Raw genomic sequence first — 53,592 nt, 5'->3', positions numbered from 1 at the left:
ATGAATTCGTCGCCACTGCTTATCGCTAATCATTTTACGAGACATATGAATTTCAAAGAGAAAAATTGTATCTTAATCAGCTAATCATGGCCAATTGTCAACGCCCCCTAGTCTTTACTCAATATCTATTTGTGTTGGTCAACAATAAAGTTATTAACAAATAGATCGGTAACTCATTGTTTTTAAATAAACGTAATTATTGGTAATATAAATAAAGTTGTTAACTTTTTAAGGTATAAGTAATCAACTCAAAAAAGTGTCACAATAAAGTTGTTAACAAACTAATGTTGCGCACTATATATGGGAGATGGTAATTCCGGATATGCCCTGTATATGTGAAGAAAGACTCTTTCAGTAATATCGGAAATTTCATCTTCTTCGTACTGATCAATAGGCAGTCCCGTTCTCTCGTCATAAAGAAAATCATAAATCTGCTGCTTTACCGCATCCCGCGATGATTCTTTCTGCTGCCAGTTCGCAACTTTAAGTCGCTCAGCCTTAAGTGTCGACAATAAAGCCGTCGCTACTTGTTTAATCTTCGCTATCTCTCGAGGTTTCAAATTTGGCTTGCTCAGTAAGTCAAACAACACTAGGGACTCTTCGTCCACCCCTTCCCTAAGCGCACGTTTTTCTTCATGCGAAAGTTCTTCATTGAACTTTATGAGCGCCTCAAATGTCTTCTCAATTACAACGCGATCTTTTTCCTGATTGTATTCTCTAACAAGTTTTTCGTAGTGCTCTTGATAATCAGTGCGTAACGGATTTTGCATCATTAAGCGAGCAAGTTTATTCTCAACAGCATGCTTCAGAGATTGCACGGTTGTATTTTTTCGCTCTGATTTTGCAAACTCCTGGCGCAAACGTTCAAAATCGATCTTGCTGATATCGTAAATTCGCTCGCTATCCGATTTTGGCTCTTTGATTTTATATGTAGTATCTATGCTACCGTCAACGATTTTATAAAGCTCTTTCATGATATCTGAGATATCAGCTTTCTCTTTATCTGCCTGTAAACTCTTATAAAGAACATTAATAGCATCACGCAGATCACGATAATCATTAATACCCGGCACGTTGATACAAGCCTTGAACTTGTTGAATACCTCTCTGGCAATCACTTCAAATCGTTTTCTGGTTTCATCATTTATATTGATGACTTCTTTGGCCTGTGCAATCGCCGCATTCTTAACAAATCCAGTTTCGGTGATTATTCGACTCAATTCAAAATCATGCTTCCGTAAAAACTCAGCGGCAAAACTAATCGACTCATTTAGGCTTTGTAAAAGTTCCTCATTGGGTTTGGCTGGTTCATTTTCACCTTCCTCACCACCATGGCCTTCGTCACCCGCACCAGCAAATGTTGCCAGCGCTTTACGTAGATTTTTGAGTATGCCGCTGTAATCGACAATCAGTCCATTATTTTTGCCTTCCGCCACACGATTTGCCCTAGCAATGGCCTGCATTAAAGTATGCGCCTTAAGGGGTTTGTCTAAATACAGAGTGGAGAGTGTTGGTACATCAAAGCCCGTTAACCACATGGCACAGACAATCGCTACCCTGAAAGGGTGTTCGTTAGTCTTGAACGCCTCTTCCATATCCAAACGCGAGCCATCCTTTAACTCAAAACCTGTTTTAATTAGCAGGCGATGCGGTCTTATATCCAAATCCCATTTTTCAAACTTCGCAACCTCACCCTGTTCCTCACTAACCACAACGGCCATCAGCGTTTCTTTCATCCACGCCAATTGTCGCTCTCGCCAAGCTAAATCTTGCTCATCTGCGACCGATGAAAGCTCTCTCTCTTTTGCTTTAATTTCTTGCAGCCAATAAAAATCGATCAGTTTGTGCATTCGCACACAGGTGATTTTATCAAGGCAAACAAACATGGCCTTGCCCGTTTCCCAGCCATTGGCATAATGGGCAACAAAATCTTGAGCAATCTGATCAAGCCTACTGGTTGAAGTAATGATGTGGTAGTCGCGTTTAAGCTCACGCTCTAACCGTTGTTGTACATCTACATCATCAATTTCTAGCTCTTCAAGTTTTTCTGCTATTCGCTCATTAATTCCTTTGGGGTCAGCGACTGTATGCTCGTTACCATCCTCATCAGTAAATATTAATTCTTCACCACGAGCATCGTAGTACAAAGGTACCGTTGCTTTATCTTCAACTGCGCGTTGAAAATCATAAGTGGAAACATAATCACCAAATACCTTCTTAGTTATCTCGTCATCTTTGAATAATGGAGTGCCTGTAAAACCGATAAAGCTAGCATTAGGCAGAGCATTACGCATGTTTAGAGACAAAGTTCCGTACTGTGTGCGGTGAGCCTCGTCGGTAATAACAATAATATCATCGCGTTTAGAGTAAGGTTTTAGAGGATCTACCTTTTCATTAAATTTTTGAATCAAGGTGAAAACAAATGCTTTCTGCTGGCCTATTAGTTCTTTAAGGGTTTTACCACTATCGGCACGGCATGGGTCTTTATCATTGTCGACAACTCCACTTCCTGCGAAAGTTTTATAAATCTGCGTATCGAGATCCTCCCGATCAGTCAGTACTACAAAGGTATAATTCCCCCCCAACTTTCGATGCACCATCTGCGCAAAAAAAACAATTGAATAAGATTTCCCTGAACCTTGGGTATGCCAAAAAACACCCAATTTACCCAAGCGTTCACCATGATTAATAACCGCATCTATGGCTCGACTGACACCCAGATATTGGTGATTGCGGGCGACAATTTTCACTAGCCGTCCAGAACTTTGGTCAAACAAGGTAAAATTTTCAAAGATATCCATTAGGCTCGTTTTGGAGCAGGTACCTTTCAGCAAGGTTTCCATATCCACAACACCAGGCTCATTCTCTTTTAAACGTTTCCAATCATTAAAATGCTCGAATTTACTGGAGACTGAGCCAATCTTGGCATCAATGCCATTTCCCAAAATGATAAAAGCATTGTGATAAAACAGATGCGGAATAGTGTCTTTGTAATCGGCGAGGTTTTGTTCGTAGGCAGCCCTAATATCCTTGTGGACGTTTTTCACTTCCATAAACAGCAGAGGAATTCCATTCACAAATCCAACCAAATCAGCTCTGCGACGATAAATGTCACCCTTTACCCAAAACTCACGTACTAATAAAAAGTGATTGTTTTCATAATTGTCAAAATCGAAAAGACGTAGACGTTTCTTTACCCGATCACCTTTATCATTAAGGTAGCTGACTTCCACCCCATTTTTGTGCAACGAATATTTTTCTTTATTAACAGCAAGAATATTGGTTGAAGACGGCATTTCGCAGACAAGACGAAGTGCCTCTTGGTAGACAACTTCTGGCAAACTGGGGTTCAACGCTATCAGCTTCTCACCTAAGTATCGGGTAAGAATAATGTCCTTCTCTGACTCTCGCCCAAAGTCTCCCTCCTTGCCTAAACGCTCATACATGCCCATGACAGAGGCATCCCACTGTAATTCATTCAATAAGTAATCGGCTGTTACTTGTTGAACCAGAGTATCTTCTGTCATCGCCATGGCTAAATCCTTTTATTTTTTGTTTTCGAATTGATAACGAACGGGGCGATTAAGCTTATTCACTAAACCGTCTTCCTCAGCGCGTTTCAACCACTCATTCAACTGCGACTTGTGCAGCCCTGTGCCTTCAATTAGTTCATCGACAGAGACAGCATCTTTAGCAAGCCGATTAAGCTCAGCAATGAACAATTGGTAAAAATCGATAGGGTTTGACGCAGGTTCTATTTCAACAATGTGTGCAGAGATACTCTCTTTACCTGCTTGTTGTTCAGCTGGTGCATTATCGAGTTCAGTATAAGAAGTAACTTTTTCTGGCTCAGGCTCAGTAAACAATCCGGACTCTGCCGGCATTGAAAATAAATCGGCCTGCATTTCCTTAGGAGGGCTCATCTGGTTGCCTTCATTTTTCATCAAATCAGCAACAACCAAACTTTGAAGATCGGTCTCTAACCATTGGCCCCCTTTAACCACCAAATCAGCATTGGCCGCGTCCTTATCCGTGGTTGGTTTAATCCACAGCAGTACCCATGCCTTTTTCAGGTTTTCTTCTGCTCCGTTAAGTGTTCCACCTTTTTTACCAGAATGAATAACAAGGGCGCTGTCAGCTAAGCAGTAAATATATTTATTGCGCGCCATGGCATTACCTGCATTAAATCCGGCTTCCGGATAAAATGGCGAAATCAGCACAGCATTATTATCCATTAAGCCTTTGCGCCACTTAGCACTCGTCGCCGCTTTCAATAAGCTGTCTGCCATAATACCTATTACAAATCCACCTTGCTGCATTGCTCCTAGCATAGCCGTTTCATCAACCCCACGAGCGCCACCAGAAACAATCGCGACACCTTCACTCGCAGCTTTAGCACCAACTTGCTGAGTAAAAAACAAATCGTCATCGCTGGCATTTCGAGAACCAATTACGGCCAAACCACCCTCATTCAGTAATGCCTTATTACCACAACCAAACAGTACAGGAGGGGAAGCAGTCTTCAAGCGTTGTTTTAAGCGTTTTGGATATTCAGGATCAGAACGTGTAACCACCCAGAGACCAGCCCTCTGCCATTTTTCTACTGCTAAGGCGAGACTGTGGCCGCGATTGAGCAATTGCATAATCCGTTCTGCACTAATGCGCTCATCATACCAACCGTTAAGTAAAACGTGAGGATCTGCTCCTAACAAATCAGCCGGGCTTGTAGATTTTTCTTTTAGCCATAACGCAAAGCGCCCCCATTCAGCATTTGTAAGGGGTTTAGCATTCTCGCTACTCGCTTTGGAAAAATAGCAAGTAAGTAGTAATGTAGCCTGAGCCGTTGGCGATAAATTCATGAGTCTTTCACCGAAGAGGAAGCTAGTGCCACGGGATACACGACACCGCTACCTGCTTGTTGTAATAATGCTGATATAGCGGTCAGCGTCCAACCAGAATCAACTATGTCATCAACAAGTAAAACTGGTGTAGTTGGAATATCTTGATTAACTGCAAATGCACCATCTAAGTTGCGGCATTGATGGAACCGATTTTGCTGCCCTTTTTGCTGTTGATTGTCTTTTACTTTACTTACAGCATCAACAAAAGGTAGGCCTAAACGAACTGCTAGCCTGCGAGCAAAATCTGGCACCAGTTCTGGATGGTTCCGAGAAGGTACGCAGCATATCCACTCAGGTGCAGGATTAAGCTGCCAGCGCTGTTGAACCATTTCAACCATGGCTTCGACTAATTCATCAATGAACCGTCCAGCATGCTTGTTGTCCGCTACCATGTGCCCCCAACCGGCATCGCCCCAGCGCGATAAAACACGCCCTTCTTGTGCGCGAAGGTTAAGTGGGAGGTTACCACGAAAGCCGTACTCTAAAAACGCATTGGCTGCGACCTGTGCTTTTGGACTAATCACCATTTCGGCGTGTTTAAGAAAGGTACCCGCACGGTGCACCAAACTAGGATCAACCGGAATATTGATAACGAGCCGACCAACACAAGATGCGCACTTACCGCAGGGCGTTGGATCAAGATCGTCAAGCGCTCGGCGAAGGAAGGTCATCTTACAATCAGTATCTGCAAGGTATGCCTGAACTTCTTGCCATTCCTGAACACGCTGGCCAGTTAAATGAGCGATTCGGGCATGATCCATTTGATAGCGCACAGGGGTTCTTGCCCAACGGCTGCCGTCTTTGATTACAGGAGCCGGATTTTCCACACTCAATAATTTAAGAACTTTTTCAATTTGACCATGACGCAGGTTGGTTTGCTCTTCAATACTGCGCAATGACAAACCATCGCTTTGTTCCAGTACGTGTAAAATTTCATTCACCTGCGCCTCAGATGGGAACGCCGACTCGCGGAAAAACTCGTGAATATCCTGATCTTCCACACCCGACATCAATACGCCAACAGCATGGTCAATGCCACGCCCTGCTCGACCTACCTGCTGATAATAACCAACGATAGAGCCCGGCGCTTGGTAGTGGATAACAAAACTTAAATCCGGCTTGTCATAGCCCATGCCCAAAGCCGAGGTTGCGACTAACACCTTTAACCGATTGTTGAGTAACAACTCTTCCAAGTGTTGGCGATACGTATTGCTATTCTCAAACCCTTCAGCCTCAACGCTGCCATGATAAGCCTTAGCATCAATACCATTATTAGTGAGCCAGTTGGCGACCTGCTCTGCATCGCGCACCGTTAAAGTGTAAACAATGCCAGTGCCTGGTAAAGTTGGAATGACTTGAGCCAACCAGGCCAAGCGAGACGCCTGATCGGGTAACACCATGGTTTGCAGGGCAAGGCTTTCACGAGTCAGTGGACCACGATGAATTTGAATATCACCAATCTGCTCTTGAATATCGGCTACAACGCGATTGTTCGCGGTTGCAGTGGTGCCTAATACTGGTGTATTAGGGGGTAGCTGGCGCAGGATATTTACTATACGGCGATAGTCTGGGCGGAAGTCGTGGCCCCAATCGGATATACAGTGAGCCTCATCGATCACCATCAGGGCGATACGGTCGGCAATAGGCTGTAAGACTGTTTCAATGAAATTGTCGTTGGCCAGCCGCTCTGGAGAAATCAGCAAGCAATCAATTTGATTATTAAGAATACGTTGGGTGACAGATCGCCACTCATCGGTATTAGTGGAGTTCATAGTTTCAGCCACAATACCTAAACGCGTAGCAGATTCAATCTGATTGCGCATCAACGCCAGCAAAGGCGAAACGATAATGGTTGGCCCCATGTCGCGATCACGAAAAATTTTGGTGCTGATGAAATAAACCGAGCTTTTCCCCCAACCTGTACGCTGTACCACTAACAATTTCTGTCGATGATTGACTAGAGCATCAATCGCTTCCCATTGGCCATCACGGAAATCGGCGGCAGCATTTGCCAAAGCAGTTTGCAGGTGGAGCTTAGCTTGATCTCTATTCATTTCATCAGTCCTTTGATTACACGGTCAGTTCGCCGCTCATTAGTTTAGGTAGTAACAAGTCACGAGCTTGAGCAAGCTTATTGTTGTAGTCCTGTAAGTTATTAATTTGTTTTTGTATTGGTTGAGCCTCTGATAAAAAACGCTGATAGTTTTTGTGGTTAGGGATAAGAATTTCTCGACTGTAAGCCATATTGCGATTTAACCCCGGAACAGCAACATCAGTATTAATAAACTGAACATTTTTCAGCGCGTGATATAGGAACAAACTGCTTTCTTCAGAGGAAATAAAATAAATAGGGTAAAAGTCCGTGTTGACCCAAAAGATGCTCCCCACATTGCCTTTTCTTCCAACGACAATGCCAGGCCCTTTTACCAAGGCTTTTTCGTGGCTTCCAACTTCACCACTTGATCCATAAACAGGAAATGGTCCAGGCACACGCACTTCGGCTTTCAGAGCTTTGCCATAATTGAGTGTTGCGATTTGCTTAATTGGTTTCTTTTCCCACCCCTCAGGAACACCATCAGTAATCTTAACCAGCTCATGGCCGGGGAAACGCAAGTGAACAAACCATTCCTGATACAGTAGGCGAGCAGATTCTTCCTGCAACTGAATACGGCGGCGGTTGTTTTCGATAAGTTCATCGTAACTAGCAATGAAATCTGCAATTCGTTTTTGCTCTTTTACATCATCTGGAACTAAAAATTTCAGTGCCAACAACTTGCCTTGGCTAAGATTATCCTGAGCTGCACCTTGCGTATATTGGCGATACCTAAGTTTTAAGACCGCATCAAAGAGGTACTTAATAAAGCGAGCATCAGCTTTTCCTTGTGTTGGTATAAAGCCTATTACACTATCTGGAAAACAAGCTTCTATCCCCAAAATTGAAGTGTCCGCGATGTTGGCTGCAATCGTTATGCAAAGCGTACCCACAGGCCATAGCTTACTTTGCGCAAGACCCTCTTCACTGTATGTTTGGGAGTATTCAGTTAAGTACAAACCTGAATGCTTAACATCTCCCGTTTGCACAAATGGATAGGGACCACCATAAAGATGAGCAGCATCTCTAGGACGATTCCGCGAACGACCTCTGGATACAAAACCAAGTTCATCTAATGATTTTTCAGACCAACTCATACCCCCAACTCCTCAAAGTTACGAGCAATTTTTTCAGCCAATTCAATCGACTCAATATTTAAGCCTTGCAGTTCAATATGAATATCATGCAGAGCTTCTTCAAAGTCGAAATCCTCATCCACTTCTTCCGGTGCAACACCCACATAACGTCCAGGCGTCAAGCTCCAATCGGCTGCTTCAATAGCTTTAATATCTACCAGCTTGACTAGCCCTTCTACATCCCTAAGTTTTCCTTCCGGGAAACGGCTTAACAGCCAGTGTGCTTGCTTGTAGAAGTAACGAACCTGTTTTAGTTGCTCGACAGCCAGCTTGCGGGTTTCTTCGGCACTCTTTTTTAAATTGCTGCGGCTACGGCCATTAAGTTGAATGTTGTCCCACAGCTTACTGTCTTTAGCATCATTGCTTTCAGCCAATTCAATCACACGGGTCGTCAACTTATAGGCTAGATCGATTTCTTTAATCAGGTTACGGCTTTGTTCGGCTAAATCTTTTAAGCAGACATCTTTGCCGATAAAGTCCAACAGGTTAGCGGCATCGTTATATTGGTTTTGATTCCACCACGTTTGCAGATCGTTAGTTAGGATTTGAAACCTTGACCAACCGCCTTCAACCGCCCCTTTAGCGTTGAGGAAGTCCGCATAGGGTTCAACAGAAGTGCCGTCTTGTTCTAGCTTATCCATGAAAGGTTGGAAGGCATTGCTGAGTTTATCCAGCTGCTCAACAAAATCGGGAACAGGATTGCACATGAGCTCTTCTGAGAACTCACAATAACGTGCTTCAAATATGGCCTTGTCGATATAACTCTGAACCAACTCAATAAATCGTTCTGCCTCTCCACGATAGAGCCAGACCACAGCAGTCAGGTTTTGTTGCTGTTCGGGGCTGAAATCAAAAATCTTACGAGTCACTTTGCGGTAGACGTTGCGAGCATCCAACATCAGCACCTTATCTTTTAAGTGCGCTGGTTTGTTTTTATTTAAAAACCACAACTGGCAAGGCACTGTTCGAGTGTAAAAAAAGTTACTGCGAATATCGACCATAATGTCAACATCGCCGGTTTTTACTAACTGCTCACGCACCTTGGCTTCATCCCGACCGGCACTGGATGCTTGAGATGACATAACAAAACCGGCACGACCGGTATCGTTCAGATAACTGTAAAAATACTGGATCCAAAGATAGTTACCATTACTGACCTTTTTATTTTTGTTAACACCGGGCAAACCAAACGGTAAGCGTTGTTTATCACCTTTGATTTTGTCTGCATCGACTTCATCCACGTTAAACGGCGGGTTAGCCATCACGTAATCGACTGTGCCAAACAAACCTTCATGTGGGTCGTTGTAGTAGGTAATCGCACTCTCACCGCCTTCTACATTACCTTCTAAGCCATGTACAGCAAGATTCATCTTCGCTAAGCGTGTTGTGACTCGATTTTTCTCATGGCCATAGAAGGTGAGTTCGTGTGGGTCTTGAGCGTGACGCGCCATAAAATGGGCGCTTTGCACAAACATACCGCCAGAACCACAAGCTGGATCAAAAATTTTGCCATGGTCGGGCTCAATCACATTAACCAATAACTGCACTAGCGATACGGGGGTAAAGAATTCACCGCCATCGTGCGCACCTTGATCAGCAAACTGAGTGAGGAAGTATTCGTAGATACGGCCAAATATATCGCCAGTGGCTTTTTTTAATTCTTCTGGGTTTAACGTACGTAACAACATACCCAAAACATCATTAGGAATATTGTTATATTCCTGCTTGGGTAGCTGATTACGCAAATTGGTATAGTCTGCCTCGATAGAGTCCATCGCATTTATGATGGCTTCGGCGCGATTATCGGCATCAGTTAAGGCGATAAGCGCATCAAACTGAGCATCTGGTTTTAAGAAGATAGCGCTTTTTTTCGAGAAGTCTTCTTTAGTGAGTTCGCGCGTTTTACCACCACGGCTGGGCAAAGTTGTGATGATGTCATCTTTTACCGATAAATAGCGGCTGTAAGCGTGACGTAAAAAAATCAGTCCCATTACCGGTAAAAAGTATTCATTGCTAGCCAGCTCTGAGTTGGCGCGTAAGGTATCAGCCGATTTCCAAAGGCGTTTTTCAATTGCTTCAATATTTTCTAGTTGTGCCATGGGGCCTAATTCCTAATTATCACTTGATTTACTTTTTGGTGATTTGATTGTTTCGATGGTATTCGCGCGGTTATGTTGAGAAGCGATGTAATGATCTAACTCACTTTGTTTAAAGCTCCACGAATTGCCCACCTTAAAACCCGGCAGTTCACCGTTAGCGGCAAGTCGATAAATAGTCCGTTCATTGACCTTTAGGTAATTAGCCACATCTTTGATGGTCAGTATGGGAGTGCTCATGACGAAAAGTCTCACCAGTGTCGAGAAAGTACAAGACTGTCAATATATCGTATATGGAAAGGAGTACAAGAAAGAATGTAATATTTTTAGCTACTTGGCACCAAATAAACGTTTGTAATCAGAATGAAATCGCGCTGGCATATCTGATATGTAACGCCAGTATTCACATAAACCATCAATCGTTTTCATATCGGTATGGCCACAATCCAACATGATTTTAAGAAGCTCAAGTGTAGACATGACTTGCACGTCAAAAACTTTGGCTAATTCAGCCATATCTTGATCATCTGTAATCAGTGGAACACCTAGCTCCAACGCATAGGCAACATACAAAGCATCAACTTTAGATGGCCCTGGCAGTTCAGTTTGAACATGATTCCATATATATTCAAAGGCTTGCTCAATTGATTTTTTTTGTTTTCTGCCAATACTCGGAAAGTGTTTACGGTTTTCTGAAAATTCTTCTTCCTCTACCCATGGAAATTTACTTTGCAGTTTTCTATTACCAAGCTCTTTATTCAATTCAGGCAAAATATACAAGCAATATTCATTAACGCCAAAAGGCATAAACAATAATGGTTTTATTGTTTTTGCCAATCTTAAGTAGGTATTAGTATCGACCAGTATTTTCGATTGAGGCATTAGGTTAGCTCTGTATGGATACTTCGCGCATCAAGAAGTGGCATATCCAGTACAGTTTGAACAAAACCAGGGCCTTTATCGTGTTCTTTGAGGTACTTTCTGAGTAGTTCAAAAAATGGCGTATCAAATGCTGTTTCAGCTTTATCTATATACTCTTTAGCACTTGGTTTTCCGTGTTCATCAAGCTCAGCATCACCAAACAAAGCATCACTTAAGTTTTTATAGCGCTTATTAAAATTAGTTACAGCACCATGAAATGATTTACTTAGCTTAATTTCATTCCGCCCAGTTGAAAGTGCATACTTATTTGCTTGGCCAAGCACCGTATAAGGTGAAATGGTAAATTGATCTGCTAAGTCTACAACGTGTGCAATTTTGGCAGCTGGAGATAGCTGTGCATTGATAGAGGTATACGCTTTCTCTGCCAACTCATGTGGATACAATAAAGTTGCAGCAAAAGCATCAGCAAAATCTTCAGCAGTGTCGCCTTCTAAGCTTGGAGATAAACAATGCCCTAGCTCATGCGCCATCCAAAATTTGAAATCATGAATATTAGTATCAAGATTTAGATAAACCCAAGTACTTTGTGAATCAGGTAAATGTATGTGAACAGCATTTTCATGGCGTTGTTTTGTTCCCCACATTACAGGGACAACAACTGCCTGTAACTCAGAGAAGCGTCGAATAAGGTGTGAAAAGTCAATACACTCAGCAGTTCCAACATTAATGTCGTCCCTAACTTTTGCCGTTGCTTTACAAAGATAATCATAGTCACAACTAGGTGACTTAAGTACTGGTGGCATCTCCAAAGTATCAAAAGGCAGGTAAGCAACTAGGTGGCGCAAAAAACGGCCCATTTCCTGAGCTTTTTCAATATGGTGATCTTTTGTCTTTGTTCCAGCTTTCTTACGAAAAGCAACTTTAGGAGCAAATGGATCTTCTTTGATAACAAGCTCATCAAAAGGGAGCCCCAACAACTTGCCCAGCTGTAGAAGTTTATTTGGACGTGGAAAAGATTTAGAGCTTAGCCATTGTGAGACAGCTTCTTTTGAGACAGTAAGGCTCTCTGCCACTGCGGTTTGTGTCAGTCCAGCTCGTTCCATTGCCAAATTGGCTTTTTTAGTATTGAGTGTTTTTTGCATGTGCAAAGTATATTCTCGCGTCAAGTTTTGTCAAGTTTATTTGCGTGTTTATGAGCGACTTGCCCAATTAACAAAACGCTGTGCCCATGGGCCGATTTCTTCAGGGGGTAACGAGCCAGGATTTTTAGATTTAGGGTGAGGGATACCTGAAAATCCATCTTTCGTGAATGCTGTTTTAAAAAGAGCAGTTGGCCAACCTAACGACTTTCTCATTATCTCTACCATAACTTGATTTAAATTTTGGCTAATCCATACCTCCTTATTAGCGCCCTTTATCATCATTGTGGATAATTTTGCAGCGTTATCTGAAGTATCAATCTCAAATAGAGTTATGTTTTGGTTGGTATGTCTTAGATTTACAACAGCCATACACCTAGGGTTTTGTGTATCGGATAGCCAGTGTTTTTTGCCCTCACCAACTCTCGGCAACTTGATAATCTCTGTTTTTAGTATTTCATAACCGTGTACCAATTCAAGTACATCAAGCATATTAATAAATGACTGGAACTTACCAAGATAAAGATGAGCATCATCTGTTTCGTCATCGATATTATTCCAAGCTCCACCCGGAAGTTCAGCTGAGTCTTCTTTCTCATTGGTACTAAGCCTTGGGTCTAAAACTTCTGTTTCATCCACCCCAAATACATTGTTTACAGACTTTATTTTCCTACTTACGCGATTGGTTATGAATGGAGTCCTAAATGAAATGGTTACACGCTCTGATGCTAATCCCATTGTTGCTTTGTCGGTATCCGACAATTCATGATCATCGAGTTCATATTGATCCGGTGCTTGAGCTTGCTTTCCATCACCCTTTGTTGGTTTGCCACCAACTTGACGCTCATAACCTGGATGAAAAAAGTCAACTTCACCAGTAACTTCAGAAGGCAACCAGCTTAACCATATGATTTCCCAAACAAAGAAGCTTTTTGCCCCCCTATCTTCCCAACCCCGTACTCCAATATCTACACCATCAAGAGGTGGTGGAGTGAATTGAAAATTCCAATATTGATATTTATTTTTCTGATACTGATTTTTTATTAAGTTAGTACTGATACTTTCAAATGATGCTCTGGCAGCGCTATCTAGCAGGACCCAAGTTAAGAATCGTCTATTATCATCTTGGTTAAAATATGTAATAGGATATTCAGCGCCTTCACGAACTGTCACAACGGGTTGACCGTTGTCATTTTTACTAAGAAAGAAATCTTCCATAAGCGCATTGTGCTGCAAACTTAAACGAGCTAAAAATGGATCGTGATAGAATAATACCCGCGCCATTTCAAGTTGTGGAATATAAACTCGAACATCGCTTAATTGAACGACAAAACAAAGTTGATTTGAGTCTTTTCCATGCCTATGAGCCTGATAAGCAGGGCAATCGGCCGCGTTTGCAACACTCCACTGTTGAGCATTTAAAATGGTAAACGAAGATGGTAACCCTGCTCGATCATAAGGTTTTGTAGCATTTAACACCCGTTTACGGGCTAGCACTGGAATATTACTGAATTGCAGGCTTTGTGACGTATTGCCATTAAAATCCAGGTTAATGGCCCAAGACTTGTTACCGACACTTCGAAACAACGCACCAATGCCCAATATTTTTGCATCATCGTTTAATTTTTGGAATTTTACTTCACTCTTACTCATTCAAAATCTCCTCTAAAAGCTTACTCACAATATCTGTCATCCGCTCATCACTTAAACCTGCTGCACGCAATAGCGACCATCGTTTAATATGTTTCTTATTTTTCAGCATATCGAGGTAGGTACGAGTAAGTCTTCTTGCTTGATATTCATCCGTACTTTCAGAATAAAGAGCCAGTAAATGGCTGCTACGAGGTAGCCGATGCAAATTTTTTTCGACCGTTGCTCTATTTTCAAGTTGGTGAATTAGGAATGTTCTGCTCAGGTGTGGTGCTTTTAAATCTTCAGATAGATTTTTACAAACACGACGAAGATTTTGAGCAATTTGTCTATCTCGTTGTGGCCAGTCGACGCGGTTATTGACCACTACTTTTTCAGCATGAAATAAACTATTGATGTGCATTAGCCAATCGTAGTAGTTTCGATAAAGCCTTGCGTAGAGCGCTTTATTTAGCAGGCGGGCAGCCTTTGGTGGTACAGCTTCAATTAGCACCTTCCAATCTATTTGGTCTGGGCTAAGCACGTTTAAAGTGTTTAGATCCCGCTTTTTGGGGGGAATATTGTTTTCGCTTTTTATTACTATACTCGAGGCTTTATCAATTGCCTCACAGATACTGAACCTTCCATTTGAAAGAGCTGTGATTACCACTATATGCTCAGCAAAACTAAAGCTTTTTCTGTGTTTACGAAACAACGCTTTAAGCCAAGAAGTTTCAATATAAGAAGGTAGAATACCGGCTTTCTGAAGCCAACCTTTACCCCAAAACCTTATTACGGAATCATAAATCCTAGAATGATCAATCCTTAGACCATTTAAGTAACCTAGGTTTGATGCAAATTGCTCATAAAATACTGTCCATTGAGCGGGGCTTATTCCTTGACTGATAACCTGCATTAACTGAGAGACTTGATGCGAAAATAACTTGTCGACATTAGTTGCGTTAACTTTACCTAGTACTTCAGCGTCCTCTATTACAGTGAAGGTATGCCGGTGTTCACCATCGATGACGATAGTAGTCTTATTCAAAGGTCCATGTTTTGGGCATGTGTTTACTATAGGAATTTGCCAAAAACGTTCCCAAAAACATTCACCGTATTTTATTCTTTGTTCTTTTAAACACTCGACGCAGACATAAAGTCTGCCCTTTGCCTTTACTCTCGAAGCTACATTACCACTTGCTAAATGCGCAGCCCCCTGGGAACTTCCGCTCATCCATTTTATTACCTTATCACTTCGATCAGATGGTAAAAAAGGTGCATAAATGGGCCAAAGTGTATGGCGATATATTAAAGTTTTAGCATCTATCCCTAGCGAATCAGGGTACTGATTTGCTACGGCTTGCACATGACTAGGCAAATCGACTGTTGCAATCACCCTACGGTTATTAAACACCTTTTCCAATAACTGCTTAGGTGATACATCACCATCATGAACACCAGATCTTGCTATTGTGCTATAAAGTAGCTCCTCAGAATAAGGTATCGGAAATCCAAGCATTAGAAGCCAGCCGCCCAGCCATCAAGATCAAACATCTGGCCGTTTTGCTCAAGCCTCTCTACCAGTGATAGTCTTTCTTCTTTGCAATAGGCATATTGATACCTTAAGTCACTAACATCTAAATCGTGCCAGTCTTTCTGCTTAACTTTAGTTTTTGTTTTTTCTTTCCGAACAGGTTCTTCATACGATTGATACCAATTAACCAAAATAGGAATCATTTCATGAATGCTTTGTCCAGAATGTTCTTCAAAAATCCTTTCAACGAGTTTGACGACGATCTGCTCGTCAAAGTTTTGCTCTATTTGCAAAATCACATTGTACAAGCGTAAGGCTTCCTGATTGCCGCCAAAAAGTCGTTCCTCTTGTTTTTGAACGACCGCCATAATTTCAGAGCCAAGTTGGATGAGACGTTTATCAAGGTCAACGACACGCATATCAGAATACTTCACAATTTTATCTGCATCACCTGAGCGCAAAGCATCAAGCATTGGATGAACTGGTTTCAATTCCTGCTTGTATACCGATTTTAATATACCTACAGTGATGCGCTCTTTCTTATTAGCTATTGCACGAAGTTGAGCTAGCACAAAAAGCTTTACAACAATGTCTAGTACCCCTTGTGATAGATCATACCAACAATCTCTAATCTCATCAGTGAGTGGATCATCTCCGTGTTTTAACCATTGATACTTCCAAAGGTTATCAGAGAATCGAATCCAATTTAGGTTTGGTTCCTTTCCGTTACTTTTAGCTACATTTTGTTGTATGGTTTCCCAATATATTGAACCAAGGCCTGCACTCCGCCTTCCAGACTGTAATTCCAACTCGAAAATTGGTCGGGCCTTGGGTGTGCCAACTAAAACAATAGGGATGCCGACCGTATTCACTAGCTCGACAAAGAATTCCAACATTTGCTCCTTGCCGCCAGAGCGCACCTGGCTTAAGCGTTGAATTTCGTCGATAACCAAAATTCCAATTGCACGATTGTTAGCAGTTTGACGCATCAGAGCCAGCATTTTAGGAACAGAAAGACGTTGTTTTGCATAACGGCGTTCATAATCAGTGCCCAGTACACCATCAACAGCACTGAAGAAATTCAGACAAAGACTCTCGAGATCGCCGTTACTAGGGCATTCAATTTTTAAATAAGTCACTTGAAAAAAGTTTTGTTGTTCGTGGTAGATAACTTGCGGATAAGTTTCCAGCACCCGTACTAAAGAACTGGTTTTACCGCTGCCAGAAATACCCACTAAAGACATGCTTCTAGCTGTTGTTTTTTCAACACTAAAATTTGCAGTAATTTCTCCGCCTGACTTGATCAGATCATAGCCTTCTTGAAGTTTCCTGTTTAGTGAACCGTCGCTGATATTTCGACCGACATACCCCATACGTAACATCATGTCGATTTTCTCTTGCAACAGTACATGTTGTGAGAGTGGCTGGAAATAATCATCCAACAGCGAAACGACCATGTGCATTCTGGATTTTGGACTGGATAGCCGATCGGAAGGATGGAAATCTACCTTTCCCTTGATACTGTTGCCTGCTTGAGCAACAGACAATATAGGAGGAAGCGCTTCAATAAATGGATTACCATCGTAACGCTTAATGCCCGTAGACTGGTAAGATGCTATAACAAAGTGATTGGGTTGTTCCATCAAGAGTCTCCACCATCAAACAACTCATCTTCAAAATCAGGGTATTCATCACTATCTTCAGGCGTAGTTATATGAACTATCTTTCCTGTTTGCTGGCGTTCTGGTCTTTTCGGTCGGCGCAATTCCCGTTCTTTAGCAAGCTGATCAGACCTAGCATGACTAACTCCTTTCATACGATCTACATTTGTAGCAGTCTGTTTCGGGGTTTGCTTAATTGCCGACGAAATAATGTCTTCTACACGAGTTTCATGATGCTTTCGAAGTTTGTCAGCGTGTAGCTGATCTTTCGATCCCTGCATCTTGATCTGTTTCTGTTTTCGCCAAACTTCCCAAAATGTTTGCCCTCTAAACTCCCGCGATAAATCAGTAATGCGACATACCCAGTGATCTCGACTTCCTACGGTATGAAATAAATAAATCTCATCAGCAAAGTTTGGGTCGAAAGCTACCTCAACTTTTTTAGGCCTGGTTGATTTGTCCGAACGATGCATCCAGCCAAGTTCAACAATTTCAGGTCCGGAGTAATAAACCCCAAATATACATATACCTTGCGCTGACACACTAGCTTGATCTCTGGGCAATAATGCAATACGCACCGATTCCGCATTAGCTTTACGTAACCGTCCGGTCCTATTTTGAAGGCCCCAGTTCCAAAGATGAATAGGTATTGAAGGTAAATCCGCAGGCATATCTTTTGCTCGATCATACTTTGACATAGGATCTACAAAATTTCTCATCACAATAGATGAAACTATGATTTCGGTAAACTCTGAAATAGTTAACTTCCCATCAAGCCAATAGTTCTTACCGCCCCTCTTTCTTACTGTTGGGCCAATTACTTCTCCAGGCGTAAATTTTTTGAATTCTGCCTGTAGCGTTCTAAACCTTTGTTCGACAATTCCTTTTGCATCTCCTCTATACGGGGGCGTATTTTCGATTCGAACTCTGTAACTTGATTCTAAACCTTCAATTTGATGACCGATAAGTTCGCCTCTATCAGCAAGTATGGCTTCTGGTAAACCAGGGGTAGGCCAAGAAAAATTATCAGTTTCAATCTCCAAATCTTTAAATAAATGCTTTTTGTCATTTAATGCCAAATAAAGTGATTGTATTGCAGCTACGTAAGACGGGTTTTCAAAACCGATGTACCAGCCAACAATTAGCCTAGAAAAAACATCAATTACAATATATACAGTAGGTCGCCCGACAGGCTGATTTCTATCATGATCTGATACTAATATTACGTCTGCAATGGTGGCATCTATCTCATAACGAGAACCAGGCCCTAAAGCTTGAATTGTTGCAGTACTATGCAAAGGGCGGACATCTTTTTTATAAATAATATCCGATACACCAGCCTTGATTTTATCTACACTCTTGTATTCACGATCTAAGAAGTAGCTTAATTGGCGTTTTGTTGGTTTTTCTGATTCAGGTACACCAGGAAATATGTTGTCATAAAGACCTTTGAATTTACGATGTGCACGAGCAATAGAGAATTGTTTATTGAAAATATATTTATCAATAATTATTCGAAATAGTTTTTCAGTTGGCTCATCTACCAAGGCACCAGTTCCCTCCATAATTTTTCTTGGACGGCCGAGCTTTTTGTCATTAGCAACCCGTTTCTGACCTTTCGCTCCAGAATTCCTGTAATCAGGCAATAAGGTATTGGAAACCTGTCCTCTTTGCCAATAACGACGAATCAACTTATAAAGGTATGGCCTTGATATTTCACCAGATTCGAGAATAGTCGCTACATGTTTTGCTCGAACTTTTTTTATATAAAAATTAGGATCTTCTACAAGCGGTTTTATGATTTGATAATTTCTATTTCTAATTGTTGCTTCTTTGGAGTCAGGTTCAGGCAAGAGGTTTACTATATATTCAAATGGATCGTCAACGCGAGTTAGCTTTTCTTCTAATAAAAGATCTTCGAGTTGTGAAAGCTCAACAAGATCTGGGAATGCCTTTTGATCTTCAAGGGAAATCCATACAGCATGCGTATTTGTAGTTACAAGCACTCTATAAAGCTTGTCTTCTAGCTTGATAACCTCGTTAACTTGAAACACGCCAACCCTCCTGCAAAGCATTGAAAGTTTCAGCTGTTATGTCAGAACACCTTAGCTCTGTAAATGGTTTAGTTATATCAAAATGAAAATAGCGATGTGCAAGCAATCGTTTAATTTGATATAAAGCCTCACCAGGTTCATGATCATAGGAAGCGTCGAGTTTCATACATAACTCTTTAACCCTCAGGTTTTCACTCTGTCGTATATGTTTACTAAAAACGTCTAATTGAACTAAGAGATTATTCTGACCGGTGTCATCGTCAATATGATTATAAAGAAGGTTGATATTCTCAAATACAATTGGAGGAATCTGATTTTCAGTGACCCAAAAAAAAGGTACTCCTTTCTCACGCCAATATTGACTTTCAATCTCAAGCTTTTCAATTGTTCTAGAGTCACTAAAGGCTTCAGTCGCTTTAACCTGAATGGCAAATCGCCGCCTATCTTTTTCTTCAGTATCGACAACAAAATCACTACTCATATATTGCTCCACCCCGTGATGGTTTGGATGTTCTATTCCTAATCGTTTACTGATATCCAGCGTCACTGCACGATCGAGGGGGAATTGTTCTCGAATATCTATAGTAGTTGAACGCCATTGAAGCAGAAGAAATGTTGCAAGCTCTAGATCAGATAGTAGATGATGGGTTCGTTGAGAAATGTGTCCAAAAACACGATGAGACCGTCCTTCTGAAGCTACATCTCGAACGGTAAGCCATGGTTTATAGTCTGCTCCGGTGCCTTGACCTCGACCTTCTTTAATCCAACGTCGATTTTTAACCTCAGAGTTCCAGTACTGTTTCTTACCCATAGTAAAATGCCATCTAAACTGACTTATTTTAAAAGTAGCTCAGATGGCAATAATTAACAACTAAATTGTAAAGTTAACAACTATATTGTGTAGGTAACAATTTTATTGTTAACCCACAATTTGATAAATACAAATAGATATTCCTACTCCACTGTCACCGACTTAGCCAAGTTTCTAGGCTGATCCACATCGGTACCTTTAATGAGTGCCACATGATATGACAATAATTGCAAGGGGATGGTGTAAATGAGCGGCGCCATAAACTCATCGCAATGAGGAATAGGGATCACCTTCATGGTGTCATCAGACTCAAATTCAGCATTGACATCGGCAAACACATACATAAGGCCGCCTCGGGCGCGCACTTCTTCAACATTCGATTTGAGTTTTTCTAGTAATTCATTATTGGGCGCGACGACGATCACAGGCATATCAGCATCGATCAGCGCTAACGGGCCATGTTTTAGTTCACCAGACGCATAAGCTTCTGCGTGGATGTAGGAGATCTCTTTCAACTTAAGCGCCCCTTCCATCGCAATCGGATATTGATCGCCACGACCTAAAAATAAGGCATGTTGCTTATCGGCAAAATCTTCCGCCAGTTCGGCAATCGCCTCATCTAATCCTAATGCTTGTTCCACTTTCGCTGGCATGGATAATAAGCTTTGAGTGATCTGCGTTTGCATCGTCTCAGACATGCCATTATAGCGACCAATAGCGGCGGTTAGCATCAGCAACCCGGCTAATTGCACCGTGAAGGCTTTAGTCGATGCGACACCAATTTCAGCGCCCGCTTTCATCATATACGCCATATCGGACTCACGCACCAGTGATGAGCCCGGCGAATTACAAATGGTCAATGTCGCTTTATAGCCCATGTCTTTTGCCAGACGCAGCGCTGCTAACGTATCGGCGGTTTCACCCGACTGTGAAATGGTGATAAGCAGACTGTTGGGGAATAAATGTGACTTGCGATATCTGAACTCAGAGGCTATTTCGACGTTACATGACACGCCCGCCCAATCTTCTAACCAATAACGCGCCGCCATGCCAGCATGGTAACTGGTTCCACAGGCAATAATTTGTACATGTTGGATATCTTTTAAGAATTCAGCGGCATTTTTACCGAACGCCGAGTCCAATACCTGACCGCCAGCAATACGCCCTTCTAATGTATGCGCGATGGCACGTGGCTGCTCGTAGATCTCTTTGAGCATATAATGACGATATTCGCCTTTATCGCCCGCATCATGCGTCACTTCAGATTCTTTAATTTCACGCTCGACAAAGTTACCGTCAAGATCAAAAATCATCACTTCGCGGCGCGTCACCTCAGCCACATCCCCTTCTTCTAAGAAGGCGAATGAACGGGTCACAGGTAACAATGCCAGCTGATCGGAAGCGACAAAATTTTCCCCTAAACCGAAACCTATCACCAATGGACTGCCAGAACGTGCCACCACCATACGGCTTGCATCGCGGCGATCGATAACCACAGTGCCATAAGCACCTTCAAGCTGCTTAACACTGGCTTGAACAGCACTAAGCAAGGTATCATGACTCTTAAGCTCGTGATTAACTAAATGACAGATCACTTCGGTATCGGTATCGGAGCTGAACTCATAACCTTCACCTTTCAGCATTTCACGCAGTTTATTATGATTTTCAATGATACCGTTATGTACCACGGCAATGTCACCTTCACTCTGATGAGGATGCGCATTTCGCTCACTGGGCTCACCATGCGTCGCCCAGCGAGTATGCGCGATACCCGTTCCCCCCGTTAAGGGGTCAATATCCAGTGCCGCTGATAATTCTTGTACTTTACCTAAACGGCGAGTACGTTTTAGCTCTCCATCTTGCAGTACAGCAACACCTGCAGAGTCATAACCGCGATATTCTAGACGTTTTAATCCTTCAACTAAAATTTCAGCCACATCCCTTTGCGCTACCGCGCCAACAATTCCACACATAATATTTTCCTAGCTCATTTAAGCATCATTTAAAATTGATTAAGATGGACAGCTATTTATTCTGATCCGTCCTAATGCGTTATTCAGTCACATAAGGGGCCAACAACACCCTTACGCCATGCTTGCTGATGGTCTCAACCACTGCTGCATCAATGTTGTCATCAGTAACAAACACATCTATTTTGTCCCACGATAATTCGACATTGGGAATGCGCCGCCCCAGTTTGTCAGATTCGAGCATGACAATCACTTCACGGGAGACTTCCGCCATCACTTGGCTTAATCCGGTGAGTTCATTAAAGGTGGTCGTGCCTCGCTCCAAACTAATGCCATCGGCACCAATAAATAACTGGTCGAAGTTATAAGAGCGCAACACTTGCTCAGCCACTTGCCCTTGAAACGACTCTGAGTGAGGATCCCAAGTGCCTCCCGTCATTAATAACGTCGGCTCATTCTCTAATTCACGGATAGCATTCGCCAATTGCAAAGAGTTGGTCATCACCAATAAACCCCGTTTATCATTTAATAACGGAATTAAGCCTGCTGTGGTGGTGCCACTGTCAATCAAAATGCGATGATGATCTTGTATTAACGACGCGGCGGCCTTAGCAATGGATAGCTTATTGGCCGATAACTTCGCCGTAAAAGGCGAAGACACTTCATTGGGTACGGCCACAGCGCCACCATAACGTCTCAGCAATAAACCACTTTTTTCTAGCGTGGCCAAATCTTTTCGAATAGTGACCTCAGAGGTTTCAAAACAAGCCGATAACGCCTCAACACTGACCTCACCTTGCTCATTGAGCAAGTTAATAATGCTATGTCGTCTCTGTTGAGTATTACGTTTGTTCATTGCTCTTGCTCACTATAAGTTTCACTTAAGTTTCGATTCGAAAGATGCATTATAGTGAAACGAAACTTGATTGCCAATTATTCAGTGAAGTATTTGAGCCATAATGAACAAAATATAAAAATCGACTTAGGTCTAACTCATGTTGTTATAGAAAACGTTTTTCTTGATATTAGCCCATAATCAAAACATTTATGATAGTTAGATCAATAACTAATAATATAAAGACAAACTTACTATGATTGGAATAACATCAGGTCAATTTTTAGGCCAAGAAATTACCGTAAAAATCAGTGGTGCTGAACTAAATAGGTTAGGCAATAAGGATAGTTATGATGGCTTTGAAAAAGCATGGGACAGTATAAAAGACTGGTTTTGCAATACTCATAAAGTTGAGGCTAAAGAAGCGCTACTCACCTTATACAGAGCAGATGCACAATATTTTGCCATTAAAAGCGATTATGTTGATTATTATACCGATTCTGGTTATACCAGCCATACTCACGAATTAACAAAAAATGAAGTAAAAACAGCTTTTGAAACACTCCAGCAGCTCGCTGGGGCCCGTAACGGGCTATTTAGCATTACTCAAGATGAAGAAAATAACCTGCAACGATATGAAATTAAAAATGAAAATGGTGATCGTTCCTGTTCATTTAGATTCTTCATTTAAAAACCAATAACATAAAAAATGCGGTTCCACTTAATTGAACCGCGTTTTATTCATGCCGCTCTAACTAAATAATATATCCGTTATTTTTCTTGTGCGGCTTCAGCTTGAACGCACAAATGCAAATAGAATGCATCAAGCGCTTTTATATCCGTTTCACGTTCAATCGCAGCGCTATGACCTTCGGCTCTAACGCCATTAATCGCATTGCAAACAGCTTTAAACGCTCGAACATCCTGAGGAGCTTCAGACACGTCTTCATCTTCATCATCGTCATCATCAACCCCACCGACATGTATAATGGCGGTGGCTTTATTATTGACAGCAAGCAGCTCTTCTTGAGTTAATTGGCTTAATTCATAAGCAGCTTTGACTATTCCAGATCGACCATCTCCAGCCCCGCAATGAATAGCCACTTTCAGCCCTTGAGCTTCAAGAATCGCAAGTTTTTCAGTGACTGCTTTTAATGTCTCAACTGGGAGTGCATTTTCTTTAAAGAAGTCCGTAATATGAAATGCTTCATCATCTATATGCGTAATCCCAGCCCTTGCTAAAATATCTGGTAATGTTGCACTGCTATTTGCCCCAATAGAAATAAGCGTATCAATCTTTTGGGAAGTTAAAAAGTCACGATATCCTTCTAAGCCACTATTACCTATTGAACTTGGTCTTCTTGTCGACATTAACATGCCGCTCGGTGCCATACGCGCGTTGAATCGGCTCACTTCTTGTTCTGACAATTCCGTTTTTTTCGCTAATGTCAGTAATGTCGAATAACATTGCGCTAAACGTTCAGTACTAACCCCTATTTTTTCGGCGATCTCATCAAAATCATCATAATCACCTGAACCATCAGTAAACGTATTATACAAAGCTTCATTATCAAATTCTTCTTCTTCGCACCACTGTGAAAATAGAGAACCACACTCTGAGGGTAACATTTTATCGATTATTTCAGCAACGGAGGGAGCATCATTAGCCTTAAGATTATTCACCATCAATTCAGTATTAGATGTCGATACAGATGCAAGCAGCCTCATGTAACAAAGTGCTAAACGTTGGGAGCTAATCCCCATTTGCTTCGCAATATCATCAAACTGCTCATAATCTCCAGAGCCATCACTCAGCCCTTCATACAAAAGTTCATTATCAAACTCTTCCTCAATGCACCAAGCAGAAAACTGTGTGCCACATTGCTGCGGCAACATCGTATCCATTAACCGAGCAACAGAGCTGGAAGTCCCTCCTTTAATCTCAGCCAATGTCATAACTGATATATCCATTACTGGCTGTTGTTGCGCCATTTGCTGCAATTGAGAATTAGCTAAAAAAACACGACTATTAACAGCTTGCTCTTCACTTTCAGTTTGCTGCGTCAATACAGATGCAACGGATAACGGTACAGAAGAGTTAATATCAAACCCTGAATGAGAATTATTGGAGGGAGCCAAGGGAGATGGTGCCTCTTGTGTCACTCCACTCGCCTCATGGTTAGAGGCACTACCAAATACACTACTTGTTACTGATGACCATATCGATGACGCTGTTGAACTCAACGCACTCAAACTACTACCAAACAACATAAAAACACTTTCCTTTTTAATACAGTTATTTATAAATATACTTACTTTCACATATCCATTTTGTGATATAGATAAACAAAGCCTTTTTATAAGATGTGAAGCAAAACCCATTCACTCAAATGCAGAATAAAACGCCATAAACAGGCTCCAAGTCCGTGGCCAAAATTAGTTGACCACTTCAGCTAGGAGCTTGAAGCTCCCAGCCATCGATTATGAAAAATAAGTGAGAATCGACTTATCTAAATAGACTAAATTAGCCTTTATATCCAGGTTGTTGTGGAACATCATCCTCTGATTCATATCCATCATCATCAACTGAATTACTGCCGCTAACTCTATGATTATCAATAAAATTAATATCTACCTGTGTACCTATTATTTGACCATCTCGCTCATCAGTCTCTACTGGTTGCTGACTAAGGACGCGTTGTAAACTGCTTTGAGGTAAAAATACTGAAGATGAAGATGAAGATGAAGATGAAGATGAAGATGAAGATGATAAAGGACCACCTGGTGTCACCTCATTGTCTTCGATATCAGTTTCAATGTCGCTGACACTGCTCTTATTGCTATTAACACTCGTCGGTGCCGTTAAGACTTCAACCTCAACGGATTTTGCTCTTATAGGCTCAGCTGCAACAGTTTGATTGGATAATTTATTTCCATCCATTAAAGAAACGCGGACCTTATTATCCTCAAGATGCTGATATGTCAGTTTTAACAAAATCTCACTGTTATCAGTATCTAGAAGGTGTTCATCAAACGCTAACTTACCGATATAAAGATTTCCCTCCACATCTGTAGCAAAATTAGAGATCTGGTCATCAGACGAACTAGTACAGTCTATTAATTTTGTAAATACATCCATAAGATCATTATATGTCACCTCTTTACCATTCATCCCAACGAGATCACGAATGGCTTGTTTGGCTTCATCCCGATGAGTGCCTAGAAACTTATCAGACAGAAAATCAAACACCTTATTGATAAATGATTCATTACTATTCTTAATATTGTTCACTTCTATTTCAGAAATGATATTTGAATTCATGAAACCTGCTGAACTAGCCCCACCAAGTGTAATATCTGTCATTATTTTCCTCCCAAATATTGGATATTTTGTAAAATAGAAAAATATACATAGATGGGCCCAGATTAACTTCCATAAACAACTGAAATTATTATTTTTTCACAAAAACAAACATTAATTAAGTTTAATATTTGTTTACATTAATCGCTATTCTTTATGGATTTAGCCTCGACTTTATGGGTAGCTCGCACTTAACCGATTAACTCAAAAAAAAGCATTTAAAATGGCATAAAATTAAATATTATTTAAATATAATCAAAAGATAACTGAGTATTATAAAAAGGGGCTCACCGGCATAAATCGCTGCAATTGATAATGACCAATACTCATATTGAAAACAATTATTAATTAAAATTAACTTAATCGTTTAAGTTTTTAGCATGGAAAATGATACTTTTTATGTCAAAATACATGCGGCTGCATAAAAGACCACCTCTTCGATACACAAAGAGAAAGCCAAAGAAGTGCGACTTATCTCGTTCCAAGTCGATAATCGATATGACGTTGCCAAACACCTTAGCAACTTCCCTCCCCCAAAAAATAAGTGGAGGATGCTTTTAATAAACTCGCTGCAACACATTTTACACTCATTGAATAACATCACAGTTAATAAATATTCAGTGCCAATAATATGCTTAATCTGACTCTGAAAACGTAATGATGTGTAAAAAGGTTATTAAATCAGAGCCTACATACGCGCACAGCCCGACAATAATAATCACTGCTTTAAATGATAGCAGTGGCTTCGTTTTTATAAGCTGGCCGCCATATTTTAATCCACAACCTGACGACTTGAGCAGGTTTAGAAATCTTATATCTGTATATAAAACAACTTAATTGTTCATTTTATGACAAAAAATTATTTTTTTGATATCCAGCCACTTTATACCTTTCTATTATTGACACAGTCAAAACATCGAAAATATCGCTGAATTTATATTAACCGGAGAATTTATTATGACTGGAATGGCATTAACTTCAGGTCAATTTTCAGGACAAAGAATAACCACAGGGATGAGTCAGGCAGAAGTCGATAAACTATTTAAAACAGAGCGCTATGCGAGCTTTGATAACGCTTGGGAAACCACCAAGAACTGGTTCTGTGATACAGACAAAGCGAAAGCCGAAGCTGCGCTGCTCACTTTAGTTCAAGCGAGTACAGAATATCATCAATATTATTCCCCGTTAGTAGAAGAAAAAAACTACTCTACCTCAACACAAGATGTTAAACATGCTTTCGATGCACTTAAATTACTCGCTGGAGGTTATGGCGAGCGCTTTACACTCGATCATGATAGTGATACTCAAACTAATCAATACGTCATTGAAGCTGGTGACAGGGCATTTTGTTTAACATTCCTAGCACCTGAGCAAGCTTAGTACTCATAAGGCAAACATAAGTGAGTTGATTAAAACTCACTTATGCCTAACTCAGCAATAAAGTAAAAACCAGATCACTTCAGCTGAAATTAGGTTATTTAGCGTGCTTTACCGGACGTTCCCAACCGCTTATATGACGCTGCTTCACCCGAGTGATCACTAACTCATTCTCGGCGACATCTTTGGTGATAGTCGAGCCTGCGCCTAAGGTGGCATTTTTACCAATGGTCACCGGTGCGACCAATTGAGTATCACTGCCGACAAACACCCCATCTTCGATAACGGTTAAATGTTTATTCGCGCCATCATAGTTACAGGTAATGGTGCCTGCACCTATGTTCACTCCAGCGCCGATCTTAGCATCACCAATATAAGCCAAATGCCCCGCTTTTGACCCTTCACCAAGGACTGCTTTTTTCATTTCAACAAAGTTACCGATATGCGCACCAGTTTTCAGTTCGCTACCAGGACGTAAACGAGCAAAAGGGCCCGCACTGGCTTTATTGCCTAACTTGGCATTTTCAATAATAGAATAAGGCTTAACGATCGCATTATCATTAATGTCACAATCGATTAAAATCGCACCTGCGCCAATAGTGACATTGTTGCCAATAGTGACTTGTCCCTCAAAAATGACATTCACATCAATCATCACATCCATACCCACTGTGACATCACCACGAATATCAATACGACTCGGATCGCGTAAATTGGCCCCTGCAAGCATCAATTTTTCGGCTTCTCTCACTTGATAAGCCCGTTCAAGCTGGGCCAATTGCACCCTGTTATTAGCCCCTTCGACCTCAACAGCAGATTGTGGCTGCGCAGTGGCAATATCGACACCATCACGACTGGCCATGGCAATGATGTCTGTTAAGTAGTATTCGCCTTGGGCATTATCACTGGATAATAGACTCAGCCAGTGTTTCAACTGCTTGCCCGGCACCGCCATAATGCCTGTATTCACCTCTTGGATCAGTAATTGCTCGGCATTTGCATCTTTTTGCTCAATAATGCCCACCACTTTGCCACCTTCTCGCACGATACGGCCATAACCTGTGGGATTAGGTAAATTAACCGTTAAAATGGCTAAGCCACTCTCTGACTTGGCTTTTAATAATGCCGTTAGCGTCGACTCTTGAATAAGCGGCACATCACCATATAAAATCAACACCGTATCACTATCATCGATATGATTATTGGCTTGGGCGACCGCATGTCCTGTTCCGAGCTGCTCAGCTTGCAATACCCAATTGAGCGGCTGCTCAGCTAATGCCTGTTGTAATTGTTCTGCGCCATAACCATACACTAATTGAATCGCATCACTGCTCAGTGAATTGGCAGTATCAATAACATGCTGAACCATACTCTTATGAGCTATCGGGTGTAACACCTTAGGTAAGTCAGAGCGCATACGAGTGCCCTTGCCTGCGGCAAGAATGACAACATTTAATGACATGAAAGAAGTCCTTGTTATTTTTTGATTAAAGCGAATGACGAATTCAAATTTTCGATTAGAGGGTTATGGTAACCTAACCGCTACGAGATTGAAAAATTATCCTATTTTTAACCGCTCACTTTTCACCTAATCTTAGTAATAAAAGATGATGGCGTTTTAATGAAAGCTGAAAATGAAAATAGAACTTCACGCTAGACATTAATCCAAAAACAACTTAATCGATTAATATTTTTGATAATTATAAGTTTTTTTGATATCCCCTGACTAAATATATTCTCATAATATGTTAACAACATCTCCATACCGTACATTAAGAAGAAATAATTCATGACAGGAATAGCATTAAATCCAGGTTATTTTTCAAACACCAGCGAAATTAGCCAAGCAGAGATCCAAAATTTACACAATGGTGCAGGCTATGGTTGCCTTGAAAAAACATGGGACAGCATAAAAGATTGGTTCTGCGGTACAGACAAAGCAGAAGCAAAAGCAGCTTTGAACACATTAATAACAATGAGTAACGAGCTTAAGCCATATGAAAATGATATAGAAAAAAGCCGAAACCAATCCTTTTCTTTTTCAGCTACAGAAGTTAAAACTGCTTTTGATACACTAAAGAGATTAGCTGGAGCTAATGACATAAATTTCCGACATGATAAACTCGATGCTGATGTTAACAATTCAGCAGCAGATTGCTATATAATCACTGACCCTAAAGAGCAAACCCCACTAGCTGAGATCGTTTATATAATCTAGCGAGCATTGAAAGTCAACCGTAACCAACTGATTAAATTATTTATATTAAAACAATATAACCCGTAAAATAATCAGCGGTATTCAATGGCAAAATGCATTCACAACTTCCTAGAAAAACAACTGGCAGTGGCGTCACCGCAAAAGATAACCGCCTTTTTTAGAAGCAGTGACTTGGATCATCAGCTCTGGTGCACTTTTATGTTATTTACCCAGTGAGATTCATTTCACGCTTTACTCATGACTCTTTATTCATTTCTGAGGGCTTTAATCGGATCGGTGCGTAAGACTTTGGCGATGGGCATAAAGCAAGCGAGTGCGACGAAAACACTTAATAGCACTAATCCCAAAAACATCTCAGTCCAATAGATGGCAAAATGCCACTGAGGGATAGTACGACTATAACCCAAAGCAAAATAAGCGAGTGCAAAGGCAAATAAGAAACTTACCATTAGAGGTTGAGCTAACTGCCATAATTGACTGCGCAGTAAGCGTTTATTATTCGCACCCATGGCTAAGCGCACCCCTAAATCATAACGGCGCATATTCACCATGTAACTGACCATACCTGCGATGCCTGCTATTACCATGAGTAAGGAAATAAAAGACAGTCCACCCGCTAATATCGCCCCAAAGCGCTGATCTTGACTGATCTCATTAAAGTCATCTTCGATACTTGATAAACGCGCAATATCGAGCCTAGGGTCAATTTGGGTCAATTGATTATAGACATCACTTAAGCTAAAACCTTCATGCTCATCACTCACTTGCATTAACAATACGTCAGTTCGACCCCCCTTAAATACACTGGGAATAAAAATTTCAGCCACCTCATATCTCGACTGCCCCGGATAATCGGTATTACTCACAATCCCCACAATGGTCATAAAATTATCTATCGCGTATAACTTTACTTTTTTCCCTATTGGACTGCCACTGAATTGATCGGCCAATCGTTGACTAATAATCACAGGCGGAAAATTAGACAGCATATCATCTTGAGTAAAAGCAAGGCCTTGCAACTGCATATCAAATAAACTTAATTGCTTATCATCAATAAAAGCCGCTCTAACATTACTAATTTTAAAGTCTTTTTCATTAAATAATGGCTGGTGATTCATAATAAAAGGAACACGAGTATCACTAGCGCGACTCACCGCTTTAACATTTTCTTGAGCCATAAAATGTTGACTAATCGCCCTTTGCAGATTTTTACGCTCCTCTTTATTGTCAATCAGGGCGTAATTAACCTCCAGTGACCATAAATTATGCGTATTGATATGTGTCGGTCTGAGTGTTTCCGTTAACGTGCCCATTAGTACTTGGCTAGTGGCCACCAAAGTTAACACTGAAAATAGCAACTGCAGGCCGATTAAGCTATGGCTCACACCACGGCTCAATTGCTTGCCCGTGCCTTTACCACTGCTTTGTAAACTGGATAACAAACTGGCTTCATTGACGAGACTCAGTTCAATCCAACTAAACAACAAGGCAATACCAGCACACATCAAAACAGCAAACAACACAATATTGAGACTCATGCTTAAACTGCCGAGTCTAGGCAGTACATTACTGCCGATACTTTGGACTAACTCAAAGCTTAAAATGGTAAAAAATAACGCCAATAACACCGGGACACTGAGCAAGATAAAATTATGTTTTAAACTTTCTTTAAATAGCTGTTTACGCTTGGCCCCAAAGGCATAACTGACGGCCAAATATTTCACTCGGCTCATACCGCGCGCGACTTGCACATTACCCAAATTAATCAGGGCCATTAAGGTTAACAAGGATGCGCCAGTGATTAACATCCACACTAAGCGCACACTATCGCCCCGTAAGGCCTGAATAAAGGGTTCAACTTGTGCATTCAGTTCATACATTTTCGCCGCTCGTGGCATATTGATTACCGCGGCAGCCTGCATTTTCTCAATTAATGCTTCTGTAACAAATTTAAGATTTTGTCCATCAGCCAAACGCATCACTCCTCGAACATTAGAAGTTATACTCCCCGTTTCAATAGGGTTGAATTGTTCATCCATATCCAATGGTAACCAAATACCTTCTGACACCTCATCGTCATCCGGTAAGCTCCAATGATCAGACGTCACACCAATCACCGTAAAACGACGTTCATTCAGCTGAATTGATTTGCCGATAATATTGTCATCACCAGCAAAATGCTGCTGCCACGCCCCGAAACTGAGTATGGCAGAAGGCTGCTTATTGCCAAGCTGTTCACGCTCATCAAAGAAACGTCCTAAAACAGGTTTAACCTTGAGTACTTCAAATAAATTACTGCTGCCAAAAAATACCGGCACATCGGGGCGGGATGGCAATTCAAGTAGCTTATAATCCGACCATGAAAAGTACATACCAATATCAGCGATACCTTGACTTGTTTCTTTGACATCGAGTAAGTTTTTACTGTTGGTGCCTGACTCATGCTGACCGTTAAATAGCATATAACCTTGATAAACATATAGATTTTTACTATCCCCATAGGGCAAGGCTTTAAGCAATACGGTATCGACAATACTGAACACCACAAACACTATGGTGAGCGTCAAGGTTAGACTCAATACCACTGTCGCGTAATATTGTTTGGCCTTTAATAGATTACGCACTAAGGTCGAATTGAACATCAGGCATGCTCCTCTTCACTCTTTTCTACAGCGCCTTTAAAAACATTTTCAACAGAAGCATCCCCTTTTTTCACATCAGATAACACCTTGCCATCGAGCAGCTGAATTTGCCTATGCGCCATTTGCGCATAGCGAGGATCGTGGGTCACGAGAATGATGGTGGTGCCTTGCTTATTGAGCTTATCGAGTAACGCCATCACAGCATCACCGTTTTTAGAATCGAGGTTACCCGTCGGCTCATCGACCAGCATAATGCCAGAATCCGCCGCCAAGGCCCGTGCAATTGACACTCGCTGCTGCTGGCCACCGGATAGCTGATTAGGGAACAAGCCCGCTTTATCGGCTAAGCCGACCATCTCCAGACATTCGTTTGCTCGCGCTTGTCGCTGCAATTTGTTATCGCCGCGATATTTCAGCGGCAGGGCAACATTATCAACAACGGTTTCATCATCGAGTAAATTAAAAGCCTGAAACACAAAACCAATACGACGGCTGCGGATCTCGGCGCGCTGATCGCCATTCATACCCGATACCAGTGACCCATCGATATGGTATTCTCCAGTATCAGGGGTATCCAATAAGCCTAATATATTCAATAAGGTGGATTTTCCGCAGCCCGATGGCCCTGAAATGGCGACATATTCTCCCTCATGTACGTTAAAGTTTATTCCTTTTAAGACCTGCGTCGCTTTCGCTTGTGAGTCAAAGCTTTTTTGGATCCCTTGAATACGTAATACTTCCTTTTTCATCTTTATACTCCTGTTCTTATTCTTCATGCTGAGCTTAATAAGTTAATTGGATTTGGGTGGCATCAGATGGATCAATACCTGCAACCACCACTTTATCGCCGGGTATTAACCCTGAAATCACTTCGATACGCTTACCGGATATTTGGCCAAATTTAACCTCAGTCAACACCCCTTCATCTTCGCTCACCAGTTTGAAGATGGATTGCACACTGTTCTCATTGACCCCTTGTGGAGTATCAATAAAGCTTACTTGTAACCGAGATTGACCGAAAATAACCGCATCCACCATTTGCAGTGGACGAATATCACTGCTTAAGTCTTCCGGTAATTGAATATCGACTCGTACTGCGCCATTTTCCACCACTGGCGCGATACGAATAATTTTACCTTCCACCAAACCGTGACGAGTATCAATTTCAGCCAAGCCATTTAATTGCACTAAATTGGCCAACATTTGCGGCACACTGATTTCAGCGATTAATGCTGACAAGCTGCCGACATGAGCCAACTTATCGCCTAAGTTGACACTTTGGCCTAAGCTCACAGGCAAGCTTTGCAATACCCCTTTAATGCCCGCCTTGACCACGAGTTGATCGAGTTGATATTTGGCATTGTTAAAACTGGCCTGTGCTTGCAAAATCACTTCATCTTGAATCGATAAATATTCTTTATGGGCTTGTTTGAGTTTATCGAGTTTTTGCAATTCGAAGACCAGTTTTTGCTGAAGTTGTTTGGCTTGTAAGCGGCCTTTTTTGGCCTCCACCGCTGAAATTACCCCGAGCTTTGCCAAGGGGGCTTCTGCCTCGGCTTGCAAGCTCGCCATCTCGGCATTGGCTTGATATTCTGATAATTCAGATTGCTGCGCTAATACTTCACGTTGCTGTTCTAGAATGAGTTTACGCTTTTGGGTTTTACTGTTTTTAAGCTCACCTAAGGCTTGTTGCAGCGCGACTTCTAATTGCGTATTTTTAAGCGTGATGATTAAGGTATTAGCTTCAACGACAGCGCCGGGTTTTAAATGTATGCTGTCGACCACTGCGGTAGTCGTTGCAGTAATAGAGCGTTGATATAAAGATTGCAATGTCCCATAGCCAGTCACCTCTTGAGCAAAGTCGCCACTCTGAACTTGACTAATATTAATACTATTGGCAGCGATATAATCCTTATTACCGGAAAAGCCTAATAGCCAGCCAGCAATAATTAGCATTGCAGACGTCAATATTAAACCACTAAAAACGGTTTTTTGCGTTATCCATCTCATCGATTATTCCTACAAGTGCTTAAAATAATAAAGCACACTGATAGTGTACTTAGCCCAATGTTCTGAGCCATTGCACTATGAAGATATTCCACTTTTTAGGCTATAACTAAACTATAACCAAAGCGATTCTTTAACATGGAGAATAAGAAACTAATACCAACTTGAATAAGTAAACATTCAATTCAGAGACTCTCAGGTATTTCAATTCAAGGCCCATGAATGACAGAATGGTTGTTCCCTTGTGAGTTCATGAAACGTAGAAGTGGAATGGCTGAGAGACTCACTTTGTGCGAGTTTCAAAGCACGTTATACTGCGTTGGCTACTCTTGATATAGAACAACTATTAGCTTCAAGTATCCGCCTTATCCACCGTGCTTTGAATTCTCGCTGAATACATATTTATTTATTTATCCAAATTGGTATCAAATATAAGTTCTTTAATTTCATTATGTTCAATTGTATTTGAACGATAAAGTAACTTATTATCTACGGGAGATAATGCGATACGAGGAAAGAGGTGATAGAAGCGAGCCTTGCGTATTTGGTGCTGCTTACTCAGTAAATTAAACTCATGTATATAGCTAAAGCGATAATCAAAATCACTCCAAAGCACCATGGTTCCTCTGACATACCAACGAGTGATGTCAGTAAAATTAATTTGCTTATTAAGTGGCATAATGGTTTTTTGATGATTAGCCATGGTAAATAGCCAACCCGACTCATTCGCTAACACATACCCATCACGGGTGGAACGAATGGATCGATAATCTTGTATAAACACGTCTGTTTGCATATTGGTTAAATCAAGCTTTTGTATTTGCCAATGCCCGCCGATCCGCTCACCATAAAAAACATAGCCCCCCTCTTCCGCTACGACAAAAATGGCATCGCTGACCACTTGATGTCGCGCCGTTAAATAAGTCAGTGTTGCTTGCTGTTGTTCACGTTGTCCCTCTATATCCTGTCCAGCAGCGGCATTCAATCTTAATATTGCTAATCGGTTAGCTAGTTTGACGAGTAGAGCAGATTGTTCCACTGAATATTGCAGGATCTCAATCTCATCACTCCCAATAAAAAAGGCCTGCTTGGTATGTGCGGCTTCATCATATAAAGCCAACTCATTGGTTTCCCCAAACTTGGTGGTGATCCACTTGTACTGTGCATCGGCATAAAAAACCGAACTCACCCCCCCCTCAATATTTAAGAAATCATGTTGATAGCACATATCTAGGGCACAAGTTTGTGCGGGTTCTAGGCTTTCTTCTACATAAAATTGCGTTTTACGTGACAAGTCTTGCTGCAATAGGGTTAATTTGTTTTTACTTGCACTTAGCCAAGAAAATCGACTCTCAGCGTCGACTAATAGTGTCTCTTCTGTCTGAGAAGTGAGATCCAACAACACTAATTTATTGGGATATAACAGCAATAGCTCGGTATCACTCTTCCAATCTAATCGTGGTGTTGAATGAGGTAATACTTTGTTTAAAAGCTGCCGCTTAGAGGTTAAATCAATCACACTTAACTCAATTTGCTTGTTATTCAATTCTTTTATCGCGGCAATTTTCTGCTTATCAGGAGAGAGTTTAGCCATCAAAAAGTTTTCGCCTGTATTACTGGTCGATAACAGTAAACTTAATGCTAAGGAATCGAGGTTTAAACGATAATACATAGGCGTATCAGTGAGTGTTTTTGCCAATAATACGATGACTTCATCTTCAGCCTGCCCTATATGCACATCACCAATAAAATGAAACGAGGTCAATAATGGGGTTAACTCAGACTTTTGTCCATCCAAATACACCCTTTTGAGTGAGCAGGCACCCGCAATAAGATCGGTATAAATAATCTGGCTATTATTTTTTGCAAAGGATAAAAAGGTGGCATTACTGGCATCATAGGTCAGCTGACTAACCTGACCGCTTTGTTTATCGAGTAGGTAAACTTGATTATCTTGTTCACTTGCAAGCTTGCCCGTAAACGCAATCAACTTATCATCACTACTCACTTCAAGCGTGAACTTCTCTCCTGGAAATGGTGATACTGACGTCAAACCAATGATATTCTCAGACGGTATTGCTTTTGAAATAAGCTGCTTAGCGCTGAAAATAGACAATGTGATCATCAATATAACTACCGCCAACGCGATATAATACCAAGGTGTCCACTGCCTTAAGCCTGTCCGATTAACCGCTATTGTATGGAACGCTTTCGACTCAGCCTCACTTTTAACGGGCATAGCTTGTTCTTGATTATCACTAGGATGCACTTCGATATGACAGACAAGTTTATAGCCTCTTTTAGGCACCGATTTAATATATTGAGGGGTATTAAGATCGGTATCATTAAACAGCGTACGGAGCTTTTTAATGGCGCTGCGGACCGCAGTATCAGAGACGACTCTATCGGACCACACATTATCATGCAGCTCTTGCAGAGTGACATAACGCGGCTGTTGCTGATAAAGATATAATAAGAGTTGGAGGACCTTAGGCTCAACGGAAAGCTCAGTGTCATTACAATATAAAATATGTTGCTGTATATCGAGTTTGAAATCACCTAACTGCACCCAATTGCATTCAACTTGCACTACTGCTCCCTCAAAGACGACTGACAATCACAAATACTACAAGATAATCATCACGTAAGCCAATAACAAAAAGAGCCGTTATAAACAACACTCCTTTTTTATACGAATAAGGAAATAATAAGAAATATAGAACACAAAAAAGGCGCCATCAGGCGCCTTTTTTATTAAGCAGGTAAATCACACTGCTATATCAAACATTGTCAGTGAAGAATAACCTTATCTACCTAGGCTTTTCTTGATGGTATCAACGACGCGCAATTGAGCAATAGCTTGCGCTAACTCGGTTGCCGCAGCGGCATAATTGAAGTCAGCTCCAGCATTAGCCATACTGGCCTCTGCATGACGCTTGGCTTCTTCAGCGGCTTTTTCATCAATATCATCAGCACGCATGACCACATCTGCCATGATAGCAACAGAAGTTGGTTGAACTTCAAGCAAGCCGCCTGAAAGATAAAACACTTCTTCTTTACTATCGAGCTTAGCGATACGTACCATGCCAGGTCTAATGCTTGTCAGCAAAGGCGCATGACCTAGCTTAATACCTAGTTCACCTTCGCCACCAGTTACTTGTAAACTCAGTACCTGATCTCCGAAGATGCTGCTTTCTGCACTCACAACATCAAGACGTATTGTCATGCCATCACCCTGTCTGCTATTAAACTGGCCCAAGGCGAGTTACTTTTTATTCGCTTTTTCGACAGCTTCGTCGATAGAGCCAACCATGTAGAACGCTTGCTCAGGAATGTGATCAAACTCACCTTCCAATAGTCCCTTAAAGCCACGGATAGTATCTTTAAGTGAAACGTACTTACCTGGAGAACCAGTAAATATTTCAGCAACAAAGAATGGCTGAGACAAGAAACGCTCAATCTTACGGGCACGTGCTACGGTTGTTTTATCTTCATCAGATAATTCATCCATACCCAGAATGGCGATGATGTCTTTTAGTTCTTTATAACGTTGTAGTACGGTTTGAACACCGTTTGCAATGTCATAGTGCTCTTGACCAACAACCAAAGGATCAAGTTGACGTGACGTCGAATCCAGTGGGTCAACCGCTGGGTAAATACCCAAAGAAGCAATTTGACGTGACAATACTACAGTCGCATCTAAGTGAGCGAATGTGGTTGCTGGTGATGGATCGGTTAAATCATCTGCAGGAACATAAACCGCTTGAACAGAGGTAATAGACCCTGTTTTAGTCGATGTAATACGCTCTTGAAGCACACCCATCTCTTCAGCCAATGTTGGCTGATAACCTACCGCTGAAGGCATACGCCCTAGCAGCGCTGATACTTCCGTACCCGCAAGAGTGTAACGATAAATATTATCAACAAATAATAATACGTCACGACCTTCGTCACGGAACTTCTCAGCAATGGTCAAACCAGACAAGGCCACACGCAGACGGTTTCCTGGAGGCTCGTTCATCTGACCATAAACCATGGCCACTTTATCGAGTACACCTGAATCTTCCATCTCGTAGTAGAAATCGTTACCCTCACGAGTACGCTCACCTACACCTGCGAAGACAGATAAACCTGAGTGGGCTTTAGCGATGTTGTTAATCAGTTCCATCATGTTAACTGTTTTACCAACACCCGCACCACCAAACAAACCGACTTTACCACCTTTAGCAAACGGACACACAAGATCGATAACCTTGATACCCGTTTCTAAAAGCTCAGTGCTGCTTGATTGATCTTCATATGAAGGCGCATCACGGTGAATAACATAACGCTCTTTTTCACCGATTGGACCCGCTTCATCAATAGGCTCACCCAATACGTTCATAATACGACCTAACGTCGCATCTCCAACCGGAACTGAAATTGGTGAACCTGAGTTTTCTACCTCGATACCTCGACTCAAACCATCGGATGTACCCATAGCGATGGTACGGACTACGCCACCACCAAGCTGTTGCTGAACTTCCAGCACCAAGCCTTTACAAGAGCTTTCACCAATAATTTTTAGAGCGTCGTATACCTGAGGTACGGCATCTTGTGGAAACTCAACGTCCACAACCGCGCCAATCACTTGGACAACAGTACCTGTGCTCATGATTAATCCTCTAAAACTTGTATTCGTTACCTAGCCTAAACCGCTGATGCACCTGAAACAATTTCCGACAATTCTTGCGTAATCGCTGCTTGTCGAGCCTTGTTATAAACCAGTTGCAAGTCATTAATCATATCACCCGCATTATCGGTTGCAGACTTCATTGCTACCATACGGGCAGCCTGTTCAGACGCAATATTTTCGACAACACCTTGATAAACTTGAGATTCCACATAGCGCACTAATAAGGTATCCAAAAGTGCTTTTGGATCCGGTTCGTAAATGTAATCCCAATGATGAGCACGCTCATCATGATCTGACTTCGGCAAAGGTAGCAGTTGCTCGATCACAGGCGCTTGCGACATGGTGTTAACGAATTTGTTATACACAATATACAAACGATCCAGCTTGCCTTCATTGTAAGCTTCTAGCATCACGCGTACCGAACCAATCAAATCCTCGAGTTTAGGTGCATCACCTAAACCTGAAGCTTGTGCTGGTACGTTACCGCCAAAGCTTTTGAAAAATAGGACACTACGAGCACCAATAGGGCAGAAATCAAATTCTACCTGTTGCTCTTGCCAATTTTTCATGTCTGTCATAACCTTTTTAAACAGGTTAACGTTCAGACCACCACAAAGACCACGGTCGGTAGACACTACAATGTAGCCCACCCGCTTAGCATCTCTCACCTCTAAATAGGGGTGTTTATATTCGAGAGAACCTTGCGCCACGTGACCAATCACCTTACGCATCGTTTCCGCATATGGACGACTTGCAGCCATGCGATCTTGCGCTTTGCGCATCTTGCTAGCTGCCACCATTTCCATGGCGGAAGTGATCTTCTGAGTGTTTTGAACACTCGCGATCTTACTTTTAATCTCTTTAGCGCCGGCCATCTTTACTCTCCAATCTGGACCAGAGGTGCCTTAAGACACCTCATTTGTCATTACCAGGTTTGGGTTGCTACGAACGTGTCGAGGCCAGCCTTCAGTTCACCTTCGATGTCGGCATTATAGCTGCCTGTTTCGTTGATGTTCTTCATTAGGTCAGCATGCTCGCTGTTCATGAACGAGAGCAAAGATGCTTCGAAATCACCGACTTTATTCAGCTCAACACTTTGTAGGTAACCTTTCTCGGCAGCGAAAATCGCCACAGCCTGACAGGCTACACTCATTGGTGCATATTGCTTTTGTTTCATTAATTCGGTAACACGCTCACCATGCTCTAGTTGAGCACGTGTTGCATCATCAAGATCAGATGCGAACTGTGAGAAGGCTGCAAGCTCTCGATACTGTGCTAGTGCAGTACGAATACCACCAGACAATTTCTTAATGATCTTACTCTGCGCCGCACCACCTACACGTGAAACAGAGATTCCTGGGTTAACAGCAGGACGTAGGCCTGAGTTAAACAAATCTGTTTCAAGGAAGATTTGACCATCGGTAATCGAAATTACGTTGGTCGGTACGAATGCCGAAACATCACCGCCTTGGGTTTCAATAATCGGTAGCGCGGTCAAAGAACCGGTTTTACCTTTTACTTCACCCTTAGTGAACTTCTCTACATACGCTTCATTGACGCGTGATGCACGCTCAAGTAAACGAGAATGTAGATAGAAAACATCACCAGGATAGGCTTCACGTCCAGGAGGACGCTTCAATAGTAATGAAATTTGACGATAAGCAACGGCTTGCTTAGACAAATCATCAAATACGATTAACGCATCTTCACCGCGATCGCGGAAGTATTCACCCATTGAGCAACCAGAATACGGTGCTAAGAACTGCAATGCAGCTGCTTCAGACGCCGTTGCCACAACCACAATGGTATTCGCCAATGCGCCGTGCTCTTCTAGCTTGCGAACTACGTTAGCGATGGTAGAGGCTTTTTGCCCAATCGCGACATAGACACACTTAATGCCAGAATCTTTCTGGTTAATGATGGCATCGATCGCCAAGGCAGACTTACCCGTCTGACGGTCACCGATGATTAATTCACGTTGACCACGACCAATTGGGATCATGGAATCAACGGTTTTATAGCCTGTTTGAACAGGTTGTGATACTGATTTACGTTCAATAACACCTGGGGCTATCACTTCAACAGGAGAGAAACCGTCATGTTCAACAGGTCCTTTTCCATCGATAGGTGCACCTAACGTATTAACGACGCGGCCCAGTAGACCACGACCAACGGGGACTTCAAGAATACGCCCCGTGGTTTTAACTTTGTCACCCTCTGCCAATGTGGCATAAGGGCCCATTACGACGGCACCGACACTGTCGCGTTCTAAGTTCAACGCGATAGCAAAACGGTTACCAGGCAGTTCGATCATCTCACCCTGCATCACATCGGCTAGGCCGTTGATGCGGATAATGCCGTCACTTACTGCAACGATAGTACCTTCGTTGCGAGCTTCACTAACGACTTCAAACTGCTCGATCCGCTGTTTAATCAGATCGCTGATTTCAGTGGAATTCAGTTGCATGCTCAAACTCCCAATTACGACTGCAGCTTATCAGACAGACGCGATATTTTACCGCGGACCGAGCCATCAATGACGAGGTCTCCTGCATGAATGATCACACCCGCGATAAGCGTGGTGTCTATGCTGCAATTCAGCTTAACTTTGCGTGCGAGACGTTTCTCTAAAGAAACACTAATCTCCTGTATTTGCTCTGAACTTAGCTCGACTGCAGAAACGACATTCGCTTCTATTTCCTTCGCCCATTCATTACGAAACTCAACATAAAGTTGATATACAGCAGGTAGTACTTCTAAACGACCGTTTTCAGCCATTACCCTAACTAGGTTTTGACCATGCTCATTGAGTTGCTCACCACAAACTCCGACAAAGAGTTCTGCAAGCTTACTACTGGACAATACGCCAGTAAGCAATGGGTGTATGGTTTCGTTTTCACTTACCAAAGACACAAAGTTAAGCATTTCTGCCCAACTATCCACGGCATTTTGCTCAATAGCAAAGTCAAACGCAGCCTTTGCGTAAGGACGAGCAATGGTGGTTAATTCAGCCATAACTCAACTCCCTTATCAAATTTCAGCGACTAGTTTATTAACTATGTCGCTATGGGCGGCTTCATCAATCGAACGCTCAAGAATTTGCTCTGCGCCAGTGATGACTAGAGAAGCAACCTGCTTACGCAGATCCTCTTTCACGCGATTACGTTCAGCTTCAATTTCTGCTTTACCCTGAGCGATAATATTAGCGCGCTCAGCGTCTGCTTCCACTTTGGCTTCATCAACAATTTGAGCTTTGCGTTTGTTCGCTTGCTCAATTATCTCATTTGCCTTAGCTTTGGCTTCTTTTAGTTGATCAGTGGCTTTCGCCTGTGCCAACTCTAGGTCTTTTGCTGCACGGTCAGCATCAGCTAAACCGCCAGCAATCCTTTTTTGACGCTCTTCGATGGTATTCATCAAAGGGGGCCAAACAAACTTCATGCAAAACCACACGAAGATAATAAAGGCGACCGTCTGACCGATTAAGGTAGCGTTGAAATTCACAACAGCCTCCTATTTAGATTAAAGACAGAAGCGTTTATTACAGCATTGCACCCAATGGGTTAGTAAATAACATATACAGTGCAATACCCACACCGATCATCGTTACGGCATCCAATAGACCCGCGACGATGAACATTTTAACTTGCAGCATAGGCGCCATTTCTGGTTGACGCGCAGCGCCTTCTAAGAACTTGCCACCTAAAAGGCCGAAACCGATAGCAGTACCTAATGCACCCATACCAATCAACAGAGCAACAGCAATAGCTGTCATGCCTAATACAGTTTCCATCTCTATCTCCAGTATTCTAAATCTTTATTTAGTTAATTGATTTAGTTTAATAAAATCTTCAACTACCCTTAGTGATCTTCATGTGCCATGCTTAAGTAAACAATGGTCAACATCATGAAGATAAACGCTTGCAATGTAACCACCAAAATATGGAAGATTAACCACGCTAGTTGTAGACTTACACCTAGTGAAGCTATCGCCCAATTGGCACTATACATAAGCGCAATAAGGATGAAAATCAACTCACCTGCGTACAAGTTACCAAATAAACGCAATGCCAATGAAATAGGCTTCGCAATTAAAGTAACTGACTCAAGTAACAAGTTGACAGGTATCATTGCCCAATGGTTAAAGGGCTGTAACGTCAGCTCTTTTACAAAACCTGTCACACCTTTGACTTTAATGCTGTAATAAATAACCAGCACAAACACACCCAAGCCTAAGCTGAAAGTAATGTTTACGTCAGTGCTAGGCACTATTTTCATGTATGGAATGCCCGCTGCTGCGGCCAAGGCTGGTATCCAATCCACAGGTACCATATCCATGAGATTCATTAAGAAAATCCACACAAAAATTGTTAACGCTAGCGGTGCTATAACAGGATTGCGACCATGGAAAGTTTCTTTCACGCTGCTGTCAACGAACTCAACAATCATCTCAATAAAACATTGAAGTTTACCGGGAACGCCTGTTGTCGCTTTTTTTCCAACGCTACGAAATATCCATAAAAACAAAACGCCAAGACCAACCGAAAAGAGCAACGAATCAATATGCCATGTCCAGAACCCTTCACCAACCGATAGGTTAGTCAAATGATGCTGGATATAGCCCTGCGGTGTTACATCACCGGTTGCAGATGCAGACATGATTCATCCCACTTAACTTTGCTTGAAATATAAAGGAGCTGCCCAATGCACTGTCAACGCTAATGTGTAACAAACAAAAAGTGGCATAAAAACCACCTTTATATAAATAAACACCAACGAAAACATTACAATCGTTAACAGCATCTTTACCGCTTCCCCCCAGTAAAAAGTCTTAATGACCTTTGCTGACGCACTTGCTCCCGTATGGGAAAAAGCGAGGGTTGCGAATACAAAATTAGGAAGCACAGCAATGGCAGCACCTGCTAAAGCAGAATAACCAAACTGGGCTCCCCACATCGCGAAAAAGAAAATTGAAGCAGTCACAGCTACCGCCGCCTGCATCATCACTAACTTATAGGCTGATCGCCGGCCACGACGAGCTAAAATCTTACTCAACTTATCTCCTCCGCATTAGTACTTTTTGTTATCGATAACCGAATGTTGAACATTCGTATGAAAGTCGAGGGACAAAAAGCTTGCGAAAGTATACCGTTTCGGCACTTCAAAGCAAGTTTAACTGAATAAAATTGGAGACTTTTAACGTGATTTATGTCAAAAGTCCTAAATGATAAGATTAACAATTGTTACAAATTTACATAATATTGCTTTAACTTGGTCTTTTTAGCCAATTTTCTCGATAATTCCATCGAGTTCAGCTAAATCTTGGTAATTTATTACCAATTTTCCTTTGCCTTTTTTATTATGAGTAATTGATACTTTTGCACCTAATCGCTCCACTAATTGGTTCTCTAGACGGTAAACATCATGATCTTTCTCGGGCTTATCGACGTTTTGAGGCGGAGAAAGGGTTTTACTCACTAATCGTTCTGTTTCTCGTACGGTGAGTTCTTTAGAAACAACTAATCTTGCCAAAATAGTTTGCTCATCACCTTCAATAGCGAGTAAAGCCCGAGCATGCCCCATATCAAGATCACCATATTCCAACATTTTTTTAACGGCATCATTTAAGCTATTTAACCGTAGTAGATTAGACACTGTTGCTCGCGATTTACCGACTGAATCGGCAATTTGTTGATGGGTCAATTCAAACTCATGCAATAACCGATGCAGTGCAATCGCCTCTTCCATGGCATTAAGATCTTCTCGTTGAATATTTTCAATTAGGGCAATGGACATCGCCGCTTCATCGGCCACTTGTTTGACAATACAAGGGATACTCGATAATTCAGCCAATTGGGCCGCGCGCCAGCGCCTTTCACCTGCAATAATTTCATAACCCGTTGCTGATACTTTTCTCACCACAATGGGTTGAATAATGCCCTGACTGGCTATCGATTTTGCCAATTCATCCAATGCATCAGCTGACATATCTTTTCGAGGTTGATATTGACCCGGCCTTAATAAATCCACATCGAGATTAATCAGTAATTCATGTGCTTGGTCTTTTTTATTCACATCTAACAATGTTTCTATGTCTGCACTGCCCGTGAATACTGCTTCTCGCTGTTGGACGGCTTGACTGGTACTTAATAATGCATCCAACCCTTTACCTAAGCCTCTTTTCTTTTGTGTCATAGTATTCCCTTAAGCTTGTGCTTGCTTATTGCTCGCGTTCTCATCTTCACGGCGAATAATTTCCCCCGCTAAAGCAAGATAAGCTTTAGCTCCGGCACTGGATTTTTCATAATACATGGCAGGAGTACCAAAACTAGGCGCTTCAGCTAAACGAACATTACGAGGAATAACAGTACGATAAACTTTTTCACCAAAATGCTGTTTTAATTGATCAGACACATCGGTAGAAAGACGATTACGAGGATCGTACATGGTACGTAAAATGCCTTCAATATGCAGGCCATTATTAATCATTGAACTCAATTGACTAATTGTATCCATTAATGCGGTTAACCCTTCTAAAGCATAATATTCACATTGCATAGGCACAATGACAGAATCAGCTGCTGACATGGCATTAACCGTAAGCATATTGAGTGACGGTGGGCAATCGATAAAGATAAAATCGTATTCATCTTTAATCGGTGCTAACGCATTACGCAAACGAACTTCTCGAGCGAAAAAGTTCATCAACTTGACTTCGGCAGCCGTTACATCGGCATTCCCTGCAATGAGATCATATTTTCCACTGGTATCACGACACACAACCTCAAAAAAAGGCTTTTCTTCTACAAGCAAATCATAAGCAGTATGCTCAACCGTATACTTATCGATACCACTGCCCATGGTGGCGTTACCTTGAGGATCGAGATCAATCAATAAAACCCGACGTTTCGTCGCTGCTAATGAGGCCGATAAATTAACGCATGTTGTTGTTTTTCCAACACCGCCTTTCTGGTTGGCTACGGCAATCACTTTTCCCAAAATATCATCCTATCGGTCATGTCGACTTAAAAAACTTCCACTTCATTTGCTGACTATCACTTCTGCATGAATTTTGCACAGCAATCAATACAAATTGCTTGAAGCTACAGCAGAATGCAACTACTCAATTACACTAATGATGTATTTTGCTTTACGACTCGCAATAAATGCCGCTGCTCATCCAATTTAGGTATTATTAATTCAATCACATCGGTGATTTCAAACCCGTTAGGTAAATTTTTCATTTCTTCTGCGGACAACTGCCCTTTTAAGGCGTAAAAACAACCTGTCTCGTTCGGTAAATGCACACACCAATGCAACATATCTTGAATAGAGGCAAAAGCTCGACTCAGTACACCATCAAATTTTTGTTCAGGATGGTATGCCTCTACGCGACTTTCTACTGAGCTAATATTGCTAATGCCTAAATCAAACTTAACCTGTTTTTGAAAACGGATCCGCTTACCTAAACTATCGAGTAATACAAATTCTTTATCCGGATTTAAAATGGCAAGTGGGATCCCAGGTAAACCGGGACCCGTACCGACATCAATAAAACGTTGACCTTGTAAATGTTCAGATACCGCTAAACTATCCATAATATGTTTGATCAACATCTGCTCGGGATCGCGAATAGCCGTTAAATTATAAGCTTTATTCCATTTATGTAGCATGCTAACAAAATCAAGTAATTGTTGCTTTTGCTGCATTGTCGCAGTTAGGCCCATGGTAGCCAGATAATCATTTAATTGTGCTGATAACACAGAATACATCCTCGAAGAACAAGCTAATTAATCCGTTTAAGGTGATAAGTTTACTATCATTATTACGCAAATATAAAGAGAAGCCATTGGTTTCTCAGTGCTTTTTTATTAAGCTTTTTTTCTTAATAAACCCCGTTTCTTCAAATGCACTAATAAAATAGAGATTGCAGCGGGTGTCATACCTGAAATCCGAGAAGCTTGACCTATACTTTCTGGCTTATGTTCATTCATCTTAGCAATCACTTCATTCGATAATCCAGGGACTTCTTGGTAATCTAAATCTAACGGTAATCCTGTCGTTTCATGACGAATGGCTTTATCGATTTCATCTTGCTGACGCTGAATATAACCTGAATATTTCACTTGAATTTGCACTTGCTCAGCCGCTTGTTTATTTTCAAGTCCTGGGCCAAATCCTTCTAGCGCCATTAGTTTCGGATAATCCATTTCAGGGCGTCTTAATAACTCTTCAAAAGACGCTTCTCTCGCGATAGGAGAATTTAATGCTGGATTTAATACATCAATTAGTGGTGAATTAGGATGAACCCATTGACTACGAAGACGTTGTAATTCTAATTCAATTGCTTCTTTTTTCTCATTAAATATAGCCCAGCGATGATCATCAACTAACCCTAATTTATGCCCTTTATCTGTTAAACGTAAATCAGCATTATCTTCACGTAATAATAAACGGTACTCCGCTCGACTGGTAAACATACGGTAAGGTTCTTTCGTTCCTAGCGTCGATAAATCATCAACGAGTACACCTAAATAGGCTTCATCACGTCGTGGGCACCAAGCTTCTTTTCCTTGAACCTGTAAAGCTGCATTCATGCCAGCGAGTAAACCTTGAGCTCCCGCTTCTTCATAACCTGTTGTGCCATTGATCTGCCCCGCGAAAAATAACCCACTGATGGTTTTTGTTTCTAATGAATTTTTAAGATCCCGTGGATCAAAATAATCATATTCGATCGCATAACCTGGCCTTATGATCTGAGCGTGTGCCATCCCTTTGATCGATCGCACTAAATTCAGTTGAACATCAAAGGGTAAACTTGTTGAGATCCCATTGGGATAGATCTCATTAGTATTTAATCCTTCTGGTTCAATAAAGATCTGGTGAGAATTTTTATCTGCAAAGCGATGTACTTTATCTTCAATTGAAGGACAATAGCGTGGCCCAATGCCTTCAATAACACCAGAATACATAGGACTTCGATTTAAACCACCTCGAATAATCTCATGAGTTTGTTCGTTAGTGTGAGTAATATGACACGAGACTTGTTTTGGATGCTGTCCTACATGACCTAAGAATGACATTACGGGGAGAGGATCATCTCCTTTTTGCTCTGACATCTGGGTAAAATCGATGCTATTGGCGTCAATTCTTGGTGGTGTTCCGGTTTTTAAACGACCGACTCGAATAGGTAATTCACGTAATCGGTGCGCAAGCGCAATTGCAGGAGGATCGCCAGCACGGCCACCACTGTAATTTTCAAGTCCAATATGAATTTTACCCCCTAAAAATGTACCTGCAGTTAATACCACAGTCGGTGCTTCAAAAGCCAAGCCCATTTGTGTTACAACACCAGTAACTTTTTCATTTTCAACAACTAAATCATCTACTGCTTGTTGAAAAATACGTAAATTGGTTTGATTTTGTAAAATATTTTGTATTTTTTGTCTGTATAAATTTCTATCAGCTTGAGCCCGTGTTGCTCTAACGGCTGGGCCTTTACTGGAATTTAATGTTCTAAATTGGATACCTGCAAAATCAGTGGCTGTTGCCATTGCTCCACCTAAGGCATCAATTTCTTTGACTAAATGTCCTTTACCAATTCCGCCTATGGCTGGGTTACAGGACATTTGTCCTAATGTATCAATATTATGGGTGAGAAGTAGAGTTTTTGATCCCATTCTAGCTGCAGCTAAAGCCGCTTCTGTGCCAGCATGACCACCACCCACAACGATCACATCAAAGCGTTCATGAAAAAGCATTAAATAACCTTCGATTGGTAAAAGACATAATTTATTTCAAGCAGGGCATTTTAGCATTTGATCGACAGAAGGTGAACGATCATTTTCACTTGTTTTGATCCAGTGCGATCGCTTAATAGATCTTAAGATCTTTATATAGATCTATTATTGTTATTACTATTAAGATCGCACTTTTCTGTGGGTAACCTATATTCTTTATTATAATCAATGTTTAATGAGAGTATATTCCTGTGATCAGATCGGGATCAAACTGGATATAACGTGGGGATAGATCGCTGCTTTATCCACAGGGTAGTTCTTGACCATGATCGTGTGTTGAATAATACAGAGTTCTACTGGGGGTAAATAATAGCTTACCCACACTTTTATACAATAAGACGACAATATGTGGATAAACACGATCTAACTTGTGAGTGGATCTAGATGCGATCTGGTGTTTTCGATCTTAAAGTCGATCTTGCCTTTTAAGGATCCAAGATAATGCGGCCTTCTCAGGTATGGGATCGCGCTGAACATCTATTTCAATCTTATCCACACAGGCTTTAGCCGAGCAGTGTTCAAGTAGGCATTCTAGCTTGGTTGGGCCGTGACAAAACGTATCGTAGCTAGAATCTCCAATCGCACAAATAATGAACTTCTTGTGACTTAGATCGGGTTGGTTTTGTTCGATCTCATTAAAAAAAGGTTGAATATTATCGGGTAGATCGCCTGCTCCATGAGTCGATGATACGATAAACCAGAGTGAATCTTGCGTTAATTCTGTTCGATTCGGGGTTAAATGCAACTGGATCTCATGCCCTAATGCGGTGAGTTCAGAGGCGATTTCATCGGCAACATATTCGGCATTACCTAAGGTTGTTCCAACGATGATATCAATCTTTGACACAATTATTCCTGTCTTTATACGGCTAATTTGAAGGGATGATAAGTGAAATAGCTTTAGCAATCTAGAGTGAAATTTATGTTTTAATCAGTTTAGGTTTTGTGGCGTAAAGAAGGTAATTAACATCGGTATTTTTGTGTGTATACCATCGATGAGTGAAAGGATTCAAGCTCATGCCCTGACTATAAAGCACATTAACTTGATGAGTGTGTAATTGTGTGATTATTTCGCTTGGTTTGACAAAGTGTTTCCACTGATGAGTACCAATGGGTAGGTATCGCATAATATATTCAGCCCCTATTATCGCAATTAGATATGATTTAATGGTGCGATTTAATGTTGCCATTATTAATAATCCATTTGGTCGTAATAATTGGCAGCAAGTATGGATAAGCTTTGATTTATCATTAACATGCTCAATGACTTCAGTATTCAATATCACATCATATCCTTTTAATATTAACTTTTTGTCTACACCCGCTATGTTATTCGTGAGAAGTTCTTCCGCTAAACAATGTTGATAGTTTACCTTGATTTTTTTACTTTGTGCATGCTCTTTAGCGATGGAAATATTCATCGCACTAGCATCGATCCCTGTGACGTTTGCCCCCAGATCGGCTAAGGGTTCTGATAATAGCCCTGCGCCACAACCAATATCGAGTAAATCGATCGCTCGAAAGGGGTGATCTTGATTTAGATCGCGATCAAAGTGCTTGTTGATGGCCGATCTAATGTTTTTAAATCTTGTTTGATTAAAGGTTTTAACATGCTTAAACTTACCCTTGGGATCTCGCCATTCTTTTGCTAATTTATTAAACTTTTCAATTTCATTTTGAGTGTCTATTTTTGCAGATAAGCGACTTTTATCGAGCATGATGATTCCATTTTTTAGGGGGGTATGGTTTAGTATATAAGAGAAAAGCATTAGGCTGAGTTGAGAATGTTTCTTATAGTGAGTATTCAGAACAAGATTAAATACATTTAGTCAAATAGCGTGTGTGGCTGTTTTCCTACTGCGTATCACTTATTGATGTACGACCCATAGATGGGAAGGTAGAACGACGTTCGAATAAAAGTCGAGAACAACGATACCACACGAGCTCTACCTTGTATTAATAACCCGCAACCTGCTGCAGAAATAATCCGAAAAAATCCACGTCCCTTAGTGATTTCGTTTACTTAAGTTGGTGGCCGTTCTTTAATAACACATCTTTCTAATAGTGATTTATTGACTGCTATTCAATCTAAGTAATGATTGGATTGCTGCTTTTTTGACTGGGGTGCTTAGCGTAGAATGAAAGTGATATATTTGATGTCAGATAGAGGTTTGTTATGTATCGATATCAGAAAGCGTTTGGTGAAAATTTTGATCTTGGTTTTGATTTAGCTATTTGTCCATTTTTAAACGATAAAAGTAGACATGAAGATAGATGCCCAAGTTTTATTTTTGGTCATTTAGATCGTTCTGGCCAGTGATGCTACCAAGTGTTGTGGGTCGATTATTTAGATACATCATTACGTTTACAGCATCATATTCGTTATACGGTATTAGAAGCGAGAGTGTCTGATTTAATGGGTGTTGACTTTACTCAGGTGGAAGGGAGCCCCTTGTTATTTGAAAGTGAGTCGAGTAATGAGCTTTGTCGTTACTTAATGGAATTCCAGTAATGATGTTTTTTACGCTGAAGTTGAATTAGTGTCTTTTCTTAAATTTGAACAATGAGAAATCGACTATCACATATTGACTCAACCTTTAAAGCTAGTTACAGGATCAATATTTGTCTAAAAATCGAAATAGTCGATTAAATGTATTTTTACACTATTTTGTTGTTACTTATAGGTGTTTTTACATCTAACTGCTTAATAAATAAGTTTAAATTTATATATTCCTTTGATTTATATATTCCTTTTAATTATTGATTCATTCTAACAGTAGGGCGAATTTTAACCAGATGCATAGTATTATGAATTTTGTAACAAGGTATTTTAGTGGTGTTTGTTTCTTAAAACACTATAGCTTTATTAATATGATTTTATCGTCATTAGACATATAGGGAGATTTAGACAGGCGGTTTGTAGGGAGAATGTTATGCATATATATCAACGGGAGTTTGGCAAAAACTTTAACTTAGGCTTTGATTTAAAAACTTTTTCTTTTTTAGATAATTTGAGTTTTCATCTTGATGAATGTCCTAGTTTTGTTTTTCATAGTTTGCCTCCGAACGATAAAAAGTATCTATTACTGTGGGTAGAGAACAAAGATATCTCAATGATAGGTTGCGATTTTCCTCGTTATTCAGTGTTAACGGCGACAAACTTTGGTACGGTAGCGGCTCCTGAAATTGTACATGATGAAAATAGTAAGATCCTTTTTGCTAGTGAAGATGTTAAGGCGCTTTACCGATTCTTAGCTCCTTTTCAAATGTTGGATGCTCTTAAAGTGAGCTAGATGCTAAATATATTGATTATAGAATTATATTTTATCTTTATATGTTGATTTTTATTGTTTTTATTGACCTTTGAATAATTTTGGGGTTGTTTTTTTGTTGATGATAAAAAGATTGCTCATAACCTGAGGTTATTTGGGGAAGATTAATTAATCTAATAGAGTGGGCGTAATTACTATTAATGGAGAGTAGAATTATATCTAGGTTATTTATTCTATTTTTTTGTAGCCCTTTAAGATTGTCATATAAGACATGGAGGTTGTAGATTGATTTTCTAACATTCAGAGTTGAGGTTTTTATGTATCAATTTCAGGATGAATTCGGGAAAGATTTTGATTTAGGATTTGATCTCTCAGACTTTCCTTTTTTACATGATAAAAGCTGGAATGATGATGATTGTCCGAGTTTTTTATTTCACTGTGAAAGTCGAATAAAATCTGGAGAATATTTAGTTTTGTGGGTTAATTACGCTAAGCCTGAAGAGCGTTCAAATGATTACCCTCGTTATTTAGTGCGTACTGCTAGAAACATAGGAACAGATAATTTACCTGACATCGTGCACGATGAAACGACGGAAGTTGTATTTGAGAGTGAATCAGTAGAAGGACTTTTTCGTTTTTTGGTGCCGTTTCAGGTGCTGGAAAATATGAAATCAAAGGTATAGATAACGTGAATGAGGAAATGAAAGTCGTTAATTACGATGAAATATGACATTTATTGAGTGTTAATATAAAAAGGAGGTTTTATCATGCTTCAATATCAAGGTAGAAATGAGCAGAAAATAGCTTTAGATTTTTCATCTTTCCCCTTAGTGAATGATGAAAAAATGGGTGACGGTATTTGTTCTCATTATACTTTTTGTACCGAGAATGCCTATTTTGTCTTAAGGGTGGATTATGCAGGTTCCATGGATGATGAAATGGTTACCTCTCAATATTCAGTACTGAGCGTTAATCATCTTGGAGAATACCCCGCAGGGGAAGATGGGTATGTAGAAGAGTATCCAGATGTGTTTCATTATGAAGATAGTGAGATTATTTTTGAAAGTGATAGTATTGATGAACTGTATCACTTTTTACAGTCACAGACTATTCAGGGATAAGGGTTAATAGGCCATAGAGACTGCGGTAATAACTTTTATCTATCGTTTGTAATAACACGGACTGATACCAGTTGGTACGTTCGTCTTTCTATCTTTTGTGGGCTGCAGATAACTCAGAAAAGAGTGTTAAAAAAATTCTTGTCTGTTCCCCTTCATATACTAGTTAAATAATGTCTCAATGTCTTTGTTTATACAGTAGACTTCCCCTATTCATTGAAATTTATCTGCACTTATCATGTCAATAAAATCATTTATATTTATGCAGAGAACGGTAACCGTCCGAGCAAGTACATCTTCAACCGTGTTCATCGATCCCTTATGTTAACCCCTGACTATGATATCAGGAGTTAATATGACTAAGCGTTCTCATGAAGAGTGGGTT

Annotated in this window: 44 protein-coding genes; 7 read left to right on the top strand and 37 right to left on the bottom strand. The window is 41.0% G+C overall.

What is annotated here, in order from left to right:
* Window positions 1-281: 281 nt before the first annotated feature.
* From L2764_RS09375 to L2764_RS09305, 15 genes are all read right to left on the bottom strand, one after another.
* Window positions 282-3,533, bottom strand: a complete 3,252-nt coding sequence (locus tag L2764_RS09375; protein ID WP_248939963.1) for a type I restriction endonuclease subunit R — start codon at window positions 3,531-3,533, stop codon at window positions 282-284.
* 12 nt (window positions 3,534-3,545) lie between these two features.
* Window positions 3,546-4,859, bottom strand: a complete 1,314-nt coding sequence (locus tag L2764_RS09370) for a DNA-processing protein DprA (RefSeq protein WP_248939962.1) — start codon at window positions 4,857-4,859, stop codon at window positions 3,546-3,548.
* The gene (locus L2764_RS09365; RefSeq protein ID WP_248939961.1) at window positions 4,856-6,955 is read right to left on the bottom strand and encodes a RecQ family ATP-dependent DNA helicase; all 2,100 of its coding nucleotides are present in this window, start codon (window positions 6,953-6,955) and stop codon (window positions 4,856-4,858) included. The genes L2764_RS09370 and L2764_RS09365 overlap by 4 nt, the downstream gene beginning before the upstream one ends.
* Before the next feature lie 16 nt (window positions 6,956-6,971).
* Window positions 6,972-8,090, bottom strand: a complete 1,119-nt coding sequence (locus L2764_RS09360) for a restriction endonuclease subunit S (protein ID WP_248939960.1) — start codon at window positions 8,088-8,090, stop codon at window positions 6,972-6,974.
* On the bottom strand, window positions 8,087-10,228 hold the full coding sequence (locus L2764_RS09355; protein WP_248939959.1) for a class I SAM-dependent DNA methyltransferase: 2,142 nt from the start codon (window positions 10,226-10,228) through the stop codon (window positions 8,087-8,089). Before L2764_RS09355 ends, L2764_RS09360 begins: the two co-directional genes overlap by 4 nt.
* A gap of 12 nt (window positions 10,229-10,240) precedes the next feature.
* A complete protein-coding gene (locus L2764_RS09350) occupies window positions 10,241-10,465 on the bottom strand; it encodes a helix-turn-helix domain-containing protein (protein ID WP_248939958.1) in 225 nt (74 codons plus the stop codon).
* Between the two features lie 90 nt (window positions 10,466-10,555).
* Window positions 10,556-11,107: a PIN domain-containing protein gene (locus tag L2764_RS09345; RefSeq protein ID WP_248939957.1), complete on the bottom strand. Its 552-nt coding sequence runs from the start codon at window positions 11,105-11,107 to the stop codon at window positions 10,556-10,558.
* Window positions 11,107-12,249 carry a helix-turn-helix domain-containing protein gene (locus L2764_RS09340; RefSeq protein WP_248939956.1) on the bottom strand — a complete coding sequence of 381 codons (1,143 nt, stop codon included), beginning with the start codon at window positions 12,247-12,249 and terminating at the stop codon, window positions 11,107-11,109. The genes L2764_RS09345 and L2764_RS09340 overlap by 1 nt, the downstream gene beginning before the upstream one ends.
* A gap of 48 nt (window positions 12,250-12,297) precedes the next feature.
* Complete coding sequence (locus L2764_RS09335) at window positions 12,298-13,899, bottom strand: Tn7-like element transposition protein TnsE (RefSeq protein ID WP_248939955.1); 1,602 nt, start codon at window positions 13,897-13,899, stop codon at window positions 12,298-12,300.
* Complete coding sequence (locus tag L2764_RS09330) at window positions 13,892-15,394, bottom strand: TnsD family Tn7-like transposition protein (protein WP_248939954.1); 1,503 nt, start codon at window positions 15,392-15,394, stop codon at window positions 13,892-13,894. Before L2764_RS09330 ends, L2764_RS09335 begins: the two co-directional genes overlap by 8 nt.
* The gene (locus L2764_RS09325) at window positions 15,394-17,052 is read right to left on the bottom strand and encodes an AAA family ATPase (RefSeq protein ID WP_248939953.1); all 1,659 of its coding nucleotides are present in this window, start codon (window positions 17,050-17,052) and stop codon (window positions 15,394-15,396) included. The genes L2764_RS09330 and L2764_RS09325 overlap by 1 nt, the downstream gene beginning before the upstream one ends.
* Window positions 17,052-19,124, bottom strand: a complete 2,073-nt coding sequence (locus L2764_RS09320; protein ID WP_248939952.1) for a TnsB C-terminal domain-containing protein — start codon at window positions 19,122-19,124, stop codon at window positions 17,052-17,054. Before L2764_RS09320 ends, L2764_RS09325 begins: the two co-directional genes overlap by 1 nt.
* Entirely contained in the window at window positions 19,111-19,935 is an 825-nt protein-coding gene (locus L2764_RS09315; RefSeq protein ID WP_248939951.1) for a TnsA endonuclease N-terminal domain-containing protein, read from the bottom strand. The genes L2764_RS09320 and L2764_RS09315 overlap by 14 nt, the downstream gene beginning before the upstream one ends.
* 143 nt (window positions 19,936-20,078) lie before the next feature.
* A complete protein-coding gene (glmS, locus tag L2764_RS09310; protein ID WP_248939950.1) occupies window positions 20,079-21,908 on the bottom strand; it encodes a glutamine--fructose-6-phosphate transaminase (isomerizing) in 1,830 nt (609 codons plus the stop codon).
* 79 nt (window positions 21,909-21,987) lie between these two features.
* A complete protein-coding gene (locus tag L2764_RS09305; protein ID WP_248939949.1) occupies window positions 21,988-22,761 on the bottom strand; it encodes a DeoR/GlpR family DNA-binding transcription regulator in 774 nt (257 codons plus the stop codon).
* Window positions 22,762-22,996: 235 nt separating this feature from the next.
* Here L2764_RS09305 and L2764_RS09300 point away from each other — a divergent pair, with 235 nt between their 5' ends.
* A complete protein-coding gene (locus tag L2764_RS09300) occupies window positions 22,997-23,431 on the top strand; it encodes a hypothetical protein (RefSeq protein ID WP_248939948.1) in 435 nt (144 codons plus the stop codon).
* 80 nt (window positions 23,432-23,511) lie between these two features.
* Here the strand turns inward: L2764_RS09300 and L2764_RS09295 are convergent, their stop codons facing one another.
* Both L2764_RS09295 and L2764_RS09290 read right to left on the bottom strand, forming a co-directional pair.
* Window positions 23,512-25,011, bottom strand: coding sequence for a protein-tyrosine phosphatase family protein (locus L2764_RS09295; protein ID WP_248939947.1), 1,500 nt, complete (start codon window positions 25,009-25,011; stop codon window positions 23,512-23,514).
* Between the two features lie 253 nt (window positions 25,012-25,264).
* Window positions 25,265-26,104, bottom strand: coding sequence for a hypothetical protein (locus L2764_RS09290; RefSeq protein WP_248939946.1), 840 nt, complete (start codon window positions 26,102-26,104; stop codon window positions 25,265-25,267).
* Window positions 26,105-27,058: 954 nt separating this feature from the next.
* On the opposite strand from L2764_RS09290, the gene L2764_RS09285 reads away from it, so the two are divergent.
* Window positions 27,059-27,481: a hypothetical protein gene (locus L2764_RS09285; RefSeq protein WP_248939945.1), complete on the top strand. Its 423-nt coding sequence runs from the start codon at window positions 27,059-27,061 to the stop codon at window positions 27,479-27,481.
* A gap of 94 nt (window positions 27,482-27,575) precedes the next feature.
* Here the strand turns inward: L2764_RS09285 and glmU are convergent, their stop codons facing one another.
* A complete protein-coding gene (gene glmU, locus L2764_RS09280; RefSeq protein ID WP_248939944.1) occupies window positions 27,576-28,940 on the bottom strand; it encodes a bifunctional UDP-N-acetylglucosamine diphosphorylase/glucosamine-1-phosphate N-acetyltransferase GlmU in 1,365 nt (454 codons plus the stop codon).
* 327 nt (window positions 28,941-29,267) lie between these two features.
* Between glmU and L2764_RS09275 the strand changes: the two genes are divergently transcribed.
* A complete protein-coding gene (locus tag L2764_RS09275; protein ID WP_248939943.1) occupies window positions 29,268-29,696 on the top strand; it encodes a hypothetical protein in 429 nt (142 codons plus the stop codon).
* Window positions 29,697-29,941: 245 nt separating this feature from the next.
* On the opposite strand, the gene L2764_RS09270 is transcribed toward L2764_RS09275, so the two are convergent.
* The 19 genes from L2764_RS09270 to ubiG form a co-directional block, all read right to left on the bottom strand.
* Window positions 29,942-32,338, bottom strand: a complete 2,397-nt coding sequence (locus L2764_RS09270; RefSeq protein ID WP_248939942.1) for an ABC transporter permease — start codon at window positions 32,336-32,338, stop codon at window positions 29,942-29,944.
* Window positions 32,338-33,087, bottom strand: a complete 750-nt coding sequence (locus L2764_RS09265) for an ABC transporter ATP-binding protein (protein WP_248939941.1) — start codon at window positions 33,085-33,087, stop codon at window positions 32,338-32,340. Before L2764_RS09265 ends, L2764_RS09270 begins: the two co-directional genes overlap by 1 nt.
* Before the next feature lie 34 nt (window positions 33,088-33,121).
* Window positions 33,122-34,348 carry an efflux RND transporter periplasmic adaptor subunit gene (locus tag L2764_RS09260; RefSeq protein WP_248939940.1) on the bottom strand — a complete coding sequence of 409 codons (1,227 nt, stop codon included), beginning with the start codon at window positions 34,346-34,348 and terminating at the stop codon, window positions 33,122-33,124.
* Window positions 34,349-34,751: 403 nt separating this feature from the next.
* Entirely contained in the window at window positions 34,752-36,935 is a 2,184-nt protein-coding gene (locus tag L2764_RS09255; protein ID WP_248939939.1) for a winged helix-turn-helix domain-containing protein, read from the bottom strand.
* Between the two features lie 216 nt (window positions 36,936-37,151).
* Window positions 37,152-37,571 carry a F0F1 ATP synthase subunit epsilon gene (locus L2764_RS09250; RefSeq protein WP_248939938.1) on the bottom strand — a complete coding sequence of 140 codons (420 nt, stop codon included), beginning with the start codon at window positions 37,569-37,571 and terminating at the stop codon, window positions 37,152-37,154.
* Window positions 37,572-37,610: 39 nt separating this feature from the next.
* Window positions 37,611-38,999, bottom strand: a complete 1,389-nt coding sequence (gene atpD / locus L2764_RS09245) for a F0F1 ATP synthase subunit beta (RefSeq protein ID WP_248939937.1) — start codon at window positions 38,997-38,999, stop codon at window positions 37,611-37,613.
* Window positions 39,000-39,034: 35 nt separating this feature from the next.
* A complete protein-coding gene (gene atpG, locus L2764_RS09240; RefSeq protein ID WP_248939936.1) occupies window positions 39,035-39,895 on the bottom strand; it encodes a F0F1 ATP synthase subunit gamma in 861 nt (286 codons plus the stop codon).
* A gap of 50 nt (window positions 39,896-39,945) precedes the next feature.
* Window positions 39,946-41,487 carry a F0F1 ATP synthase subunit alpha gene (gene atpA, locus L2764_RS09235; protein ID WP_248939935.1) on the bottom strand — a complete coding sequence of 514 codons (1,542 nt, stop codon included), beginning with the start codon at window positions 41,485-41,487 and terminating at the stop codon, window positions 39,946-39,948.
* Between the two features lie 14 nt (window positions 41,488-41,501).
* Window positions 41,502-42,035 (bottom strand): F0F1 ATP synthase subunit delta, encoded by a 534-nt coding sequence (atpH, locus tag L2764_RS09230; RefSeq protein WP_248939934.1) that lies wholly within the window; start codon window positions 42,033-42,035, stop codon window positions 41,502-41,504.
* Window positions 42,036-42,050: 15 nt separating this feature from the next.
* Window positions 42,051-42,521: a F0F1 ATP synthase subunit B gene (gene atpF, locus L2764_RS09225; RefSeq protein WP_248939933.1), complete on the bottom strand. Its 471-nt coding sequence runs from the start codon at window positions 42,519-42,521 to the stop codon at window positions 42,051-42,053.
* A gap of 37 nt (window positions 42,522-42,558) precedes the next feature.
* Window positions 42,559-42,810 (bottom strand): F0F1 ATP synthase subunit C, encoded by a 252-nt coding sequence (atpE, locus tag L2764_RS09220; RefSeq protein WP_028773422.1) that lies wholly within the window; start codon window positions 42,808-42,810, stop codon window positions 42,559-42,561.
* Window positions 42,811-42,878: 68 nt separating this feature from the next.
* Window positions 42,879-43,676, bottom strand: a complete 798-nt coding sequence (gene atpB, locus L2764_RS09215; protein ID WP_248939932.1) for a F0F1 ATP synthase subunit A — start codon at window positions 43,674-43,676, stop codon at window positions 42,879-42,881.
* A gap of 12 nt (window positions 43,677-43,688) precedes the next feature.
* Window positions 43,689-44,072 (bottom strand): ATP synthase subunit I, encoded by a 384-nt coding sequence (locus tag L2764_RS09210; protein ID WP_248939931.1) that lies wholly within the window; start codon window positions 44,070-44,072, stop codon window positions 43,689-43,691.
* Between the two features lie 225 nt (window positions 44,073-44,297).
* On the bottom strand, window positions 44,298-45,212 hold the full coding sequence (locus L2764_RS09205) for a ParB/RepB/Spo0J family partition protein (protein ID WP_248939930.1): 915 nt from the start codon (window positions 45,210-45,212) through the stop codon (window positions 44,298-44,300).
* A 9-nt stretch (window positions 45,213-45,221) separates the two neighbouring features.
* The gene (locus L2764_RS09200) at window positions 45,222-46,016 is read right to left on the bottom strand and encodes a ParA family protein (protein ID WP_248939929.1); all 795 of its coding nucleotides are present in this window, start codon (window positions 46,014-46,016) and stop codon (window positions 45,222-45,224) included.
* A gap of 128 nt (window positions 46,017-46,144) precedes the next feature.
* Entirely contained in the window at window positions 46,145-46,780 is a 636-nt protein-coding gene (gene rsmG, locus L2764_RS09195) for a 16S rRNA (guanine(527)-N(7))-methyltransferase RsmG (protein WP_248939928.1), read from the bottom strand.
* 108 nt (window positions 46,781-46,888) lie between these two features.
* Entirely contained in the window at window positions 46,889-48,778 is a 1,890-nt protein-coding gene (gene mnmG / locus L2764_RS09190) for a tRNA uridine-5-carboxymethylaminomethyl(34) synthesis enzyme MnmG (RefSeq protein WP_248939927.1), read from the bottom strand.
* Window positions 48,779-49,223: 445 nt separating this feature from the next.
* Window positions 49,224-49,664, bottom strand: coding sequence for an FMN-binding protein MioC (gene mioC / locus L2764_RS09185; RefSeq protein ID WP_248939926.1), 441 nt, complete (start codon window positions 49,662-49,664; stop codon window positions 49,224-49,226).
* Window positions 49,665-49,737: 73 nt separating this feature from the next.
* Complete coding sequence (ubiG, locus tag L2764_RS09180) at window positions 49,738-50,535, bottom strand: bifunctional 2-polyprenyl-6-hydroxyphenol methylase/3-demethylubiquinol 3-O-methyltransferase UbiG (protein ID WP_248939925.1); 798 nt, start codon at window positions 50,533-50,535, stop codon at window positions 49,738-49,740.
* Window positions 50,536-51,146: 611 nt separating this feature from the next.
* Here ubiG and L2764_RS09175 point away from each other — a divergent pair.
* The 4 genes from L2764_RS09175 to L2764_RS09160 all read left to right on the top strand — a co-directional run bounded on the left by L2764_RS09175 (window position 51,147) and on the right by L2764_RS09160 (window position 53,210).
* Window positions 51,147-51,329 (top strand): hypothetical protein, encoded by a 183-nt coding sequence (locus L2764_RS09175; RefSeq protein ID WP_248939924.1) that lies wholly within the window; start codon window positions 51,147-51,149, stop codon window positions 51,327-51,329.
* A 421-nt stretch (window positions 51,330-51,750) separates the two neighbouring features.
* A complete protein-coding gene (locus L2764_RS09170; protein ID WP_248939923.1) occupies window positions 51,751-52,110 on the top strand; it encodes a hypothetical protein in 360 nt (119 codons plus the stop codon).
* Window positions 52,111-52,406: 296 nt separating this feature from the next.
* Window positions 52,407-52,772, top strand: coding sequence for a hypothetical protein (locus tag L2764_RS09165; RefSeq protein WP_248939922.1), 366 nt, complete (start codon window positions 52,407-52,409; stop codon window positions 52,770-52,772).
* Between the two features lie 84 nt (window positions 52,773-52,856).
* Entirely contained in the window at window positions 52,857-53,210 is a 354-nt protein-coding gene (locus L2764_RS09160) for a hypothetical protein (protein ID WP_248939921.1), read from the top strand.
* Window positions 53,211-53,592 lie beyond the last annotated feature (382 nt).

This window comes from Shewanella surugensis (genome assembly GCF_023284005.1).
Classification (GTDB): Bacteria; Pseudomonadota; Gammaproteobacteria; order Enterobacterales; family Shewanellaceae; genus Shewanella; species Shewanella surugensis.
The sequence above is the reverse complement of the archived record's forward strand: the minus strand, read 5'-3'. Positions and strand labels throughout refer to the sequence as shown.

Coding starts and splice junctions, on each gene's coding strand:
- L2764_RS09335 (WP_248939955.1), bottom strand. CDS start 13,899: ATGAGTAAGAGTGAAGTAAAATTCCAAAAATTAAACGATGATGCAAAA.
- atpB (WP_248939932.1), bottom strand. CDS start 43,676: ATGTCTGCATCTGCAACCGGTGATGTAACACCGCAGGGCTATATCCAG.
- ubiG (WP_248939925.1), bottom strand. CDS start 50,535: ATGCTCGATAAAAGTCGCTTATCTGCAAAAATAGACACTCAAAATGAA.
- L2764_RS09355 (WP_248939959.1), bottom strand. CDS start 10,228: ATGGCACAACTAGAAAATATTGAAGCAATTGAAAAACGCCTTTGGAAA.
- L2764_RS09295 (WP_248939947.1), bottom strand. CDS start 25,011: ATGTTGTTTGGTAGTAGTTTGAGTGCGTTGAGTTCAACAGCGTCATCG.
- L2764_RS09290 (WP_248939946.1), bottom strand. CDS start 26,104: ATGACAGATATTACACTTGGTGGGGCTAGTTCAGCAGGTTTCATGAAT.
- L2764_RS09330 (WP_248939954.1), bottom strand. CDS start 15,394: ATGCTTGGATTTCCGATACCTTATTCTGAGGAGCTACTTTATAGCACA.
- L2764_RS09165 (WP_248939922.1), top strand. CDS start 52,407: ATGTATCAATTTCAGGATGAATTCGGGAAAGATTTTGATTTAGGATTT.
- glmS (WP_248939950.1), bottom strand. CDS start 21,908: ATGTGTGGAATTGTTGGCGCGGTAGCGCAAAGGGATGTGGCTGAAATT.
- atpH (WP_248939934.1), bottom strand. CDS start 42,035: ATGGCTGAATTAACCACCATTGCTCGTCCTTACGCAAAGGCTGCGTTT.
- L2764_RS09250 (WP_248939938.1), bottom strand. CDS start 37,571: ATGACAATACGTCTTGATGTTGTGAGTGCAGAAAGCAGCATCTTCGGA.
- L2764_RS09170 (WP_248939923.1), top strand. CDS start 51,751: ATGCATATATATCAACGGGAGTTTGGCAAAAACTTTAACTTAGGCTTT.
- L2764_RS09305 (WP_248939949.1), bottom strand. CDS start 22,761: ATGAACAAACGTAATACTCAACAGAGACGACATAGCATTATTAACTTG.
- L2764_RS09160 (WP_248939921.1), top strand. CDS start 52,857: ATGCTTCAATATCAAGGTAGAAATGAGCAGAAAATAGCTTTAGATTTT.
- L2764_RS09360 (WP_248939960.1), bottom strand. CDS start 8,090: ATGAGTTGGTCTGAAAAATCATTAGATGAACTTGGTTTTGTATCCAGA.
- L2764_RS09285 (WP_248939945.1), top strand. CDS start 27,059: ATGACTGGAATGGCATTAACTTCAGGTCAATTTTCAGGACAAAGAATA.
- L2764_RS09370 (WP_248939962.1), bottom strand. CDS start 4,859: ATGAATTTATCGCCAACGGCTCAGGCTACATTACTACTTACTTGCTAT.
- L2764_RS09300 (WP_248939948.1), top strand. CDS start 22,997: ATGATTGGAATAACATCAGGTCAATTTTTAGGCCAAGAAATTACCGTA.
- atpA (WP_248939935.1), bottom strand. CDS start 41,487: ATGCAACTGAATTCCACTGAAATCAGCGATCTGATTAAACAGCGGATC.
- L2764_RS09340 (WP_248939956.1), bottom strand. CDS start 12,249: ATGCAAAAAACACTCAATACTAAAAAAGCCAATTTGGCAATGGAACGA.
- atpE (WP_028773422.1), bottom strand. CDS start 42,810: ATGGAAACTGTATTAGGCATGACAGCTATTGCTGTTGCTCTGTTGATT.
- L2764_RS09275 (WP_248939943.1), top strand. CDS start 29,268: ATGACAGGAATAGCATTAAATCCAGGTTATTTTTCAAACACCAGCGAA.
- mnmG (WP_248939927.1), bottom strand. CDS start 48,778: ATGCTTTTTCATGAACGCTTTGATGTGATCGTTGTGGGTGGTGGTCAT.
- atpD (WP_248939937.1), bottom strand. CDS start 38,999: ATGAGCACAGGTACTGTTGTCCAAGTGATTGGCGCGGTTGTGGACGTT.
- L2764_RS09325 (WP_248939953.1), bottom strand. CDS start 17,052: ATGGAACAACCCAATCACTTTGTTATAGCATCTTACCAGTCTACGGGC.
- L2764_RS09315 (WP_248939951.1), bottom strand. CDS start 19,935: ATGGGTAAGAAACAGTACTGGAACTCTGAGGTTAAAAATCGACGTTGG.
- glmU (WP_248939944.1), bottom strand. CDS start 28,940: ATGTCATTAAATGTTGTCATTCTTGCCGCAGGCAAGGGCACTCGTATG.
- L2764_RS09260 (WP_248939940.1), bottom strand. CDS start 34,348: ATGAGATGGATAACGCAAAAAACCGTTTTTAGTGGTTTAATATTGACG.
- L2764_RS09270 (WP_248939942.1), bottom strand. CDS start 32,338: ATGTTCAATTCGACCTTAGTGCGTAATCTATTAAAGGCCAAACAATAT.
- L2764_RS09365 (WP_248939961.1), bottom strand. CDS start 6,955: ATGAATAGAGATCAAGCTAAGCTCCACCTGCAAACTGCTTTGGCAAAT.
- L2764_RS09265 (WP_248939941.1), bottom strand. CDS start 33,087: ATGAAAAAGGAAGTATTACGTATTCAAGGGATCCAAAAAAGCTTTGAC.
- atpG (WP_248939936.1), bottom strand. CDS start 39,895: ATGGCCGGCGCTAAAGAGATTAAAAGTAAGATCGCGAGTGTTCAAAAC.
- L2764_RS09345 (WP_248939957.1), bottom strand. CDS start 11,107: ATGCCTCAATCGAAAATACTGGTCGATACTAATACCTACTTAAGATTG.
- L2764_RS09350 (WP_248939958.1), bottom strand. CDS start 10,465: ATGAGCACTCCCATACTGACCATCAAAGATGTGGCTAATTACCTAAAG.
- L2764_RS09375 (WP_248939963.1), bottom strand. CDS start 3,533: ATGGCGATGACAGAAGATACTCTGGTTCAACAAGTAACAGCCGATTAC.
- L2764_RS09205 (WP_248939930.1), bottom strand. CDS start 45,212: ATGACACAAAAGAAAAGAGGCTTAGGTAAAGGGTTGGATGCATTATTA.